At 72.1% G+C, this 55,107-nt stretch carries 56 protein-coding genes, 2 tRNA genes and 2 pseudogenes (2 of these 60 cut by a window edge); 25 read left to right on the top strand and 35 right to left on the bottom strand.

Features of this window, described 5'->3' with window-relative positions:
- The 3 genes and pseudogenes from ABD299_RS05135 to ABD299_RS05125 all read left to right on the top strand — a co-directional run.
- Positions 1-634, top strand: partial view of a nitrosuccinate lyase gene (locus tag ABD299_RS05135; protein WP_344259199.1) — the 3' portion only. 857 nt of this gene lie to the left of the window's left edge; 634 of the gene's 1,491 nt are visible here — the last part of the coding sequence; its start codon lies beyond the left edge, outside the window; the stop codon is at positions 632-634.
- Positions 635-798: 164 nt separating this feature from the next.
- A pseudogene (locus ABD299_RS05130) lies at positions 799-1,938 on the top strand (3-deoxy-7-phosphoheptulonate synthase class II); the annotation flags it as partial.
- Positions 1,939-2,111: 173 nt separating this feature from the next.
- Complete coding sequence (locus ABD299_RS05125) at positions 2,112-2,822, top strand: isocitrate lyase/PEP mutase family protein (protein WP_344259197.1); 711 nt, start codon at positions 2,112-2,114, stop codon at positions 2,820-2,822.
- Between the two features lie 33 nt (positions 2,823-2,855).
- Here the strand turns inward: ABD299_RS05125 and ABD299_RS05120 are convergent, their stop codons facing one another.
- The 5 genes from ABD299_RS05120 to ABD299_RS05100 are packed head-to-tail and all read right to left on the bottom strand — an operon-like array spanning position 2,856 to position 9,132.
- A complete protein-coding gene (locus tag ABD299_RS05120; RefSeq protein WP_344259195.1) occupies positions 2,856-4,139 on the bottom strand; it encodes an ATP-grasp domain-containing protein in 1,284 nt (427 codons plus the stop codon).
- Entirely contained in the window at positions 4,136-5,518 is a 1,383-nt protein-coding gene (locus ABD299_RS05115; RefSeq protein WP_344259193.1) for an ATP-grasp domain-containing protein, read from the bottom strand. Before ABD299_RS05115 ends, ABD299_RS05120 begins: the two co-directional genes overlap by 4 nt.
- Complete coding sequence (locus ABD299_RS05110) at positions 5,515-6,780, bottom strand: ATP-grasp domain-containing protein (protein ID WP_344259191.1); 1,266 nt, start codon at positions 6,778-6,780, stop codon at positions 5,515-5,517. The genes ABD299_RS05115 and ABD299_RS05110 overlap by 4 nt, the downstream gene beginning before the upstream one ends.
- A 43-nt stretch (positions 6,781-6,823) precedes the next feature.
- The gene (locus tag ABD299_RS05105; RefSeq protein WP_344259189.1) at positions 6,824-8,146 is read right to left on the bottom strand and encodes an MFS transporter; all 1,323 of its coding nucleotides are present in this window, start codon (positions 8,144-8,146) and stop codon (positions 6,824-6,826) included.
- Positions 8,143-9,132, bottom strand: a complete 990-nt coding sequence (locus ABD299_RS05100) for a PLP-dependent cysteine synthase family protein (protein ID WP_344259187.1) — start codon at positions 9,130-9,132, stop codon at positions 8,143-8,145. Before ABD299_RS05100 ends, ABD299_RS05105 begins: the two co-directional genes overlap by 4 nt.
- A 373-nt stretch (positions 9,133-9,505) precedes the next feature.
- Between ABD299_RS05100 and ABD299_RS05095 the strand changes: the two genes are divergently transcribed.
- The 5 genes from ABD299_RS05095 to ABD299_RS05075 all read left to right on the top strand — a co-directional run bounded on the left by ABD299_RS05095 (position 9,506) and on the right by ABD299_RS05075 (position 13,169).
- On the top strand, positions 9,506-10,750 hold the full coding sequence (locus ABD299_RS05095) for a helix-turn-helix domain-containing protein (RefSeq protein ID WP_344259186.1): 1,245 nt from the start codon (positions 9,506-9,508) through the stop codon (positions 10,748-10,750).
- Between the two features lie 491 nt (positions 10,751-11,241).
- On the top strand, positions 11,242-11,409 hold the full coding sequence (locus ABD299_RS05090; RefSeq protein WP_344259184.1) for a hypothetical protein: 168 nt from the start codon (positions 11,242-11,244) through the stop codon (positions 11,407-11,409).
- Entirely contained in the window at positions 11,406-12,017 is a 612-nt protein-coding gene (locus ABD299_RS05085) for a hypothetical protein (protein WP_344259183.1), read from the top strand. The genes ABD299_RS05090 and ABD299_RS05085 overlap by 4 nt, the downstream gene beginning before the upstream one ends.
- 1 nt (position 12,018) lies before the next feature.
- Positions 12,019-12,240, top strand: coding sequence for a hypothetical protein (locus ABD299_RS05080; RefSeq protein WP_344259181.1), 222 nt, complete (start codon positions 12,019-12,021; stop codon positions 12,238-12,240).
- A 599-nt stretch (positions 12,241-12,839) separates the two neighbouring features.
- Positions 12,840-13,169 (top strand): hypothetical protein, encoded by a 330-nt coding sequence (locus ABD299_RS05075; RefSeq protein ID WP_344259179.1) that lies wholly within the window; start codon positions 12,840-12,842, stop codon positions 13,167-13,169.
- 4 nt (positions 13,170-13,173) lie between these two features.
- Here ABD299_RS05075 and ABD299_RS05070 read toward each other — a convergent pair whose 3' ends face one another.
- Both ABD299_RS05070 and ABD299_RS05065 read right to left on the bottom strand, forming a co-directional pair.
- Positions 13,174-13,647, bottom strand: coding sequence for a glycine-rich domain-containing protein (locus tag ABD299_RS05070; RefSeq protein ID WP_344259178.1), 474 nt, complete (start codon positions 13,645-13,647; stop codon positions 13,174-13,176).
- A gap of 59 nt (positions 13,648-13,706) precedes the next feature.
- Positions 13,707-13,859: a hypothetical protein gene (locus tag ABD299_RS05065; RefSeq protein ID WP_344259177.1), complete on the bottom strand. Its 153-nt coding sequence runs from the start codon at positions 13,857-13,859 to the stop codon at positions 13,707-13,709.
- Positions 13,860-13,898: 39 nt separating this feature from the next.
- Between ABD299_RS05065 and ABD299_RS05060 the strand changes: the two genes are divergently transcribed.
- Positions 13,899-14,102, top strand: a complete 204-nt coding sequence (locus ABD299_RS05060; RefSeq protein WP_344259176.1) for a hypothetical protein — start codon at positions 13,899-13,901, stop codon at positions 14,100-14,102.
- Positions 14,103-14,210: 108 nt separating this feature from the next.
- Here the strand turns inward: ABD299_RS05060 and ABD299_RS05055 are convergent.
- Together ABD299_RS05055 and ABD299_RS05050 are read right to left on the bottom strand one after the other, a co-directional pair.
- Positions 14,211-14,287: transfer RNA gene (locus tag ABD299_RS05055), tRNA-Ile, on the bottom strand.
- A gap of 189 nt (positions 14,288-14,476) precedes the next feature.
- Positions 14,477-14,549 (bottom strand) — tRNA-Asn (locus ABD299_RS05050).
- A 148-nt stretch (positions 14,550-14,697) separates the two neighbouring features.
- Between ABD299_RS05050 and ABD299_RS05045 the strand changes: the two genes are divergently transcribed.
- The 3 genes from ABD299_RS05045 to ABD299_RS05035 all read left to right on the top strand — a co-directional run bounded on the left by ABD299_RS05045 (position 14,698) and on the right by ABD299_RS05035 (position 16,799).
- Positions 14,698-14,991, top strand: a complete 294-nt coding sequence (locus tag ABD299_RS05045) for a hypothetical protein (RefSeq protein ID WP_344259175.1) — start codon at positions 14,698-14,700, stop codon at positions 14,989-14,991.
- 111 nt (positions 14,992-15,102) lie between these two features.
- Entirely contained in the window at positions 15,103-15,876 is a 774-nt protein-coding gene (locus ABD299_RS05040) for an IclR family transcriptional regulator (RefSeq protein ID WP_344259174.1), read from the top strand.
- A gap of 50 nt (positions 15,877-15,926) precedes the next feature.
- The gene (locus ABD299_RS05035; RefSeq protein WP_344259173.1) at positions 15,927-16,799 is read left to right on the top strand and encodes an SMP-30/gluconolactonase/LRE family protein; all 873 of its coding nucleotides are present in this window, start codon (positions 15,927-15,929) and stop codon (positions 16,797-16,799) included.
- Between the two features lie 62 nt (positions 16,800-16,861).
- On the opposite strand, the gene ABD299_RS05030 is transcribed toward ABD299_RS05035, so the two are convergent.
- From ABD299_RS05030 to ABD299_RS04995, 8 genes are all read right to left on the bottom strand, one after another.
- Positions 16,862-17,305, bottom strand: a complete 444-nt coding sequence (locus ABD299_RS05030) for a MarR family winged helix-turn-helix transcriptional regulator (protein ID WP_344259172.1) — start codon at positions 17,303-17,305, stop codon at positions 16,862-16,864.
- Between the two features lie 47 nt (positions 17,306-17,352).
- Positions 17,353-17,685, bottom strand: a complete 333-nt coding sequence (gene mnhG / locus ABD299_RS05025) for a monovalent cation/H(+) antiporter subunit G (RefSeq protein ID WP_344259302.1) — start codon at positions 17,683-17,685, stop codon at positions 17,353-17,355.
- A gap of 2 nt (positions 17,686-17,687) precedes the next feature.
- Positions 17,688-17,945 carry an MrpF/PhaF family protein gene (locus ABD299_RS05020; protein ID WP_344259171.1) on the bottom strand — a complete coding sequence of 86 codons (258 nt, stop codon included), beginning with the start codon at positions 17,943-17,945 and terminating at the stop codon, positions 17,688-17,690.
- A 67-nt stretch (positions 17,946-18,012) separates the two neighbouring features.
- The gene (locus tag ABD299_RS05015) at positions 18,013-18,375 is read right to left on the bottom strand and encodes a Na+/H+ antiporter subunit E (RefSeq protein WP_344259170.1); all 363 of its coding nucleotides are present in this window, start codon (positions 18,373-18,375) and stop codon (positions 18,013-18,015) included.
- Positions 18,372-19,928 carry a monovalent cation/H+ antiporter subunit D family protein gene (locus ABD299_RS05010; protein WP_344259169.1) on the bottom strand — a complete coding sequence of 519 codons (1,557 nt, stop codon included), beginning with the start codon at positions 19,926-19,928 and terminating at the stop codon, positions 18,372-18,374. The genes ABD299_RS05015 and ABD299_RS05010 overlap by 4 nt, the downstream gene beginning before the upstream one ends.
- Positions 19,925-20,446, bottom strand: a complete 522-nt coding sequence (locus tag ABD299_RS05005) for a sodium:proton antiporter (protein WP_344259168.1) — start codon at positions 20,444-20,446, stop codon at positions 19,925-19,927. Before ABD299_RS05005 ends, ABD299_RS05010 begins: the two co-directional genes overlap by 4 nt.
- A complete protein-coding gene (gene mbhE / locus ABD299_RS05000) occupies positions 20,443-23,265 on the bottom strand; it encodes a hydrogen gas-evolving membrane-bound hydrogenase subunit E (protein ID WP_344259167.1) in 2,823 nt (940 codons plus the stop codon). Before mbhE ends, ABD299_RS05005 begins: the two co-directional genes overlap by 4 nt.
- A gap of 11 nt (positions 23,266-23,276) precedes the next feature.
- Entirely contained in the window at positions 23,277-23,909 is a 633-nt protein-coding gene (locus ABD299_RS04995) for a universal stress protein (RefSeq protein WP_344259165.1), read from the bottom strand.
- A gap of 196 nt (positions 23,910-24,105) precedes the next feature.
- On the opposite strand from ABD299_RS04995, the gene ABD299_RS04990 reads away from it, so the two are divergent.
- The 3 genes from ABD299_RS04990 (at position 24,106) to arfA (ending at position 27,379) form a co-directional block, all read left to right on the top strand.
- A complete protein-coding gene (locus ABD299_RS04990) occupies positions 24,106-25,122 on the top strand; it encodes an NADP-dependent oxidoreductase (RefSeq protein WP_344259164.1) in 1,017 nt (338 codons plus the stop codon).
- Between the two features lie 132 nt (positions 25,123-25,254).
- Positions 25,255-25,683 (top strand): organic hydroperoxide resistance protein, encoded by a 429-nt coding sequence (locus tag ABD299_RS04985; protein ID WP_425581255.1) that lies wholly within the window; start codon positions 25,255-25,257, stop codon positions 25,681-25,683.
- Positions 25,684-25,864: 181 nt separating this feature from the next.
- Entirely contained in the window at positions 25,865-27,379 is a 1,515-nt protein-coding gene (arfA, locus tag ABD299_RS04980; RefSeq protein WP_344259162.1) for an arabinosylfuranosidase ArfA, read from the top strand.
- Positions 27,380-27,466: 87 nt separating this feature from the next.
- Here arfA and ABD299_RS04975 read toward each other — a convergent pair whose 3' ends face one another.
- Complete coding sequence (locus ABD299_RS04975; RefSeq protein WP_344259161.1) at positions 27,467-28,570, bottom strand: pyroglutamyl peptidase; 1,104 nt, start codon at positions 28,568-28,570, stop codon at positions 27,467-27,469.
- 294 nt (positions 28,571-28,864) lie between these two features.
- On the opposite strand from ABD299_RS04975, the gene ABD299_RS04970 reads away from it, so the two are divergent.
- The 3 genes from ABD299_RS04970 to ABD299_RS04960 all read left to right on the top strand — a co-directional run bounded on the left by ABD299_RS04970 (position 28,865) and on the right by ABD299_RS04960 (position 31,623).
- Complete coding sequence (locus tag ABD299_RS04970) at positions 28,865-29,134, top strand: GlsB/YeaQ/YmgE family stress response membrane protein (RefSeq protein WP_344259160.1); 270 nt, start codon at positions 28,865-28,867, stop codon at positions 29,132-29,134.
- A gap of 129 nt (positions 29,135-29,263) precedes the next feature.
- Entirely contained in the window at positions 29,264-30,976 is a 1,713-nt protein-coding gene (locus tag ABD299_RS04965) for a PHP domain-containing protein (protein WP_344259158.1), read from the top strand.
- Positions 30,973-31,623 (top strand): hypothetical protein, encoded by a 651-nt coding sequence (locus ABD299_RS04960; RefSeq protein ID WP_344259156.1) that lies wholly within the window; start codon positions 30,973-30,975, stop codon positions 31,621-31,623. Before ABD299_RS04965 ends, ABD299_RS04960 begins: the two co-directional genes overlap by 4 nt.
- Positions 31,624-31,751: 128 nt before the next feature.
- Here the strand turns inward: ABD299_RS04960 and ABD299_RS04955 are convergent.
- A pseudogene (locus ABD299_RS04955) lies at positions 31,752-32,500 on the bottom strand (SAM-dependent methyltransferase).
- Positions 32,501-32,669: 169 nt separating this feature from the next.
- On the opposite strand from ABD299_RS04955, the gene ABD299_RS04950 reads away from it, so the two are divergent.
- Complete coding sequence (locus ABD299_RS04950; RefSeq protein ID WP_344259154.1) at positions 32,670-32,807, top strand: hypothetical protein; 138 nt, start codon at positions 32,670-32,672, stop codon at positions 32,805-32,807.
- A gap of 89 nt (positions 32,808-32,896) precedes the next feature.
- Here the strand turns inward: ABD299_RS04950 and ABD299_RS04945 are convergent, their stop codons facing one another.
- Entirely contained in the window at positions 32,897-33,271 is a 375-nt protein-coding gene (locus ABD299_RS04945; protein ID WP_344259152.1) for an ATP-binding protein, read from the bottom strand.
- Between the two features lie 57 nt (positions 33,272-33,328).
- Positions 33,329-33,736: an NUDIX hydrolase gene (locus tag ABD299_RS04940; protein ID WP_344259300.1), complete on the bottom strand. Its 408-nt coding sequence runs from the start codon at positions 33,734-33,736 to the stop codon at positions 33,329-33,331.
- A 112-nt stretch (positions 33,737-33,848) separates the two neighbouring features.
- Here ABD299_RS04940 and ABD299_RS04935 point away from each other — a divergent pair, with 112 nt between their 5' ends.
- Complete coding sequence (locus ABD299_RS04935) at positions 33,849-34,637, top strand: GntR family transcriptional regulator (RefSeq protein ID WP_344259299.1); 789 nt, start codon at positions 33,849-33,851, stop codon at positions 34,635-34,637.
- Positions 34,638-34,826: 189 nt separating this feature from the next.
- Here the strand turns inward: ABD299_RS04935 and mmsB are convergent, their stop codons facing one another.
- From mmsB to ABD299_RS04900, 7 genes are all read right to left on the bottom strand, one after another.
- On the bottom strand, positions 34,827-36,098 hold the full coding sequence (gene mmsB / locus ABD299_RS04930) for a multiple monosaccharide ABC transporter permease (RefSeq protein ID WP_344259150.1): 1,272 nt from the start codon (positions 36,096-36,098) through the stop codon (positions 34,827-34,829).
- Position 36,099: 1 nt separating this feature from the next.
- Positions 36,100-37,635: a multiple monosaccharide ABC transporter ATP-binding protein gene (gene mmsA, locus ABD299_RS04925; protein WP_344259148.1), complete on the bottom strand. Its 1,536-nt coding sequence runs from the start codon at positions 37,633-37,635 to the stop codon at positions 36,100-36,102.
- A gap of 84 nt (positions 37,636-37,719) precedes the next feature.
- The gene (gene chvE, locus ABD299_RS04920) at positions 37,720-38,844 is read right to left on the bottom strand and encodes a multiple monosaccharide ABC transporter substrate-binding protein (RefSeq protein WP_344259146.1); all 1,125 of its coding nucleotides are present in this window, start codon (positions 38,842-38,844) and stop codon (positions 37,720-37,722) included.
- Between the two features lie 20 nt (positions 38,845-38,864).
- The gene (locus tag ABD299_RS04915; RefSeq protein ID WP_425581254.1) at positions 38,865-39,869 is read right to left on the bottom strand and encodes a hypothetical protein; all 1,005 of its coding nucleotides are present in this window, start codon (positions 39,867-39,869) and stop codon (positions 38,865-38,867) included.
- A gap of 129 nt (positions 39,870-39,998) precedes the next feature.
- On the bottom strand, positions 39,999-41,021 hold the full coding sequence (locus tag ABD299_RS04910) for a zinc-dependent alcohol dehydrogenase (RefSeq protein ID WP_344259144.1): 1,023 nt from the start codon (positions 41,019-41,021) through the stop codon (positions 39,999-40,001).
- The gene (locus ABD299_RS04905) at positions 41,018-42,193 is read right to left on the bottom strand and encodes a mandelate racemase/muconate lactonizing enzyme family protein (protein ID WP_344259142.1); all 1,176 of its coding nucleotides are present in this window, start codon (positions 42,191-42,193) and stop codon (positions 41,018-41,020) included. The genes ABD299_RS04910 and ABD299_RS04905 overlap by 4 nt, the downstream gene beginning before the upstream one ends.
- A 182-nt stretch (positions 42,194-42,375) precedes the next feature.
- Positions 42,376-43,281: an SGNH/GDSL hydrolase family protein gene (locus tag ABD299_RS04900; protein WP_344259140.1), complete on the bottom strand. Its 906-nt coding sequence runs from the start codon at positions 43,279-43,281 to the stop codon at positions 42,376-42,378.
- 255 nt (positions 43,282-43,536) lie between these two features.
- On the opposite strand from ABD299_RS04900, the gene ABD299_RS04895 reads away from it, so the two are divergent.
- The gene (locus tag ABD299_RS04895; RefSeq protein ID WP_344259138.1) at positions 43,537-44,031 is read left to right on the top strand and encodes a DUF3145 domain-containing protein; all 495 of its coding nucleotides are present in this window, start codon (positions 43,537-43,539) and stop codon (positions 44,029-44,031) included.
- Positions 44,032-44,215: 184 nt separating this feature from the next.
- On the opposite strand, the gene fabF is transcribed toward ABD299_RS04895, so the two are convergent.
- From fabF to ABD299_RS04870, 5 genes are all read right to left on the bottom strand, one after another.
- Positions 44,216-45,478 carry a beta-ketoacyl-ACP synthase II gene (gene fabF, locus ABD299_RS04890; protein WP_344259136.1) on the bottom strand — a complete coding sequence of 421 codons (1,263 nt, stop codon included), beginning with the start codon at positions 45,476-45,478 and terminating at the stop codon, positions 44,216-44,218.
- 86 nt (positions 45,479-45,564) lie between these two features.
- Positions 45,565-45,813, bottom strand: coding sequence for an acyl carrier protein (locus ABD299_RS04885; RefSeq protein ID WP_344259134.1), 249 nt, complete (start codon positions 45,811-45,813; stop codon positions 45,565-45,567).
- 87 nt (positions 45,814-45,900) lie between these two features.
- The gene (locus ABD299_RS04880) at positions 45,901-46,905 is read right to left on the bottom strand and encodes a ketoacyl-ACP synthase III (protein ID WP_344259132.1); all 1,005 of its coding nucleotides are present in this window, start codon (positions 46,903-46,905) and stop codon (positions 45,901-45,903) included.
- Between the two features lie 13 nt (positions 46,906-46,918).
- Entirely contained in the window at positions 46,919-47,872 is a 954-nt protein-coding gene (locus ABD299_RS04875) for an ACP S-malonyltransferase (protein ID WP_344259296.1), read from the bottom strand.
- Positions 47,873-47,972: 100 nt separating this feature from the next.
- A complete protein-coding gene (locus tag ABD299_RS04870; RefSeq protein WP_344259130.1) occupies positions 47,973-49,172 on the bottom strand; it encodes a PucR family transcriptional regulator in 1,200 nt (399 codons plus the stop codon).
- Positions 49,173-49,245: 73 nt separating this feature from the next.
- Here ABD299_RS04870 and ABD299_RS04865 point away from each other — a divergent pair, with 73 nt between their 5' ends.
- Positions 49,246-49,965 carry a pirin family protein gene (locus ABD299_RS04865; RefSeq protein WP_344259128.1) on the top strand — a complete coding sequence of 240 codons (720 nt, stop codon included), beginning with the start codon at positions 49,246-49,248 and terminating at the stop codon, positions 49,963-49,965.
- A 340-nt stretch (positions 49,966-50,305) separates the two neighbouring features.
- Here the strand turns inward: ABD299_RS04865 and ABD299_RS04860 are convergent, their stop codons facing one another.
- The gene (locus ABD299_RS04860; protein ID WP_344259126.1) at positions 50,306-51,130 is read right to left on the bottom strand and encodes a serine hydrolase domain-containing protein; all 825 of its coding nucleotides are present in this window, start codon (positions 51,128-51,130) and stop codon (positions 50,306-50,308) included.
- 862 nt (positions 51,131-51,992) lie between these two features.
- Here ABD299_RS04860 and ABD299_RS04855 point away from each other — a divergent pair.
- The 3 genes from ABD299_RS04855 to ABD299_RS04845 all read left to right on the top strand — a co-directional run bounded on the left by ABD299_RS04855 (position 51,993) and on the right by ABD299_RS04845 (position 54,406).
- Complete coding sequence (locus tag ABD299_RS04855; RefSeq protein WP_344259124.1) at positions 51,993-53,471, top strand: hypothetical protein; 1,479 nt, start codon at positions 51,993-51,995, stop codon at positions 53,469-53,471.
- A gap of 384 nt (positions 53,472-53,855) precedes the next feature.
- Positions 53,856-54,095 carry a DUF7848 domain-containing protein gene (locus ABD299_RS04850; RefSeq protein ID WP_344259122.1) on the top strand — a complete coding sequence of 80 codons (240 nt, stop codon included), beginning with the start codon at positions 53,856-53,858 and terminating at the stop codon, positions 54,093-54,095.
- Positions 54,096-54,136: 41 nt separating this feature from the next.
- Positions 54,137-54,406, top strand: a complete 270-nt coding sequence (locus ABD299_RS04845) for a hypothetical protein (protein ID WP_344259120.1) — start codon at positions 54,137-54,139, stop codon at positions 54,404-54,406.
- Between the two features lie 72 nt (positions 54,407-54,478).
- Here ABD299_RS04845 and ABD299_RS04840 read toward each other — a convergent pair whose 3' ends face one another.
- Positions 54,479-55,107: the 3' portion of an acyltransferase family protein gene (locus ABD299_RS04840; RefSeq protein WP_344259118.1), read on the bottom strand. It continues 610 nt past the right edge of the window; the window shows 629 of its 1,239 coding nt (coding positions 611-1,239); its start codon lies off the right edge, out of view; its stop codon occupies positions 54,479-54,481.

The raw sequence follows: 55,107 nt of genomic DNA, 5'->3' as shown, positions 1-55,107 counted from the left end.
GGCGGCCGAGCCGGCGGTGACCGGCCGGGGCGCGTCCTCCGCCATGCCGCAGAAGCGCAACCCGGTACTGAGCACCCTCATCCGCTCCGCATCCCTCCAGGTGCCCGCGCTGGCCTCCGTGCTGACGAGCTGCCTGCTCACCGAGGACGAACGGTCGGGCGGTGCCTGGCACGCCGAATGGCAGCCGCTGCGCGAGTGTCTGCGGCTGGCGGGCGGCGCGGCACACACCGCCGTCGAGCTCACCGAAGGGCTCACCGTCGATCCCGGCCGGATGCGGTCCAACCTCGGCCTGACCGGCGGTCAGGTGGTCTCCGAACGGCTCGCCGCCCACCTGGCCCCGGTCCTCGGCCGGGCGGAGGCCGGTCGCCTGCTGACCGGCGCGGCAGTGCGGGCGGACCGCGAGGGCGTCCCGTTCGCCGAGGTACTGGCAGGCCTGCCGCAGCTGCGAGCGCTCTTCGGGGAGCAGCAGATCACGGAGCTGCTCGACCCGGAACGCTACACGGGAGCGGCCCGGCAGCTGGTCGACCGGGCCCTTGCCACGGCCGGGGAGCCCGACGGCCCAGGCGGTATCCGCGACACCCGTACCACCGACCACGCCGACGACTCCGATCAGGAAGGCGGCTTGCTGCCGTGACCATTGCCACCGCCCTTGTCCCCACCGCTCCCACGGACCCGGACGCCACCGCTGTGCTCACCGAGCCGACCCCCGGCTCCCTTCCCGCCTCCGCTTCCGGGCAGGCCCCGGCCTCGGTACCGCCGGCGGCCCCGCATCAGCCGGTCTGGCCGGATCCGGCCGAGCTGCGGGACGTGCGGGCGCGGCTCTCCGCCCTTCCCTCACTGGTGCCCGCCACCGAGTGCGAACTGCTGCGCGACCGCCTGGCCGCGGTGGCGAACGGCGAGGCCGTGGTGGTGCAGGGCGGGGACTGCGCCGAGGCTTTCGACCAGCCGGTCGGGGAACGCGTCCGCAGCAAGGCGGACGTACTGGACCGGATGTCCGAAACAGTGTCCGCTGCCGGGTTCCCGGTGGTGCGGATCGGACGGCTGGCCGGACAGTACGCCAAGCCACGCTCCAGCCCCGTCGAGATCCGTGACGGCGTCGAGCTGCCCGCCTACCGGGGCGACGCCGTCAACGGCTCACTCTTCGACCCGCGCAGCCGCACGCCCGATCCGCGGCGGATGCTGCGGGCCTACCGGGAGTCGGCCGGAACACTGGCCGGACTGAGGGAGCGTGCGGCGGCCGGTGAGCCCGGTGCACGCCGCCCGGCACCGACCCGCCCGGCCACCGGACTGTTCGTCAGCCATGAGGCGCTGCTGCTGGACTACGAGACGACACTGGTCCGCACCGACAGCGTGACCGGCGCCCGCTACGCCGGCTCCGGCCATCTGCTGTGGATCGGCGAACGCACCCGGCAGCCGGACGGCGCACACGTGGAGTTCGCGGCCCGGGTGCGCAACCCGGTCGGCGTGAAGCTCGGTCCCGGTGCCGAGCCCGACGAGGTGCTGGCGCTCATCGACCGGCTGGACCCGGAGCGTGAGCCCGGCCGTCTGGTGCTCATCGTCCGGATGGGCGCCGGGAAGGTCCGGCGGCGTCTCCCGCGCCTGGTGGAGAAGGTACGAGCCTCCGGCGCTCCGGTGGTGTGGCTGTGCGACCCGATGCACGGCAACACGGTCAGCACCTCCGGCGGCGTCAAGACCCGGCGGATGGCGGACGTGCTGGACGAGCTGACGGGGTTCTTCGAGGTCCACCGCGAAATGGGCACCCATCCCGGCGGAGTGCACGCCGAACTCACCGGTGACCCCGTCACGGAGTGCGTCGGCGGTGGCGGACGGCTGACCGATGAGGACCTGCGCCACCGCTACGAGAGCCTGTGCGATCCGCGCCTGAACGGCACACAGTCGCTCGAACTAGCCGCTAGGCTCGCCGAGCTGTACCGCTGACGGGCCGCGGCTCCGGAAGCAGCCGCAGTCGCGGTGCTGCCCGTGGTCGCGGGGCGGTTCCGCTCCCTCGGGAGCGCATGCCGTCCCCGCGTCCTTCGGCAGACGGCACACCGGTGATCAGGACACAGAGAGGAACCGCCGTGCACGTCGGACATGTCCAGGAGTTCCGGAGGATGCATCACGGACGGGAACCGGGCGATCCCCTGGTCCTGGGCGCGCCCTGGGACGCGGCGAGCGCACGCGCCTTCGCCGACGCCGGTTTCCCCGCACTGGCCACGTCCAGCGCCGCGACAGCCGCCGCACTGGGATACGAGGACGGTGAACACACCCCGCCCGCAGAGATGTTCGCCGCCGTGGCACGCATCGTCAGGGCGGTGGACGTGCCGGTCTCCGCGGATGTCGAGAACGGCTACGGGCTTCCGCCGCGGGAACTGGCGGAACGGCTGCTGGAAGCCGGCGCGGCCGGCTGCAACCTGGAGGACTCCGCCCCGGGCGGGCGGCTGCTGGAGCCCGAACGGCACGCCGACCGGCTGGCCGCCCTGAGCGAGGCGGCCGGCGGGCAGCTGTTCCTCAACGCCCGGGTCGACACCTTTCTGTTCGGCGACGGCTCGGTGTCCGACGCGCTGTCCAGGGGCCGCCGGTATCTGCGGGCGGGCGCGGAGTGCGTCTTCCCGATCCTGGCACCGCCGGAGCACCTGCCGGAGCTCGCCGCGGGCCTTGACGCTCCGCTCAACGCCCTGGCCGGGCCGGACTCCGGGCCGCGCCCCCGTGAGCTGGGCGAACTGGGCGCCACCCGGGTCACGTTCGGCGGCGGTGTGCAGCAGGCGGTCACCGGGCTGCTGCGTGATCTGATCCGTGGACTCCGCGGGCCGGGAAGGCCGTAGCGTCTGCCCGGCCCGCCGTACCGCATGGGGTGCTCAGCGGATGCCGAGGCGCTCGGTGCACCAGGCTTCCAGTTCGCCGAGTCGCAGGTCCAGGGTGTGGCCGTCCGGCGCGGCGAGGACGTAGGAGGCCAGGAAGTCGCCCGAGTGCCCGGCAGCGCCGAGCCTGTCACCGACGCCGGCGAACAGCCGGCCGCGCAGCACCCAGGGGAACTGTCCGGGGACCTCGCCGGGGAGCTCGCGGACCGTGCCGGGCCTCTTCATGAACAGCAGCTGTCCGGCCACCTGCCGGGGCAGCAGCCGGCCGTCGCCCGTCCCGTGTCCGCTGTCGCCGCGGGCCCGGGGAGCGGGCAGGCCGAGCTGGGCGCGGACCATCGTCTCGGCCGGATCCAGCCCGAACATCGCCCGGTGCATGTCGCGGATGCCCGCCCCGCCGGGCCGGCAGGCCGCCTCGCAGAGGATCAGTTCGTCGCGCGGGGTGCGGAAGACCTCGATGTGGAAGGAGAAGCCGGACGGCCCGCCGAGCGCTGCCAGCACCCGTTCCCCGAAGGCGGTGAGCCGGCCGGTGAGCCGGTCGTGGGGGTCGAGTGCCACGTCCTTGCGGCCGGAGTGGTCCTCGGCGTAGGAGGAGAGCGCATAGCGGTAGTGGGAGGGCCACAGGGTGATGACGCGGCCGTCCGCCACGATGCCGTCGATGTGGTACATCGAACCGGCGACGAAGTGTTCGGCGAGCCAGGCGGCTTCGCCCGCCGTGGTCCGGAAGTCGCCGGCAGACGCGCGTGCTGTCAGGAAGCGCAGCATGTCCTCGTGGTCGCGCAGGACCGCGAGTCCGATCGAGCCCGCGCCGAGACGGGGTTTGACGACGAAGGGATACCCGGCGTGTCCGGCGTAGTCGGTCACGTCGCGCGGTCCGGCCACCAGGGCGTGCCGGGCGACCGGGACGCCGACGGCTTCGGCGGCCTTCTTCATCAGCCATTTGTCCCGGTACACGGCGGCGCCGGCACTGTGCTGCCCGGGCATGCCGTAGCGTTCACGCAGGGCTGCCGCCCGCCCGATGTCCACTTCGCCGATGGCGACGACGCGCCGGAGTCCGTGCTGTTCGATGAGCCGGGCGGCACGTTCGGCCACGAGGGGGCCGTGGTCGTAGTCCGGGATTCCCTCGGCGTGCCGGAACCGCCCGGTGGCCGGCGGCAGGCGCTCGCCGAGCACGCTGAGCTGTTCCTGTGACGCGAGTACTGCCGCGTCACCGTCGTAGTCCTCCATCCACCGCCGGTACGGGCTGTCGCGGAAGGAGCCCCGGTGCAGGATGAGCACACTCACGCGCGCACCGTCCCCTCGACGGCTTTCCGGGGAGGACTGTCCTCGGTCCGGATGGTCCCGGGAGTTCCCCTCCCGCCGGCGTCGGCAGCGGTGTTCCCCCGGGGAACGACGGCGTCGGCCGGCCGTATGCCCACACGGATCTCCTCTTCCGCCAGCTGCCGGGCCAGTTCCACCGCTTGCGTGGTGTCCGGGGCGCGGACGACCACCGAGCCGAGGCGGTCCCAGTTGTCACGCAGAGGGCGGACGGTGTCGCCCGGCCGGACCGTGACGTCCGCCGAGAGCACGTCCGGGCGGGCGGCGGTCTCCTCCACCCCTGAGACGGTGGTGACCACTCCCGGATTCCGGACAACGAAGCGGGCACCGGCGGCACCGCGTGCCGGAGGAGGGCCCGGGAGGGCCGGACGCCGTCCAGTGGCCCAGCCGATGGCCTCGGTCAGCAGGTCCGTTCCGTAGACCTCACGGACGAGGTCGCCGATGTGTCCGCCTCCGACCCGGTGGTGGGATTCGATGACGACCGGGCCGGCGGGGGAGAGCCGGAGCTCGGTGTGGGTGGCGCCGTCGGTGATGTCCATGGCGTCGAGGAAGGTGCCGACCGCCTCGGTCAGCGCCTTCTCCCCGGCGGGCCGCAACCGGGCGGGGAGGGCGTGGCCGAGTTCTGCGAAGTGCTCGTCGGCCACGAGTTTCTCGGTGATGGCCACGACCACGTGGCGCCCGGCGAAGCTGAGCGCTTCCACGCTGTACTCGGGGCCGGGCACGTAGCCTTCCATCAGGAAGTCCCGCACGGTGAAAAGGGTGGAGCCCCGGTCGGTCCGTTTGCCGAGCATTCGGCGTACCTGTGTCCAGGCGTCGTCGAGACCGGCCGGCCCGGTGACGCGTATGAGTCCGTAGCCCGCGGTGGTGCCGGTGGGTTTGATCACGTACGGATAACCTGCACGCTGCCCGAAGGCGGCCAGTGAGGCCCGGTCGGTCACCAGGGCGAACGGCGGTACGGGCAAGTTGAGTTCGGCCATCCGGGAGCGGGTCAGCCACTTGTCGCGCAGCCGGCGGCTGACCGTGTGGCTCGCGCCGCCGAGGCGGAAGGCGTCGTTCAGCCTGGCCGCGGTTTCCATGCCGCCTTCGGTGAGGGAGAGCACGGTGCCGAAGGGGGTGGCGGCGTGGACGGCACGTGCCAGTGGTTCGGCGGTGCTCCAGTCGGTGTAGTCGGCCACCAGTGTCAGGGCGGCGCGGCGTGCCTGGCGAAGAGTGAGCTTGTCCGGGTGCTGCATCAGGATGACACGCAGTCCCAGGTCCACGGCGCGGTCGATGACGGCGTCCACTCCGCCGATCAGCAGCAGGGTGCCGGGTGGGGAGATGGTCTCCTGCGGTGCGGGGATGGTCATCGGGCGGCTCCTTCCTGGCGGGGACCGCCGGTCTCCGCCACCGAGGCGGCGAGCATGGATTCGACCTCGTCCAGCCGGCGTACGGCCTGTTGCGGGGTGTCGGCGTGCACCACGGCGTAGCCGTGGCGGGTGGCGGAGTTGGTGACCGGTGGGAGCAGGCCGCCGGGAGCGTGCGGGAAGTGCAGTGCGTGCACGTGGGACAGGGCGCGTATGGCGCCGGTGTCGCCGGTTCCGGTGAGGCGGCCCGGAGGCAGGCGGAAGAAGCGGATCGCGGCGTGGCGGTGCGGCTCGGGAGGCCGGGGCAGCCGCCCGTCGGACAGGATGCCGAAGACTGCCTGTTCGATGTCGAAACCACTGGCCGTGGCGATCAGCAGCGGGATGCGGTCGCCGCCGAGCCGGGCCTGTGACTCCACGACGCGAGGGCCGCGGGAGGTGAGGACGACCTCGGTGTGGGCGGGGCCGAAGCGGTAGCCGCAGCGGTCCAGGAGGTCGGTCGTGGCCCGGAGGACGGCGGCCCTGTCGGGTTCGGACAGCGGCGCCGGGAAGAAGTGGCCGGTCTCCACGAAGCCGGGCGGGCCGGAGGTCTGTTTCGCGGTGATGCCGATGAGGCGGTGGCGCCCGCCGGAGGAGAGAGTCTCCACGCTGAACTCCGGGCCGGTCAGGTAGTCCTCGACCAGGTACGGGCCAGGAACGCCCTCCCGGCGGACGGCGGCTTCCCAGCGGTCCAGATCGGCGGCCGAGCGCAGCAGCGCCACCCCCCGGCTGCCGGCGGATCCGGTCGGTTTGACCACGGCCGGCAGGGACCGGCCGGCCACGGCCCGGCGCACGTCGGCGGGCGTGGTGGCGCACCGGGCCGCCACGGTGGTCTCCGGGGTGGTGTTCAGCGTCTCGCGGAGGGCCGCCTTGTCGTTCAGCAGCCGCAGAGCGGAGGCCGGGTTGAGGGCCAGGCCCAGCCGTTCGGCCTCCGCGGCCACCGGCACCATCGTGGCTTCGCTGCCCATGTGGAGTACCGCGTGGACGCGGTGGGCCCGGGCTGTCTTCGCGACCAGTGCGCGGAGTCCGGCGACGTCACCGAAGTCGGCCCGCAGCAGTTCCTCGGAGTGCTCGGCAACCTGGGACAGGTAGGCGGGCCCGCGCAAAGCGGGGTCCCAGAGGGACCACACGCGGAAGCCCGCGGCGACGGCCTTGCGGACCAGCTGCTCATAGGGCATGACCATCAGCAGCCGGTTGTTCGCCGGGCGGCCGGCCGGAAGGTCCGGCATGTGGCGGTCTCCTTTCCGGAAGTGGCGGTGATGCGGAGGGCGGTCAACGGGCAGCGGCGGCGGCCGGCCCCGGGCCGGCCGGTTTCTCGGCCCCGTCAATCCGGCGTTCGTGCCGGATGCGGAACAACGAGCGGTAGAGGACGATGGCGCCCAGTCCGCACGCCGCGTAACCGGCGGCCATGCCGGCGGGCGGGACGTAGGTGCCGATGGTGACGCAGGCCGCGCCGATCAGCAGACCGATCCGGGCATTGAGGCTGTAGGCGGCCAGGTACTTGGTGCGGGCGCCGGGGTCGACCAGGTCCGCCAGCAGGGTCTGCTTCACCGGGACGTTGGCGATCTCCCCGATGGTGAGCAGCACGGCCGCGGCGATGAGCACCCAGCCGGTGTTGCTGACCGCCCACACCATGTAACCACCGGTGAACGCGGCGAGTCCCGCGTACAGGCGCAGACGGGCCGGACAGCGTCGCAGCAGGGAACCGGCGACCAGGGCCAGCGCGACCACCAGAGCGGTGTTGACCGCGCGCAGGATGCCCAGCATCTCCACCCCGTTGACGAGGGGCGCCCAGTCGCCGAACGAGACCAGTACCTGCTCGGGGAACTCCTCGGCCAGCCGTACCGCGATGTAGTAGCCGATCTGCACCTCGATCGACCTCGTCAGCACAGCCGCGAGCAGCAGCCGGAAGAAGGCCCGGTCCCGGGCCACCGCGAGATAGCCGCGGAACATCCCCAACACGCCCGTTCCACCGGCTGCCGCCTTCGGCCCGGGCCCCGGGGAAGAGCGTCCGGTGCGGTTCGGTGCGGTTTCCGAGAGGCGGGCGCGGATCACCAGTGTCGTCCCGACGGAGAGCACGGCCCCGCCGAGCAGCAGTTCGGTGAAGTGGCCGTGATAGAGGAACCCCCCGACCAGCGCGCCGAGCGTGAAAGCGATGTTGATCGTCCAGTAGTTGACCGTGTACACCAGCGGCCGGTTCTCCGGCGAGGAGACATCGATGACCATGGCGTCCGCTGCCGGCTGGGCCATGTTGGACAGACAGACGTTCAGCAGGAACAGTGCGAATGTCAGCGGACCCGACTCCCACCAGGGGGAGTTGGCCACCGCCAGCCCCGCGAAGGTCACTGCGGAACCCGCCTCGCCCCACAGCATCAACGGCCGGCGGCCGTGGATGTCGGCCAGATGCCCGCCCAGGAAGGCGCTCCCGATCCCGGCCGCTGCGACGACCAGTATCAGTACACCCGCCACCGCGGCCCCGTACGACGCGGCCAAATGGATCACCATCAGCGGCATCAGCATCACACCGAGAAACCGCTGTACGAAACCTACGGCCAGCCGCAGCTTGATGTTCGGGTGCAGGTCCCGGAATCTCATACGGCCCCGGCCTCCGCCGGGACTGCCGGAACGGGCGCGGCGTCCTCCTCGGCCGGTGTGTCCCACATCGACAGATACCGCTCACCGGAGTCCGGGAAGAGAGTGACGATGGTCCGGCCGGCGTACTCGGGCTGCGCCGCCAGCCGGGTGCAGGCGTGTGCTGCCGCGCCCGCCGAGATGCCGGCCAGTATTCCGTGCCGCCGGGCGACGGCACGCGCGGCGTTCAGCGCGTGCCCGTTGCTGACGGTGATCACTTGGTCGATCAGCGAGACGTCGGTGGTCCCGGCGACGAAGCCACCGTTCAGGCCGGGGATGCGGTGCTGTCCGCCGATGCCCTGGGACAGCACGGGGGAGTCGGCCGGTTCCACCGCCACGATCCGGATGCCGGGCGCCTGCTTCCGCAGGTACTGCGCGATGCCGGTCAGCGTGCCGCCGGTACCGACCCCGCACACCAGCGTGTCGATCCGGCCGCCTGTCGCCCGCCAGATCTCCGGGCCGGTGCTCTCCCGGTGGGCGCGCACGTTGTCGTCGTTCTCGTGCTGACGGGCGAACCATGAACCGGGGGTCCGCAGATGGACGCGCTCCGCCTCCTCGATGGCACCCCGGGTGCCCTCCGCTCCCGGAGTGAACACGATCTCCGCACCCAGCGCGCGCAGCAGCGCGATCCGCTCGGGCGTGGCGTTGTCCGCGAGCACGATGATGCAGCGGTGCCCCAGAGAGGCCGAGAGAGCGGCCAGCGCGATGCCGGTGTTACCGGAGGTCGCCTCCACGACGGTGCCACCGGCCGGCGGCAGCGCACCGCACCGCATGGCGGCCCGCAGCATCCACAGCGCTGTCCGGTCCTTGACGCTGGACAGCGGGTTCGCCGCTTCGAGTTTGGCCAGCACCGTGGTGCCGGGGCGGGCACCCGGCAGGCGGAGCCGTAGCAGGGGAGTCTCACCGATGAGGTCCTGCAGGCTGTCGGCGACCGGCGGGCGTGTGGCCATGAGGATCCCTTCCTCCGGGTGGACCGGGGTGAGCGGACGGCGCCGGCAGGAGGCAGGCCCTGCACGGGCCGTGCCGCCGTCCGTCCGGTTCTGTCGGCAGCAGCCTCACCCGGACGGTTCCCGTTCCGTTCCCGCTCCGCTCCCCCGTTATGTAGATCACCCCGGAGCCCAGCGCCCCGAAAGAGCTTGCCCCTGCAGGGGGATGAACGGCAGGTCTTCCCGGCGCACCCGCGCCACGCAAGGACGTGCCGGTCATGCCAGGGCCACACAGCGAACGGCCCCCGTCCGAGAGAGGCGGGGGCCGTTCGCTGTTCTCCCGAGGTCTGCCGGGAGTACCTTCCCTAGTGTCACCTGGAGACGACTAGGAGTGATTATGCCGCAGTGGTCTGACTACAGTAACGGCGAGCGCATCAAGATCCTTCGGGGGGCAGACCTCCGTCAGACCGACCTCGCCGAGATGACCGGGCTGTCCGTCGTGACGATTCAGAAGGCCGAGCAGGACCGGGCGTTGTCCCTGCCGACCCTGCTCAAGATCGCCTCGGCGCTGTCCGTGGACACCAGCGTGATCCTGGGTCAGCAGGCACCGCGCCGGGCCATGGTCCGTGACGACCGCACCGCCCTCCGCCTGCTGTCCACCACCGTGCACGACACCGCCAGCGGGTACCTGCCCGAGGGCGCCGAGCCGGTGCCCATCGCCGACCTCGGCGAGGCAACGCGGGTCGCGTGGGACCTGTACTGGTCCGGGGACTACCAGCGGCTGGTCGGCGTCCTTGGGCCGCTGCTGGTGGACGCCGCGGTGACCGTCAGCGCGATGACCGGCGACAGCCGGCTGGCCGCCGCCGGCTACCTGTCGGACGCCTACCAGATCGCCGCGTGCACCGCGAACCTCCTCGGGGCCCGCGATCTGGCCTACGCGGCGGTCGGGCACTCCCGAAGCGCCGCACAGCGGGCAGACGAGCCCCTGCGCCTGGCCCGGGTGACCTCCGCACGGTCATGGGTGTACCTGCGCGACGGACGACTCCGGGAAGCTCTGGAGCTGTGTGAGCAGGCCGCCGCAACGGTGGAGCCGCGCTACTCCGATGCCTCCGCGGAACGTCTCACCGTGTACGGAAACCTGCTGACGCACTGCGCGGTCAATGCCGCCCGGATGGAGGACGAGGACCGGGCAGGGGACTACCTGTCCCAGGTCCACGCGGTCGGCGCCCGGCTCGGCGTCGAGCACGATTTCCACGGCGCCCGGTTCGGGCCGGTGACCGCTGTCGCGCAGGCGGTCGGCGTGAACGTGACCATCGGCCGCGTGGGCAAGGCGTTGAAGCTGGCCGGGTCGGTGGGGCGAGGGCAACTGGGCACGCTGTCCGATGCCGCGCGCAACCGGTACGGGCTCGACGTCGCCATGGCTCAGGCCGACGCCAAGATGTACGACGCCGCGCTGGACACGCTGGAAGAGACGCTGACGGCAGCGCCGCAGTGGGCCCGGCACCAGGCGCTGCCCGGGGTCATCGTGCAGAAGGTCGGCCGGGCCTCCACCGGGCGGCTGCGGCGGGTCGCCGACCTGATCGGAGTCCGCCCCGGCGTGGAAGGCGGATTCCTCCCGGCAACCCCCAAGACCGCACTGTGAGTAATCGCACGGTCGCCTGACTGGTACGGAACGGACGACTCCCGGAATCCCTACTGTTGGGAGCCGTCCACCTCGGCGCTTCAACACCACGGGCAGTACCGGGACAGTTACCCGCATGATCCGAACGCGGGGACAGATCCAGCGTCGGCGCGCACTTGCCGATGCCTCCAGCGGCCACCAACGAGCCGCCGTCGTGCTCTACGCCTGCCCACACCCCGACCGTCCTGCGCTGCTCGCCTTCGCAGAGCTGCGCGAGCACGCCACCGCACGGGACTGGGCCATCACAGCCGAGATCGCCGACGACGCCGCCCTCCATACGCCCCTCTCCGCACGGGCCGGATGGCCCCGCATCCGCGAGCTCATCACCACCGGCCAGGCCCACGGCGTCCTCACCGACCACCGGCCCTGGTGCACACCCGAAGAGCACCATGCCGCCAGGTCTGGCTGCGCCGGCACAGCGCCTTTCTCACCACCATCACCACGGACCGCCCATGACGACCCCCGTCAGCCAACCCGACAGCCAGAAGCCGCCCGCCCCGAAGCCGCTGCGCCCGGGCCCGGTGAAGGCCCTGCTCCGCTGCGGCCAGTGCGGAGACCTGACCCAGCGCGGCGAGGGCCATACCTGCCGCAAGACCGGCAAGCAGGGGGCCGGCCGATGAGTCAGCTGCTGTTCCCCGCCGTCAACCTGCGGGAAATCCATCGCCTCACCACGCAGGCCCTCGGCCCACAGGCCTCCCGCACCGTCCTCGCCAACCAGGCCGCCATCACCAAAACCACCACGGAACTGCGGGCCCACACGCGGGCCCTGGTCCGGGAAACCGCCGCCCTGTCCGTCCTCGGACCGGCCAGAGCCCTCGAACGCAAAAGGGCCTCAGACCTTCTGCAACTAGCCGAGGTACAGCTGGCCCACCCGCCCGCTCAGGCAGTCCTGGCCCTCCAGGCAGTCCGCACACGCCGCCTGGCCATGCTGTGCCGGGACATGGCAGGCGTCTACCGCACCATGCGGCAGCTCGACGCCCGCCGCTGGTGGGTCGAGATCACAGCCCCCTCCGTCGGCTACTGGTGGAACGGCGCCGTACGCGGATGGACCGCCGAGCACGCCGCGACGCTCGGCAGAGGCCGGCAACTGGAGCACCCGGACCGACGCCGACCCATAGAGCGCCTGCCCGCACGGCAAGGCCTCGCCAAGGTGTGGCGGCTGCCCCACGGCCACCCGGTACGACGCCCGGACGGAGACCCCCCGTACACCACCCGGACGGCGCCCTGACATGACGGCCACCGCCTCACCAGCTGACTACCGAGGCGCCCTGGGCTGGACCACGGGCGCCTGCTGGATGGGCTGCCAGCGCACCGCCGTGGAGGTGCGCTGGATCGGCCCGGCCCGCTTCAACGGTCCCTATGGGCTGATCGACACCAAGCTGTTCGCCTGCGCGGACTGCATCGACCGCCTGCACCACCAAGCCGTCGCCGAACTCCACAGCACACGCTGATGCTCCCGCCCCGCCGCACTCTCGGAATCCCCGGACCACCAAGAAGGGGCTGCCACATCCCCGGTCTCGGGGGCAGCGGCGGAAGCGGGCCGTCCGGGCCCTGTTCCTCGACACGCGGGGCCCGGACACCCCCAGGCGACCGCAGGGTAAGGGTCGCGCCACACCCCCGCTCCGAGCCGCGGCGGCACACACCCGCTGCTCGGAGCGGGCGCCAATCACCCGGATGGCACAGCCGTGCACACCGGGTAGCACCACGGCCCCTCCGGAAACGCCGTAGGAGCCGAACAGCCAGGAAGGAAGGGCACGATGGCACCAGCACCAGGAACGCTCTCCGAACGGCCCGACGAGGACGACACCGACACCGACGCCCCGACACCCCCCGGCCGGACCCCCGGCGACGCTGACGACGGCCGCCCCTACTGACAGCCGCACTGTAGACGTCCAGACCTCTGGCCCCCGCCCCGTTGGGCGGGGGCAGCCTTTCGCACTGCACCCCGGGGCCCGTTCATGGCTAGGCTGCTGACGTCTGGACGGCTGGCCCCCTTCCACCGCCAGGGCCAGCCCCTCATACCGCCACCGCCACACCCGGAGACCCGTTGATGGACACGCCCCACTGGCACGGCTACTCCTACCTCCGCCACGAGCACCCGCCGGCCTACACCTACCGCACGCTCCTGGCCCAGTCAGCCCGCGAGATCAAGACGACGGTCACCACACCGGAGGACGGCCTCACCTGGCTCGCGCAGCGCCTGGAGGAACACCCGATGCGAGAAGGGGACATGCCTGCCGACACGAAACTGGAGTGGGCCGAGGTGTCGTTGCGGACTCCGTCAGATGTGGTGTGGGGGTACCCGACAGGAGGCCGCTACGCCGAGCAGCTCCTGCTGCTGTGCCAGGGGACCGGGTGCCCCGCGCCCCCGGCCCGCTGACCGCTCAGCCGAACAGTTCCACGACCACCACGCCGTCGCCCCCCGCGGCGCCGTTCTGCGGCGACCCGTTGATGGACAGCGCCCCACCGGCGCCGCCCCCACGGCCACGAGGCCGCGTGCCCTCCCCGTTTGTGGTGCGGGGGTAGCCGCCGTGCCCGAACCGGGACTCACCTCCGGCCCCGGACATGCCCTGCGTACCAGACAGCCGCAGCGCGGACCCGCCCCAGCCGCCGCCCTGCGCGTGCTGGCCGGTGCCCGCCAGCGGCGCCGCGTTCCCGCTCCCGGTCACCAGCGACGTGCCGCTGGCCATCGTCGCCGTGCCGCCGCTGCCCCCGTTGGCCATCAGCATCCCCCCGAAGGAGGAGTTGCCTCCGCTGGTGCCCGGGTTGTTGCCGGTGCCCCCGGTGCCCCCGGCCCCCACCACCACGGTCTCCACCGTCACGAGCACCGGCCGGCCCCCGGCAGGAGTAGCGGACACCGCCGGCACTCTCGGCAGCGGCCCGGGCCAAGACCACACCGCCCGCCCGTCCCGGCCGGTCACCACACGGCCCCCACCGGCCCGTCGCCCACACCGGGCCCGGCCGTGGGCCGGTGGCTCTCCACGGCCCGAGTACGCCGCTCCAGGTCCCGCAGCACGCCCGCCAGCGGGCCCGCCGCGGACCGGCGGGCCGGTGAAGCTCGCATCACCACGACGTCACCCCTCCTCATCCGTGGGCATCTCGCTGGGCGGTGCCGCTTCCCGGCCTGCCCGACACCCCCTCCCCGGACCCCACCACCCCCAACCCGCCCTCACCGCCCGGACTCCCAGATCTCCCCGGCCTGCCCGACATCCCCGACCCCAGCCCGCCCGATGTCCCGCAACCAGGCGGCCCCGGCGGGCTGCTGTGCCTGCGCCTCCCCCCGCTGCTGGACCTCTGCCTCCTCGACCTCTGAAACACTTCGAGCGANGAGCAGACGCCCCCCGAAACGGAAGACGGCCCCCGCCGCAGCGGGGGCCGATTCCATATGGCCAGGTCAGAAGGGGTAGCCGAGCCGTTCAACTGGTGGGGCGGGTGGGACTCGAACCCACGGCCGACGGATTATGAGTCCGTTGCTCTAACCGGCTGAGCTACCGCCCCGTGACGGCGCGCCGTGCACTTCTGCGCGCGCCGTATGCCGCAGCATAGCTGCTCATACGATCTCCCGCCCGGTCCGGGGGATCCCGTACGGTGCCGTGCACTGCCGGCACGGGGGGAACGGTTCCCGGAAGACGGGCAGTGATGCGCCCGGAACGCCGAAGGGCCCCTTCCGGGGCCCTTCGAGTGATGCTCCCCCGACTGGATTCGAACCAGTAACCTGCCGGTTAACAGCCGGCTGCTCTGCCGATTGAGCTACAGGGGACTGCTCCGCTCGGGTCCGCCTCCGGTCCACCGGCGGCGTTCCCTTGCTGCGACCCATACATTAGCGCATGTGAGGGGGTGCTCCGAAATCGGTTCGGGGTACCCGCACCGAGAGACCCCCAGCAACACCCAGGGAAGGGGAGCGTCCCATGCGGAAGCTCATGTTCATCGCCGGAGCGGCAGTGGGCTACGTGCTCGGTGCGCGGGCCGGCCGGGAGCGGTACGAGCAGCTTCGGGAGGCGGCTCGTCGGTTCCGGAAGAACCCGGCGGTCCGTAACTCCATGGACTCGGCGACACTGGCCGGACGGCAGGCCGCCGGACGGGCGGCGGGCGCGTTCGCCGACCGGGCGGGCGAGCGGCTCCCGGAGCCGGTCGTCGAACGGCTCCGGTCCGTACAGGGGCGGCAGACCCCGATGAACGACGAGTGGGGCAGCAGCCGCTGACCCCTCGCCGCCGTGCCCGGCCGTTGCCGGGCCGCGGGCCCGCTCGATAGCGTATGTTCGGTATTCCGGCGACCGGCCGGAATGCCGGACATCGCTTGCGGAGGCACGGGCATGGGGCGTCGCGTACCGGCGGTGAGCCGGGCGTTGGACATACTGGAGCTCTTCCTCGAAGGGGACGGGACGCTCTCCGCGCCCGAGATCACCCGGCGGCTCCAGCTGCCGCGCACCACCGTCCACGAACTCGTCACCACCCTGGCCGCCCGCTCCTACCTGGTGCCGGTCCCCGAACAGCCCGGCCGCTACCGGCTGGGGGTGCGCACCTACCAGCTCGGCAGCCGCTACGCCGAGAACCTGGATCTGGCCGCCGAGGGCCAGCAGGTGGCCCGCGAGGTCGCCGAGACCTGCGACGAGACGGTGCACGTCGCGGTCCTGGAGGACACCGACGTCATCTACATCGCCAAGGTGGACAGCACCCACGCGGTTCGCATGGTCTCCGCCGCGGGACGACGGCTGCCCGCCCACTGCACGGCGGTCGGCAAGATGCTGCTGGCCTCGCTGCCCGAGGACGAACTCGACGCCCGGCTGCCGCACGACGGCACGCTCGTGGCCATGACCGGGAACTCGATCACCTCCGCCGCCGGGCTGCGCCGAGCCCTGGCGGAGATCCGGGAGCGCGGGTTCGCGGTCGAGGAGCGCGAGTCGAACCCGGACGTGAGCTGCGTGGCCGCCCCGGTCAGGGACCGGGCGGGCCGGGTGGTCGCGGCACTGAGCATCTCGGTGCCGATGATCCGCTGGAGCGACGAGCGGCGGGACGAGCTGGCCCGGCTGGCCCGGGAGGGCGCCGGGAGGCTGTCGGAGCTGCTGGGACACCGGCGCCGGGGCTGACCGGGCCGGCCGCGGGCACCAGGCACCTGACAACGGGAGGACACAGCCACATGGCGGAGCACACCGGTAAGGAGAAGGGCCTGGAGCCGGCGGTCCGGGCAGGCGCCGAACTGGGGGAGGGGCCGGTCTGGGACGCGGCGCGGCAGCGGCTGGTCTGGGTCGACATCCTGTCCTCCCGGATCCACGGGCTGGACCCCGCCACGGGGCGCCGCTCGGTGATGTCCGCCGGGCAGCACGTGGGGGCGGCCCTGCCGCGCAGCGGCGGCGGCCTGGTGGTGAACCTGCGGGACGGCGTCGGGCTGTACGACGAGGACGGCGCATTCCGCTGGCTGGCGCGCGAGCCGGTGCCCGGGCGGCGCGGGAACGACGCGGCCGTCGCACCCGACGGGGCGCTGTGGGTCGGCACGATGCGGTACGACGAGCGCACCGGCGGCGGCACCCTCAGCCGCGTCACCGGCGACGGCTCGGTGAGCGTGGTGCTGCCGGAGGTGACGGTCAGCAACGGCACCGGCTGGAGCCCGGACGGGTCCCTGATGTACTACATCGACACCCCCACCCGCCGGATCGACGTCTTCACCGTCACCGGGGACGGCACCGTGACCGGCCGCCGCCCGCTGGTGGAGACCGGCGAGCGGGACGGCTGGCCCGACGGCCTGATCGTGGACGCCGACGGCTGCGTGTGGGTGGCCTTCTGGGACGGCGGCGCGGTCCGACGCTACACGCCGGCCGGCGAGCTGGACCGGACCGTACGGGTCCCGGTCTCCCGCCCCACCGCCTGCGCCTTCGGCGGCCCGGACCTCACCGACCTGTACATCACCAGCGCCTCGGTGGGCACCGATCCGGCGCGCGAGCCGCTGGCCGGCTCGGTGCTGGTGCTGCCCGGTGCGGGCCGGGGCCTGGCCCAGCCGCCCTTCGCGGGCTGATCCCTTCCCGGGGACCGGGACCGGGACCGGGACCGGGACCGGGACCGGGACCGGCGCCCGCCTCAGCGCTCGGACGACGGCGACTCCAGCATCCGCCGCAGCAGATCGCGCAGCGCCGAGCGCTGGGCGACGCTCAGCCCGGCCAGCGGCTCGCGGGCGAAGTCCAGCGAACCGCGCAGCCGCGCGGCGGTCCGCAGGCCCAGCTCGGTGGCCGAGGCGACCTTCACCCTGCGGTCGGACGGGTCCGGGCGCCGCTCGGCCAGCCCCCGGGCCTCCAGCCGGTCCAGGATGCCGGTCACATTGGACGGCTCGCAGCGCAGTTGATGGGCGAGGCCCCGCATCGGGGTCGGGTCGCGGGCCAGCACGGCCAGCACCCGTGCCTGTGCTCCGGTCAGCCCGAAACGGGCCGCCGCCTCGTCGTACTCCGCGTGGTAGCGCGCCACGACGGCACCGATCAGGTCCACGACCTCCCGGGTCAGCGGGTCGGGTGGCGGGTGTGCGGCCATCTCGTTCAGCCCTTCCCTTCCTGTGTCGGAAGCGTGAGCCCAGTGGATCAGGACGCGTCCTTCGGGCCGGGGGTTCCCTCCTGGCGGGTTCCGGCCACCAGCGGGGCACCGGAGCGGCGGGCCGCCCGTCCCGCGGCGTATCCGGCGATGGGGGCCGTGGCGAGCTGGAGAACGGCCGCCAGGATCAGGGTGACGACGGCACCGGTGGTCGGTGCCCGCAGCGCCACGCCGAGCAGGATCAGTACCACGCCGAGGCTGGCGGCCTTGGCGACCGCGTTGATCCTGTTGAAGGCGTCGGGCAGGCGGATCAGCCCCAGCGCGGCCACCGCGATCAGTGCCACCCCGAGGACCACCAGGACGTCGGAAGCCGGCTGCGTCATGCTCACGACGCGCCCCTTTCCACCCGGCGGGCCAGCGCCACCGTGCTGAGGAATCCCAGCAGGGTGGCGATCAGTACCAGGTCCACCAGCGCCATGGTCTCCAGCCGGGCGGACAGCAGGGCGACGGCAGCGACGAACACCACGAACCCGTAGTCCACCGCCACCACCTTGTCGGCCTCCGTCGGGCCGTGCAGCAGGCGGAAGATCGCCACCAGCAGCGAGGCGGCGAGCACCAGCAGCGCGGCGTCGAGAATCACCATCCTGACCTCCTCCAGCGGTCCCGCGCGCCGGCGCGCGCGGGCTCGGACCTGTCGCCTCCCCGCCCGGTCACCGGGCGTCCACCGGCCGCATCGCGTCCAGCAGCCGGGTCTCCAGATGCCGCAACTGGGCGCGGAACCGGGACACATCGCGGGCATGCGTACCGTGCACCCACAAGGTGGGCGGTGAGGTGTCCAGCTCCAGTGTCAGTGTGCCCGGTGTCAGGCTGAGCAGGTTGGCCATTGCCGCCATCTCCGCCCGGGTCCGGCAGCGCAGCGGCAACTCGACGATGGCCGGGGACAGTTGGCTGCCAGGGGTGATGATCTCCCAGGCGACGACGAAGTTGGACTCGACGAAGCGGAAGGTGAAGAACACCAGGAAGTAGACGATCCGCCAGGTCCGTACCGCCGTGCGGCGCAGCAGGTCCGTCATGGCGTCATCACCGCCTCCACCCAGGCCGAGGTGTCGAGCAGGCCCTCGGCGGCTGTTTCGGCGAGTTCCAGCAGCGGCTGCGCGCCGACCCCGAGCCACAGTGAGAAGGCGGCCAGCACCACTGCCGGCAGCACGAGCGCCACGCGGGTCCGGGGGTCCTCGGGCGGGCCGAAGGACCCCGCGGTCCCGAACGCCCCCGCGGCCCCGGCGGACCCGGGCGCACCCTCCGCCGCCGCCGGGGTCCACGCCTCCCGGGCGGGAACGGACAGCCGGCCGGCGAACACCCCCGACCAGATCTTGATCATGGACAGCAGGGTCAGCAGGCTCACGGAGACCGCGATCGTCACCGACACGATGTCGGCCTCCAGCACCGCCGCCCGGATCAGGGACAGCTTGGCCACGAAGCCGGACAGCGGCGGCAGCCCGGCCAGCGACAGCGCCGCCACGATGAACGCCACGGTCAGCAGCGGCTCCCGGCCCGCCAGGCCGCCCAGCCGGTCGAGCCGGTCGGTCCCGTAGGCGGTCTCCACGGCCCCCGAGCACAGCAGCAGTGCCGCCTTCACCAGCACGTACTGCACCAGGTAGAAGATCGCGGCGGTCAGCCCGGCGGCGCTGAACAGCGCCAGCCCGAGGAGGATGTAGCCGACCTGGCTGACCATGTGGAACGTCAGGATCTCCCGCATGGCCTGCTGGCCGACGGCCCCGAGCACGCCGACCACCATGGTGAGCCAGGCGGCGGCCAGCAGCAGCCACAGATACGCGCCCTCGCCCTCGTACACCACCGCGTACACCCGGATGATCACGTACAGGCCGACCTTGGTCAGCAGCCCGGAGAACAGTGCGGTGACGGCCGGGGTGGCGAAGGGGTAGGTGCGCGGCAGCCAGCCGTGCAGCGGGACCACCGAGGCCTTGGCGGCCATGGCCAGCAGGATCACGGCCCCGGCCAGCGCCACCCGGGGGGAGTCCTGTGCGGCTCCGGCCAGTTCGCCGAGATTGACCGTGCCCGTCACCCCGTACAGCATCGCCAGCCCGCCCAGGAACACCGTCGAGGCGAGCAGGTTGTACGTCAGGTAGATGCGGCCCGCTGCCACCCGCTGCCGGCCGCCGGTGAGGGTCAGCAGTACGTAGGAGGGCACCAGCATGACTTCGATGAGGACGAACAGGTTGAACAGGTCCGCCGTCAGCAGGGCGCCGTAGACGCCGGCCGAGAGGATCAGCGCGAGCGAGCCGAACAGCGGGTGCCGGTCGTCCCCGGCGGCCGCGGCGAAGGCGAGGCAGACCACCACCAGCAGTGCGGTGGCCGTCAGCATCAGCGCGCCGAGCGTATCGGCGGCGAACACGATGGCCACCCCCGGCAGCCAGCCGCCCAGCTGATGGCTGAGCACCGAGCCGTCCGAGGTGTGGACCAGCAGCGCGACGCCCAGCGCCAGCACGGCGGCGCTCACGCCCAGCGTGAGCGCCCGGCGCAGCAGCGGGTGGCGGGTGGCGGCCATGGCCAGCCCGGACGCCAGCAGCGGGAGCGCCACCGGCAGTGCGAGCACTGTTCCGGTCATCGTGCCTCCCCCTGCCCGTCGGTCGAGGGCCGTCCGGTCCGCGGCGCCTCGTCGTCCTCCGCCTCGCGGTCCCGCGGCCCGGGCCGCTCCCGCACCTGTCCGGCGGCTTCCGCGGGCTCGCCGCCGTCGGCGGCCGTGTCCTCGCTGCCGGAGGGCCCCGGGGCGCCCGGTGACCGGTCGGCCGGGGGGTGCTTCCCGGCGCCGGACGTGCCCGTGTCGGGTTTCCCGGCGTCCCCGCCCTCGGCGCGCAGCAGCCCGAACAGGTACACCGTGATGCCGAAGGTGATGACGATGGCGGTCAGGACGAACGCCTGGGGCAGCGGGTCGGCCGCCTCCTGCGGATCGGACTGCCCGATGAGCGGCACCCCGCGGCGCTCCATGCCGCCGGCGGCGACGAAGAGCACGTTCACCGCGTGACCGAGCAGCACGAAACCGACGGTGACCCGCAGCAGTTCGGCCTGCAGGATCAGGTAGACCCCGCCGGCGACGAGTATCCCTACGGCGATGGCAGCGGTCATGGCGTTCCTCCCTTCGCGGGCTGCCCGGGCGGGGCCGGGGCCGGTGCGGTGGGCGGGGAGGGAGGCGGCGCCGGCGGGGGAGTGGACGGCGGCGGGACGGCGTCGGCGGGCAGGCCGTCGCCCAGCCGGTCGATCGCGGCCAGTACCAGGCCGGTGACGAACAGGTAGACGCCCAGGTCGAAGATGAGGGAGGTGGTGAGCGACAGCGACACGTCACCGGGCAGCTGGAGAGTGGTCTTCTGCGGGGCGAAGAACGCGTCCCCCACGAACGTCGAGGACAGTGCCACGCCGACGCTGAGCACGGTGCCCGCGATCACCAGCGGGGTCGGCCGCAGCCACCGCGAACGGCTCCCGGGCACCCGGCCGTAGGCGAGATAGCCGTAGGCGATGACGGCGCCGGCCACCAGCGCGGAGATGAAGCCGCCACCGGGCTGGTAGTGGCCGCGGGCGAAGAGGTAGGCGGACAGCAGCAGCATCGCCGGGACCAGCATCCGGTTGGTCATCTGCAGGATCAGCCCGTCGACCGGGGCCAGCGGACGTCCGGTGCCCGGCGCGTTGCGCGCCCCGAGCAGGGTGAGCAGACCGAGCGCCACGGTTCCCAGGACCACGGCCTCACCGAGGGTGTCCAGGCCGCGGAAGTCCACCAGGATGGTGTTGACGACGTTGCGGCCGCCGGTGTCCTCCTCGGCCTCCCGCAGGAAGTACGCGCCCACCGGGGAGATGTCGCGGTCGCCGGTGAACAGCAGCGTCGCCCCGGCCGCCCCGGCCCCGGCGGCCAGCGCCAGGAATCCGGCACCCGCCGCACGGAACGGGCGGGGCCGCCGGAACCGCGCGGGCAGCCGGGTCAGGACGAGCACGGCGGCGACCGCGGTCAGCACCTCCACCAGCAGCAGCGTCATCGCCACGTCCGGGGCGCCGGCCAGCATGAACCACACGGTCAGCACCAGGCCGGTCAGGCCGAGCAGGGCGAGCGCGGCCAGCGCCGACCCGGTCAGCATGGCGCCGGCGACGACGACGGCCAGCACCAGCAGCACCGGCCAGTCCAGCGGCGTGACCGTCTCCGGTCCGGAGGCGGGGTGACCGTACAGGGCGACGGCGCCGACGCCGGCCAGCAGGACCAGTGCGGCCACCGGGCGCACCAGATAGGACCCGGTGATGTCGCTGCGGTCGGGCCTGCCGACGGCGGCGCCCAGCCGCAGCAGCCCGTCGTAGCCCTTGTCGAACACCGGCCGGGAGCGCGGCAGGAGCCGGAACACCTCCTCGACCCGGGCCTGGGACAGGAACAGGGCCATGCCGATGGCGATGGTCGCCACGGACATCCACAGCTCGGGGGCGAAGCCGTGCCACAGCTCGAAGTGCGGCATGTACGCGGTCGGCTGCACGGCCAGCACCGCCGGGCCCACCACCCCGTTCAGCGCCGGGACGCCCGGGCCCAGCGCCAGCCCTGCGACCGCGGAGACGGCGGCCGGGGCGAGGAAGAGGAAGGCCGGCTCGTACAGGCCGCGCTGGACGGTGGGCCCGCCGAACGCGCCGTAGAAGATCCGCATGCCGTAGGCGAAGGTCAGCGCCGACGCGCCGACGGCGACCGTGGTGGCCAGCGGGCCGGCCCAGGGGGTGACGTCCATGCCCAGGAAGCCCTGGAAGAGGTACTCCTTGCTCACGAAGCCCAGCAGTGGCGGGACACCGGCCATGGACAGGCCGGCCAGCCCGGTCATCATGGCGGTGGCCGGCATGACGCGCCGCAGTCCCGACAGCTCGCGGATGTCCCGGCTTCCCGCCTCCCGGTCGATGACGCCGACCAGCATGAACAAGGTCGCCTTGAACAGGGCGTGGGCGAAGGTGTGGAGGATCGCCGCGGACAGCGCGGTGGCCGTCCCCACGCCGATGGCCGCGACCAGCAGTCCGAGCTGGCTCACCGTGGAGTAGGCGAGCAGCAGCTTCAGGTCGTGCTGGCGCAGCGCCCACACCGCGCCGAACACGGCGCTGAACAGGCCGACGGTGACCAGCGTCGCCTGCCACGCGGTCTGCGCGGAGAACATCGGCGAGAACCGCATGAGCAGGTAGATGCCGGCCTTCACCATCGTCGCGGCGTGCAGGTAGGCGCTGACCGGGGTGATGGCGGCCATGGCGCCCGGCAGCCACGAGTGGAAGGGGAACTGGGCCGACTTGGTGAAAGCGGCGAAGACGATCAGCGCGCCGATCGGCCAGGCCAGCGGCGAGGCGAGCACCACCTCGGGGGCGGCCAGTATCGCGGTCAGGTCGGTGGTGCCGGCCGTCACGGCCAGCATCACGACCGCGGCCAGCAGCGCCAGGCCGCCCGCGGCCGTGACCAGGAACGCCTTCACGGCCGGCTTGACCGCCTTGGGCCCGGCCGAGGCGATGAGGAAGAACGAGCAGATGGTGGTCAGTTCCCAGAACACCAGCAGCAGCACCACGTCGGCGGCCATGACCAGGCCCAGCATCGCCGCGGCGAAGAGGGTGAGCAGGCTGTAGACGGTGGCGTGGTTGCCCTTCTCCTTCAGGTACCGGGGGCAGTACGCCATGATCAGCGCACCGACCCCCAGCACCAGGAGGGCGAACAGCGCCCCCAGCCCGTCCAGGCGGAGGGTGGCGGAGATCCCGAGGGACGGCAGCCAGGACCAGGAGACGGAGACGATCTCCGCGTCCTCGCCCCACGGCGCGGGCCACGTCAGCAGCAGTCCGATGCCGACGAACCCCGCGGCCAGCGGGTACCCGGTGTTGCGGCCCAGCCCGCGGTCGAACAGGGGAACGCAGGCGGCCAGGGCGAGCAGCGCGGCCAGCGCGACGACCAGTACCACGGGCGGCCCCGTCAGCGCTGGTCGGCGACGGGCGGGGAGGCCAGCAGCACCGGCCGGGGGGAGCGCTTGACCAGCTCGTCGGCGACGCTGCCGAGCAGCCGGCGGGACAGCCCCTTGCCGCGGCGGCCCGCCACGATGAAGTCCGCGTTCTCGGACTCGGCGAAGTCGAGCAGGACCGTCGAGGGCTTGCCGGAGCCGATCTCGATGATCGGCGTGGGGCCGCCGTCGGCCACCCACTCGGCGCGCTCGGCCAGCAGGGCGCGGGCGGCCTCCTTGTCCTCCTCGGCCTTGCCCGCCTCCGCGTCGACCACGCTGGCCAGGATGAGACGGCCCGGACGGCCCGCGGTCAGCCGGATGGCGTCCCGGACGGCCTGGTCGGCCTCGGGGGAGCCGTCGGAGGCCACCAGGACGGTGAGCCCGTTGCCGCTGGTCTCGCCCTTCCCGGTCACCGTGCGCTCCAGCGTCCGGGAGTCCTTACGGGCCCGCTCGGCAGCGATCGGGACGAAGATCGGGCCGAGAATGGCGCCGACGAGGTACCAGTGCCAGTCCCGGTAGCCGCTTCGGCCCAGGAAGACCACCACGGCCGTGACTCCGGCGGCGACCCACACCGCGATCACCAGAGTCACGAACAGCGCAGTCGACATGAAGCCTCCTTGACGTAGCCATCGGCCGAGTGCGCCTGCCCCACGCCGGGACCAGCAAACACCATCGGCCTGTGGGGTTTCGGGATATTTGTCTGTCGTGTCGTGCGGCGCGGCATTTCCGGCGTCCTCGGAATAGTTGACAACCTGAAACAACTGACCGCAGAGTTATTTTATCAGTTGAAGTTTTGGAGGTTCCATGTCCCTGCCCGAGGCCGGACGCGCCTGGCATCTGACGGCCCGTCCCCAGGGGTGGCCGTCCCCGGACGACTTCGCTCTGCGTGAGGAGCCGGTCCGCCCGCCCGGCGACGGACAACTGGTGGTGCGCAACCTGCACCTGTCCGTGGACCCGTACATGCGCGGCCGGATGAACGACGTGAAGTCCTACGTCCCGCCTTTCGAGCTGGACAAGCCGATGGACGGCGGCGCGGTCGGAGTGGTGCTGGAGTCCCGCGCCGAGGGTTTCGAACCCGGCGACCACGTGCTGCACTCCCTGGGCTGGCGCGAGTTCGCGACCCTGCACGCCCGCCACGCCACCCCCGTCTCCGCGGAGCAGGCACCGCTCAGTACCTACCTGGGCGTGCTCGGCATGCCCGGCCTGACCGCCTATGCCGGGCTGCTGGAGTCCGCCGCCTTCCGGGAGGGCGACGCCGTCTTCGTCTCCGGGGCCGCCGGTGCGGTCGGCAGCATGGCCGGACAGATCGCCCGCCTCAAGGGCGCCTCCCGGGTCATCGGCAGCGCCGGCTCCGCGCAGAAGGTGCGGACGCTGGTCGAGGAGCAGGGCTTCGACGCCGCCTTCAACTACAAGGACGCACCGGTCGGCGAGCAGCTGCGCGAGGCCGCCCCCGACGGCATCGACGTCTACTTCGACAATGTGGGCGGCGACCACCTGGAGGCCGCCATCTCCTCCCTGCGGGTGCACGGGCGCATCGCGGTCTGCGGCATGATCGCCCAGTACAACGCCACCGAACCGCCCGCCGCGCCGCGCAACCTGGCCATGGTGATCGGCAAGCGGCTGCGCATCCAGGGCCTGCTGGTCAGCGACCACTCCGCGCTGCGCCCGCGGTTCGTCGAGGAGGTGTCGGGCTGGATCCGCTCCGGCGACCTCCGCTACCGCGAGACGGTGGTGCCCGGCATCGAGAACGCGGTGGACGCCTTCCTCGGAATGCTGCGCGGCGAGAACACCGGAAAGATGATCGTCTCGCTCGGCGACTGACCGGCCGCGCGGGACCCGGACCGGCCCCGCTCGCCCACGCCCCCGGCGTGCCGTCCCGGGTGAACCGCGCCACGATGGAAGCGGACGGCGGGCCGGGCCGCGCCCCCAGCCCATCCATGAGAGGACTCTGCCGTGTTCATGAAGCCCGACCAGGTGCTGTACACCGCGTCCGCCACCGCCGAGAACGGCCGGGACGGCCGCGTGATGAGCGACGACGGCCACCTGGACCTGATCGCCAACGCCCCGCCGGAGCTCGGCGGCAGCGGCGCCGGCACCAACCCCGAGCAGCTGTTCGCCGCCGGCTTCAGCTCCTGCTTCCAGAGCGCCATGGGCGTGGTGGCCCGGATGGAGAAGAAGGACATCTCCGGCTCCACCGTCACCGCGAGCGTGGGACTGGGCCGCACCGACGACGGGATGTACGAGCTGCGGGTGGAGATCGTCGCCCGGGTCCCCAGCCTGGACAAGGACGAGGCCCGCGAGCTGGTCGAGAAGGCGAACCAGGTCTGCCCGTACTCCCGGGCCACCCGGGGCAACATCGAGGTGGTCCTCTCGGTGGCCTGACCGCGCCTTCCGCCCGGCGGCGGCACGGCGACGGGCCGGCCGGCGCACCGTTGACCACGGTGTGCCGACCGGCCTACATTCTGTCCGGCCTTCCGATCGCCGTACGACATACCGAACGCCTGCCCCTGGGTGCACCACGGCACCGGACGCCCGCACGCCGGAACGGACCCCGGAGGACCCCATGAGCCCCCAGCCCACCGCCCGCTTCACGCTCGACCCCGCCTTCGCGGTCTCCGAGGTCGATCCGCGCCTGTTCGGGTCCTTCGTCGAACACCTCGGCCGCTGCGTCTACACCGGCATCTATGAGCCCGGCCACCCCTCCGCGGACGCCGACGGGCTGCGCACCGATGTCCTCGAACTCGTCCGCGAACTCGGCGTCACCGCCATCCGCTACCCGGGCGGCAACTTCGTCTCCGGCTACAAGTGGGAGGACGGCGTCGGCCCCCAGGAGCGGCGCCCCCGCCGCCTCGACCCGGCCTGGCGCTCCACCGAGACCAACCAGTTCGGCCTCGCCGAGTTCGCCGGCTTCGTCCGCAAGGCCGGCGGCGAACCGATGATGGCCCTCAACCTCGGCACCCGCGGCGTCGCCGAGGCCCTCGAACTCCTGGAGTACGCCAACCACCCCGGCGGCACCGAACTGTCCGACCGCCGCATCGCGCACGGCGTCCAGGACCCCTACAACATCCGCCTGTGGTGCCTGGGCAACGAGATGGACGGCCCCTGGCAGACCGGCCACAAGACCGCCGCCGAATACGGCAGGCTGGCCGCCGAGACCGCCCGCGCCATGCGCCAGATCGACCCGGACCTCGAACTCGTCGCCTGCGGCAGCTCCGGCCAGTCGATGGAGACCTTCGCCGCCTGGGAGGCCACCGTCCTGCAGGAGTGCTACGACCTGGTCGACCACATCTCCCTGCACGCCTACTACGAGGAACTCGACGGCGACCGCGACTCCTTCCTCGCCTCGGCGGTGGACACCGAATCCTTCATCGAGAACGTCGCGGCCACCTGCGACCACGTCGGCGCTCGCCTGAAGTCGAAGAAGCGGATCAACCTCTCCTTCGACGAGTGGAACGTCTGGTACATGCGCTCCGGCCGCTCTCCCGTCACGCCCCCCGAGGACTGGGCCGAGGCCCCCCGCCTCCTGGAGGACCACTACACCGTCACCGACGCCGTCGTCCTCGGCTCGCTGCTCATCGCCCTGCTGCGGCACGCCGACCGCGTCAAGGTGGCCTGCCTCGCCCAGCTGGTCAACGTCATCGCCCCCATCCTCACCGAGCCCGGCGGACCCGCCTGGCGGCAGACGACCTTCCATCCCTTCGCCCAGGCGTCCCGCCACGGCCGCGGCACCGTCCTCGACGTGCGCCCCGACAGCCCCCGCCACACCACCCGCCAGTACGGCGAGGTGGACCTCCTGCACGCCACCGCCGTCCGCGACGAGACCTCCGGCGCCGTCACCGTCTTCGCCGTCAACCGCAGCCGGAACGCTCCGCTGCCGCTGGAGGTCACCCTGCACGGCCTCGGCCTGACCGGCGTCGCCGAGCACAGCGTGCTGGCCGACTCCGACCCCGACGCACGCAACACCTTCCAGGAGCCCGAGCGCGTCACCCCGCACCCCGCCACCGGAACCGCCCTCGACGGCGGCACCCTGCGCGCCACCCTGGAACCGATGTCCTGGAACATGATCCGCCTGACCTGACCTGACCTGACCTGACCCGGCTCCGGACACACCTCGGCCGGCCCGCCGTCCCCGGCGGGCCGGCCGTCACGGCACGGTCGGGCGGGATCAGGACAGCGTCTCGGCCGCCGCCCCCAGCAGGGCCCGTATCTGCCCGGTGATCGCCTGCCGGTTCGCCACCAGCACCGGATCGCTGATCAGATCGGTGTTCTCCGGCCCGAACTCCAGCGCCGGCGTGTGCAGATGGCCACCCGGGACGTCTGCCTCCAGCGCGTCTCGCAGCAGCGTCGCCCGGTAGGCGATCTCGTTGGACAGATAATCCCCGCCGCCGCCCCTCCGGGCGGCCGAACCCGCACTCGGCCCCTCCGCGCGCTCCACCGGCTCCCCGCCCCCCGCGGGTATCTCGGTGACCTCCGTGCGGTCGTGCACCGGGAACCGGCCGGTCTCCGCGGCGGTCAGCTCGGCGTAAGGAAGAGTGGTCGAGGTCCACTGCGGCTGCTCCTCCTGGGAAACGGGGATCAGGCCCGTCGCTTCCTCACCCGTGTTGTCCGGGCCGCCGCCGCGCCAGGCGCCGTTGAAGCGCTCCAGGTCGAAGCGGCCGGGACGGCCCTGGCTGATGGTCATGAAGAGATCCGCGCCGCGCGGGCCCGGCTCCAGATACGGGCGCAGCGCGTCCTCCACCAGGCCGGCGGAGAAATCCGCCCAGCGCACCGGGAGGACCATCGCCTCGATGTGGGCGGTCCGGCCCGAGGACGTGCGCAGCGTCGTCCCGTGCAGGGCCAGGGCCGCGGACCCCGAAGGGTTGCCGCGGCGGATGTCCTTCTCCAGCCGGAACGGATCGAAGCCGGTGACGACGATCCGCAGCCGGTCCTCGCCGGCGGGCAGGCCGTTGCCCCCCAGCCCCCGGGAGCTGCGCTCCAGCTCCCCGGCCAGCTCCGGCGCCACCTCGGCGACGGTCCGGCGCAGCGCCAGCCGCGACCAGTACAGGGGACGGTCGTCGCCGTCCGTCTCGCGCAGTCTCCGCACGGCGTTGCGCCACAGCGCCCGGCCGTGCCCGCGCACGATGTCCGCCGCCTCCTCCGGGGACCCGGCGGCCCGCAGCTCCTTCCCGAGGCTCTCCGCGGCCCCCAGCAGACCGCCGTGCCGGATGATCCGTTGCGGGACCTCCTCACTCAGCCGTTCTTCCTCAATGTCGATGGGTCTGTCGGACACGACTCTCCCTCACGGGGGGACAGGAATGAACATGGGTCGCACATATGTATCAGGTGCCGGTACGTATGCCGCCGGTCGTGCAAGCGCCTTCTGGCGGCAACCACCCTGACCACCCGTGGTGATCACGAGCACGCGCAACGGCACGGAACAAGCCGTTACCGGCCCTCGGGCACTCCTCCTGACTGAACACGGACAGTGAGGACAAGTCCGGAAAGGCGTGACTAACGTTTCACTCCCCGTTGAACGGCTACGTGCTAGTGCGACACGTTGCCGACGAGAGAAGGAGTGCCGACCATGGGCATCATCGCGTGGATTCTGCTCGGTCTGATCGCCGGAGCCATCGCCAAGGCACTGATGCCGGGACGGGATCCCGGCGGCATCATCATCACCATTCTCATCGGTATCGGTGGTGCCCTGCTGGGCGGCTGGCTCGGCCAGGTGATCTTCAACGTCGACTCGCTCGACGGTTTCTTCAGCCTCTCGACCTGGATCACCGCCATCATCGGAGCGCTGATCCTGCTCTTCCTCTACCGGGTCCTCACCGGCCGGCGAAGCACGGTGTGACAACCGCTGTCCGGGTGACGTAATGACGCCCGGACGGTGGTTCGCTGCCCGCCGTACCTCACTCCGTGTTCATCTGCCCCCTCCAGAGTTCCTGCGGCACCACAGCCGGGAACGACGCAGGGAGCACACATGGGGCACGGCCCGCACCATCACCACGGCGAGCACACGCACAGTCACGACCACCACGAGTCCGGACCGCTCCCCGCGGCACTGGACACCGCGATCCCCGACAGCGAACTCCGCCCCGACCAGCTCTCCCGCCGCGGCGTGCTCCGCCGGGCCGGGCTGCTCGGGGCGGGGATCGCGGGAGCCGGCCTCATCGGCCAGACGGCCGCCGCCACAGCCGCCTCCCCGGCCGCCGCCCCCGCCGCGAAGCCCTCGCGGGGCAACGGCAAGGGCCTCCTCTGGCTCGCCGGCGACCACCACATCCACACCCAGTACAGCAGCGACGGCCAGTACCGGGTCATCGACCAGGTCCGCAACGGCGCCAGATTCGGCATGGACTGGCTGGTCATCACCGACCACGGCAGCATCAACCACTCCCGTATCGGCGTCGAGAAGGTCAACCCCGACATCAGGGCGGCCCGCGACCTCCACCGCGACACCCTGGTCTTCCAGGGCCTGGAGTGGAACATTCCCGCCGCCGAGCACGCCACGGTCTTCGTCCACCCGGGCAGGAACGAGGTCGAGGTCCTGCGCCAGTTCGAGACCGGCTACGACGGCGCCGTCACCAACACCCGGGCCGGCACCCCCGAGAACGAGGCCCTGGCCATCTCCGGCCTCCAGTTCCTCGCCGAGCAGGTCCAGCGCAAGAAGGTCAAGGACGCGCTGATGCTCGCCAACCACCCCGCCCGCCAGGGCATCGACTCCCCGCACGAGATCCGCGCCTGGCGCGACGCCGCCCCCGGAATCGCCATCGGCATGGAGGGCGCCCCCGGCCACCAGGCCGCCGGACTCCCCGCCCCGCACGGCCCCGGCAGCGCCCGCGGCTACTACGCCTCCAGCCCCGGCAGTAACTCCTTCCCCGGCTACCCCGCCGAGAGCTACCGTACCTGGGGCGGCTTCGACTGGATGACCGCCACCGTCGGCGGCCTGTGGGACAGCCTGCTCGCCGAGGGCAAGCCCTGGTGGATCACCGCCAACTCCGACTCCCACCGCAACTGGGCCGACACCTCCGTCCGCCCGCCCGGCAGCGACTTCAACCGCGACGCGCAGCACGGCGACCCCGTCTACTCCGGCAAGCCCGAACTCGGCTGGGGCGACTACTGGCCCGGCCAGTACAGCCGCACCCACGTCGGCGCCCGCGACTTCTCCTACGCCGCCGTCATGGAGGGCATCCGCGAGGGCCGCATCTGGGTCGACCACGGCGGGCTCATCTCCGGCCTCGACGCCCGGCTGCGGGCCGGCAACAAGGCCGCCACCCTCGGCGGCACCCTGCACGTCAAGCGCGGCACCACCGTCGAACTCACCATCGACATCGCCCTGGCCAACGGCCCCAACTGGGCCCAGTTCGTCCCCACCCTGGCCCGCGTCGACGTCATCCGCGGCGACGTCACCGGCGAGAGCGCCGACCGCGACACCTTCCACGCCCCCGGCACCCGCGTCGACGCCTCCTACGACGTCAACCGCTCCACCGGCACCGTCCGCCTCACCCACAAACTCGGCCGCGTCGACCGACCCCTCTACGTCCGCCTCCGCGGCACCGACGGCAACCGCAGCCGGCCCGGCCTCAACGGCCCGGACACCGACCCGGCAGGCCCCGCCCTGGACGTCATCGGCGACGCCGACCCCTGGCGCGACCTGTGGTTCTACTCCAACCCGATCTGGGTGCTCCCGTCATGACCACCACCCCGCCCGCCACCCGCCCGCCCTCGGCCGCCACGGCCCCCCACCCCCCGGCCGACGGGCCCACCGTGATCGGCCTGGACTGCGGCACCCCGAACCCGGGCACCGCCGACCACCTCCTGCACCGCCTCGCCGACCTCCTCCCGCTGCCCCAGGGCAGCTACGCCTGCACCCACCGGGCCCCGGCCCCCCGCCCGCACATCGCCCTCTCCCTCCGGCTCCCCGACACCACCACCGCCGAGGCCGTCCTCGACCGGCTCGCCGCCGGCGCCGCGGCCGTCCCCGGACTGTCCGCCGTCCTCGGCGACCGGCGGCTCGGCCCGCCGGCCCGCCGCGGGACAGCGGCAGCCGCGGCCGATGCCCACGCCACCCGCACCGGCGGCCGGGCCGTCCTCTTCCCCGGCTCCGACACCCTCACCGGCACACTCACCCTGCGGGAACTCCTCGCACGCACGGCCATCACCAGGACCGAGGTGCTCGGCGGAGTCACCCCGGACCCCGACGCCGTCCTCGACACCCGCGGCCACGTCCGCCCCGAGTGGGCCGACGGCGAACTCCTTTTGCGCCTGATGCCTGCCTCCGGCGGCACCTACCTCCCCTTCGAGATCCCCGACCCCCACCCCTGCTGCACCGACCACCCCTGACCCCGGAGCCACCCCGCCACTACCCCGGAGCCCCTCCCGCCCCCCGCGCGAGGGGCTCCACCACACTCCGCCCCGCCGACCGGGCCCGCACACCGCGACCCGGCCGCGGAAACAGGGCCCGGTCCCCCTCACCCCTCCGGCGTCCGCCGCAGCACCGGCGTCACGAACCCGAGGGTGCCGCGGTACCCCCGCAGCCAGGCGCCCCGGTGCGCCGCCGCGGCCCGCAGGGCCTCCCCACTGCCGGGATCCGAGGGATGGTCCAGGGCCCAGCGGGAGAGCGAGCCGCTCCACGACCACTCGTACTCGTCCCATTCCGCGAGCAGCTGACATGCCCGTACAGCGGCGTCCAGCCGTCGTCGGTGGCCCGGGCGACCGTGGTGGCCAGATCGGCGTACTCGTCCGCGGCGAAGCCGGCCTCCAGCGTCCGCTCTCCCGGCTCGCGCTCCCAGAACCCGTCCCCGACCAGGACGCTGCCGCCCGGAGCGAGATGCCCGCGGATCGCGGCGAGGGTCGGCATCAGCCCGCCGAAGGCATGCGTCGCCCCGACACAGAGCACCAGGTCGAAGCGCTCCTCGGAGGCGAACTCCCGAGCTTCCACGGCATGCAGCGCGACCCTCGCCCCGAGCCCGGCCGCCCCCAGGCGCTCTCGGCCACGTGCGACGGCAGCCGCATCGACGTCCACCCCGGTGGCCCTCAGCCCGGGTCGTCCGGTCAGCGCCCGCTCCAGCCAGACGCCCTCCGCATACCCCAGATCCAGAAGCCGCCCGGCCCCGGAAGGGACCGCGCGGCCGAGAAGCCGGCCGACCGAGTCGTCCCCCAGGGGCGCGGCGACGGGATGGTCCTGGTGGGCGAGGGCGCTGATCCGCTGACGGTCCATGCCCGCCATCGTGCCCCGCCGCCCCTGCCCGGCCCAGCCGGTTTTCCGGTGCGCCCCTGTCCGCCCGTCCGCACTGCCCGGCCCGCAGAGCACCGCTCCGCTCCCGCAGCAAGCCCTTGCTGCGGTACGCAGTGGTGCGAGTACGGTTCACGAGGGTGGGAGGGACTGCATGGCCTCGGGGGAGGACCTGTCCGGAACGCGGCTGAACGGCATCGACGACGGCAACGGGGGCAACATCGACGCCTCGTCTCTCAAGCCCGACCTGTCGGTCGACAGCGCCGAGTTGATTCCGATCGGCAATGAGTAGCTCATCTGAAAGAGGGCCAGCCGGCCGAGGGGTGAGGTCAGCATGGCTGTGAGTCCGCGCTGTCGGTCGCGCGTGAATCGGGACGCAGCTCAGCGGTGACGGTGTGGCCGTCGCGGCTGTGGTGGACATCGAGGCGGGCGCAACAAGCGGCGATGATGCCCAATCCCCGGCCGTGTGTGGCGGTGCTGTCGGGGTTGCTTGATTTCGGGAATGGCGCCCGTGCCGCCGGTGTCGGTGACGGCGAGGGTGACAGTTCCTTCCGGTGCGCGGGTGATGGTGAGACGGAAGCCGTGCTTCGCGCTGGCTGTGTGGGTGATGGCGTTGGCGCCCAACTCAGACACGATCAGCCCTGCGTCGTCTGCGTAGGGAGTGTCGACAAGGACGTCTCGGGTGATACGGCGTGCGCGGGCGACCTCCTCCGGGAGTCCAGGGCAGGAGTACTCCCACACGCGCTCGCTGCTCATATACTCGTGCATACGAGTTACTTTCTGCTGGTGGATGGTAGCCATAGGTCGTCTGTGCTAGATGAGTTTCACGCCGTCGTGGGCGCGCACAGCCGGCGGTGTGCCGCCGTCGAGGGCGTCCAGAACCCGGACGGCGTACGCCTCGTCGGCGAGTTCGGAGACCTCTTCGCGTGTCACCCAGCGCAGGTCTCTGGTCTCGTCTCCGGTGGCAAGTTGACCGCCAGCGGCCCGGCAGCGGAACACCATTGAGACGATCAGGCCGGTCATGTTCTTGTAGATGCCGGTCAAGGTGGCGTCTTCGGCGATCTCGATGCCGGTCTCTTCCCGGACCTCTCGTGCCAGAGCCTCCGGGATGGCTTCGCCGGCTTCGAGGACGCCGCCGGGCGGCTCCCAATGGCCGTTGTCCCGCCGCTTGATCAGCAGCGCCCGGCCGTCGTCGTCGACGATGACACCGGCGACACTCACGGAGTGCGGACGCTGTACTTCACGCATTGTGTCTGTGGCCCTTCTTTCAGTGACTAGGCTCACCGTAGCAACCCGACTCCGCTACTCGTCTAGACGCCCAAAGGAGTGAATGATGACCGCTCTTCCTTCCGGCCTTCTCGGAGTGCTGGATGCCACCAGCGACCGCGCGGTGTTCAGACAGATCGCCGACCAACTGCGAGAGGCCATCGGTAAGGGACACTTCGCTGAAGGGGCCAAGCTCCCCTCGGAGTCGGAACTCGTGGGCCACTACGGTGTGTCGCGCATGACCGTGCGCAATGCCTTGTCTGTCCTGCAGGGGGAAGGACTTGTGCACTCCGAGCACGGCAAGGGAGTCTTCGTCCGGCCTCGCCCACCCGTGCGCAGACTTGCCTCCGACCGGTTCGCCCGGCACCACCGGGACCAGGGAAAGTCAGCCTTCACCGTGGAAGCCGAGGCCGCGGGAAGTCACTCGCAGGTCGACAACCTTCAAGTCCGTGAGGAGCGGCCATCGGCCGACGTTTCCGCCCGACTGGGGTCGCCGCTCCGCGTGCTGGTACGCCACCGCCGCTACCTGCTTGACGGACGGCCTGTGGAGTTCGCTACCTCCTACCTGCCTCTCGACATCGCCAAAGGGACCCCGATTGCCGCCCCGAACCCCGGACCTGGTGGGATCTACGCTCGCCTGGAGGAACTGGGGCACCGCCTGGAACGCTTCGAGGAGGAGGTGCGGGCCCGGATGCCGACTCCGCCCGAGGCCAAGACGCTCCGCCTCGCGCCGGGCGTGCCGGTCATCCGCCTGGTCCGCACGGCCTACGACACGAAAGGCCGGGCGGTGGAAGTCTGCGACACGGTGATGGCAGCTGACGCGTACGTCCTGGCGTACGAGCTTCCTGCCCAATGAGGCCAAGGCCGCCCGCGTCGTACCCCCTGGACGGTGACACGACTCCCCGCGTGGTGACGCTCGGGCTGCTACTCCTCTCAGACCCGTGGCGCGGAGCCCTCGGTCCAGCAGGTCGTCAAGTTGCTGCCCCTCTCAGGGGAGATGAGGGCCCCAGAGTAAAGGCGCAGGTGTTGGGTGCCGGCGGATGGGTCAGGTGGTGGCGCGGCGTTTGTTCCAGACGTCGAAGCCGACGGCGGCGAGCAGGACCAGGCCCTTGATGACCTGCTGCCAGTCGTCGCCGATGCCGACCAGGGACATGCCGTTGTTGAGGACGCCGAGGACCAGGCCGCCGATGACGGCGCCGAGGACGGTGCCGACGCCGCCGCTCATCGAGGCGCCGCCGATGAACGCCGCCGCGATGGCCTCCAGTTCGAACATGACGCCGGCGCCGGGGGTGCCGGCGTTGAGGCGGGCGGCGAAGACGCAGCCGGCCAGGGCGGCCAGGACGCCCATGTTGACGAAGACCAGGAAGGTGACCCGGCGGTCCTTGACGCCGGACAGCTTGGCCGCCGCCCGGTTGCCGCCGAGCGCGTAGACGTGGCGGCCGATGACGGCGTTGCGCATGACGTAGCCCAGGCCGATGAGCAGCCCGCACAGGATGAGCAGTACCACCGGGACGCCTCGGTAGCTGGCCAGGGTCAGGGTGAAGGCGGCGACGGCGGCGACGATGGCCAGGAGCTTGAGGACGAACACGTTGCGCGGCAGGACCTGGAGGTCGTACTGCTTCTGCTGCTGCCTGCTGCGCCACTCCTGGAACAGCACAACGGCCAGCACCAGCAGGCCCAGCAGCAGGGTGAGGTTGTGGTAGTTGGTGTACGGGCCGACCTCCGGCAGGAAGCCCTGGCTGATGTTCTGGAAGCCGCTGGGGAACGGGGAGACGGACTGGCCCTCCAGGAGGAGTTCGGTCGCTCCCCGGAAGAGCAGCATGCCCGCCAGGGTGACGATGAACGAGGGGATGCCGATGTAGGCGATCCAGAAGCCCTGCCAGGCGCCGGCCAGCACGCCGATGAGCAGCGACAGGGTGAGGGCCAGTGGCCAGGGCATGTTGTGGTGGACCATCATCACGGCGGCGGCGGCGCCGGAGAAGGCGGCCAGGGAGCCGACGGACAGGTCGATGTGCCCGTTGATGATGACGATCATCATCCCGATGGCGAGGATCAGGATGTAGCCGTTCTGCTGGATGATGTTGGAGACGTTGCGGGGCTCCAGGAGGGTGCCGTCGGTCCAGATCTGGAACAGCACCACGATGAGGCCGAGCGCGATGAGCATGCCGTACTGGCGCATGTTGCCGCGCATGGTGCGCAGCAGGGCGTCGGCGGTCGCGGTGAGTCCGCCGTCGGCGCGGCCGGGCCGGCCGGGGCCGCCCTTGCCGGGTTGGTGCGGGGAGGGGGAGCTGCCCGGCGTCGCGGTGGCCTGTCCCATGTCAGCGGTCTCCTGTCATCAGTCGCATGAGGGCCTCCTGGGTGGCCTCGGCCCGGTTCAGTACGCCGGTGAGCCGGCCCGCCGACAGCGCGGCGATGCGGTCGCACAGCCCGAGCAGTTCCTGCAGTTCGGAGGAGATGAACACCACGGCCTTGCCCTGGGCGGCCAGTCGGTCGATGACGGTGTAGATCTCCGCTTTGGCGCCCACGTCGATGCCGCGGGTCGGCTCGTCGAGGATGAGCACCTCGGGTTCGGTGTGGATCCAGCGGCTGAGGACGACTTTCTGCTGGTTGCCGCCGCTGAGCCGGCCGGTCTCCTCGAAGACGGTGGGGGCCTTGATGTTCATGGTGGTGCGGTAACGCTCGGCGACGCGGGTCTCGGCGTGGGTGTCGACGATGCCGCGCCGGGCCACCCGGGGGAGGGCGGCGAGCGAGATGTTGCGGCTGATGGTGTCGATGAGGTTGAGCCCGAGGGTCTTGCGGTCCTCGGTGACGTAGGCGATGCCGTGGGCCACTGCCTCGGGGACGGTGCGGGTGGAGATCTCCCGGCCGTGCAGGCGGACGGTGCCCGCTTCCCAGCGCCCCCAGGAGCGGCCGAACAGGCTCATGGCGAGTTCGGTGCGGCCTGCTCCCATGAGTCCGGCCAGGCCCAGGATCTCACCGTGCCGGACCTCGAAGGAGACGTTGTCCACGGCCTTGCGGCGGGTGTCGGCCGGGTGCCGGACGGTCCAGCCGGAGACCTCCAGGGCGACCTGGCCGGCGCGTTCGCCGGTGTAGGGGGTGCGGTCGGGGAAGCGCTGGTCCAGGGCGCGGCCGACCATGCCGCTGATGATGCGGTCCTCGGACACGGCGGCCGGGGCGCCTGGGTGTTCGCGCACGGGCAGGGTCTCCACGGTCCGGCCGTCGCGCAGGATGGTGACGGTGTCGGCGACCTGCCGGATCTCGTCGAGCTTGTGGGAGATGATGATGCAGGCGATGTCCTGGTCGCGCAGTTCGCGGATGAGGCCGAGGAGTTTGCGGCTGTCCTCGTCGTTGAGGGCGGCGGTGGGCTCGTCCAGGATGAGCAGCCGGACGCGCTTGGCGAGTGCCTTGGCGATCTCCACCAGCTGCTGTTTGCCGACGCCGAGTTCGGAGATCCGCGTCTGCGGGTGCTCGTCGAGGCCGACGCGGCGCAGCAGCCGTTCGGTCTCCCGGAGGGTGCGGCTCCAGCTGACGATGCCGCCGCGGTGGGTGCGTTCGTTGCCGAGGAAGATGTTCTCGGCGATGGACAGCTGGGGTATCAGGGCGAGTTCCTGGTGGATGATGACGATGCCGCGCCGCTCGCTGGCCCGGATGTCCTTGAAGGCGCAGGGCTCGCCGTCGAAGTGGATCTGCCCGTCGTAGCTGCCGTGCGGGTGCACCCCGCTGAGGATCTTCATCAGGGTGGACTTGCCGGCGCCGTTCTCTCCGCACACGGCGTGGATCTCGCCGGGCCGCACGGCGATGTCCACGCCGTCCAGCGCGCGGACGCCGGGGAAGGACTTGGTGATGTCCTTCATGAGCAGCACGTGAGGCGGCCGTGGTTGTTCTCCGTGTTCCACCGGGTCGTCCCTTCTGCCGGCAGTGAGTGCGGTGGCGGCGGCTCAGTTCAGCTGTCCGGCCTCGTAGTAGCCGTCCTCGACGAGCAGTTCGTAGTTGCCGGCGTCGATGCTGACCGGGTCGAGGAGGTAGGCGGGGACGGTCTTGACGCCGTTGTCGTAGGTCTCGGTGTCGTTGACCTCGGGCTCCTCGCCGGTGAGCAGCGCGTCGGCCATGGCCATGGCCTGCCGGGCGAGTTCGCGGGTGTCCTTGTAGACGGTCTGGGTCTGCTCGCCGGCGATGATCGACTTGATGGAGGCGAGTTCGGCGTCCTGGCCGGTGACGACGGGGAAGGGGGTGTCGCCGGTGCCGTAGCCGACGCTCTTGAGGGCGGAGAGGATGCCGATGGAGATGCCGTCGTAGGGGGAGAGCACGGCGTCGAGCCGCTCGGTGGAGTAGTGGGCGGTGAGCAGGTCGTCCATGCGCTTCTGGGCGGTGGCGCCGTCCCAGCGGCGGGTGGTGACCTGGTTGAGGCCGGTCTGTCCGCTGCGCACCTCGAGGCGGCCGTCGTCGAGGTGGGGCTGGAGGACGGACATGGCTCCTTCGAAGAAGAAGCGGGTGTTGTTGTCGTCGGGGGAGCCGGCGAACAGTTCGATGGTGCGGGTCTCGTCGCTGTCCTCCAGGCCGAGGGCGTCGACGATGTACTGGGCCTGGAGCTCGCCGACCCGGGTGTTGTCGAAGGTGGCGTAGTAGTCGACGTTCTCGGTGCCCATGATGAGCCGGTCGTAGGCGACGACGGGGACGCCGGCGTCGGCCGCGCGCCGGAGGGCGTCGGTGAGGGAGGCGCCGTCGATGGCCGCGATGATGAGCAGGTCGTGGCCCCGGGAGATCATGTTCTCGATCTGGGAGACCTGGTTCTCCACGCGGTCCTGGCCGTACTGCAGGTCGGTGTCGTAGCCGGCCTCCTCCAGGAGGCGGACCATGTTCTCGCCGTCGGCTATCCAGCGTTCGGAGGAGCGGGTGGGCATCGCGATGCCGATGGTGCCGCCCTCGGCGTCGGCGGCGCGTTCGCCGCCGCCGCGCCCGGAGTCCTGGCCGCAGGCGGTCAGGGCCAGGGCGGCGGTGACGGCGGTGGCCAGGGCGGCGGCGGTGCGGCGGCCGGTGCGAGTGGTGGAGGGGCTGTCGGGCATGAGGCGGTCCTTTCGGGCTGTCAGTGGGTGCCGGGGGAGGGGGCGTCGGGGGTGTCCTCGGGGACGGGGAAGCGGTGCAGGGGGCCGGGCAGCCGGGAGCCGGGCGGGGACATGCCGGTGTCCGCGCCGAGGCGGGCCAGCAGATCCAGGGCGAGCCGGCCGCGGCGGACGCGTTCGCGGGCGCTGCCGAGGGCGGCCTCGCGCAGGTGGGCGCCGTAGGGGTAGAGGCCGGGGGCCTTGCTGAGGCCGAACTTGAGGTAGAGGGGCGCGGCGCGGCGGATGAGTTCGGCCGCCTCGTACATGCGCACGTAGCCGCCGAGGTCGTCGGGTGCCTCCAGGTAGAGGTCCAGCGGTACCCGGCTGGTGCGGCGGATCTCGGTGAGGTGCTGGAGCGTCAGGTCGGAGGGCACGTTGACGGAGTCGGCGCCGAGGCGTTCGTGGACGCAGACGGCCGCCGGGTTGACCGGGCCGATCAGCGCGGACACCTTGAAGGTGGTGTCGGCGGGCAGGGTGCCGTGGGCGCGCAGCCGGTGCAGCAGCCACAGCACGCCCTCGTCGGCGACGAGCAGGCAGCGCACGCCGAGCGAGGTGGCGCGCACGGCGTCCTCGACGCAGCCGGCCACCGCGTCGTGACCGCGGGCGCGCGGCCCGCCGCCGCCGGAGGGGGTGCGGGTGCCGGCGCCGGTGTCCCAGGTGCCGCGCGGGCCGGTGAACAGGCACAGTTCGACGCCGGCCTCGTCGCAGGCGGCGGCCATCTCGGTGATCTCGGAGTCGGTGAGCATCCACACGCCGCTGCCCTGGCTGACGCGGTGGACGGGGACGTCGAGCCCCGCGGCCTCCTTCAGGACGGTGTGCAGTGCCTCGGGGCCCTCGACGGACGGGATCTCGGTGCGCCACCGGCCACCGTCGGGGAAGGTGTGCGGGGAGGTGTGGGCGGGGTCGTCCGCCGGGGCCGCACAGCCGAGCGCGGCCAGTGCGGGCTCGCCCGGTCGGCGGGGTGCGGCGGCGGAGGCGGAATCGGACACGATGCTCCAGGGCTCGGTGGGTCGCGGCGGAACGGAACCGTCCGGTATGCCGAACGCCGTTCGGTTGCAAGGGTGTGAGGGGACTGTGAGGGGACGTGGACGCGGGGCGGCGGGCGGCCCGGGCGCGGGTCAGGGTTCGAGCAGCACTTTGCCCACGTCCGGATCGCCGCTGCCCACCAGCTCGATGGCTTCCCCGAAGGACGTCAGCGGAATCCGGTGGGTGACGAGCGGGGCGGGCCTCAGCAGGCCGGTGGCGAAGGCCCGCACGGCGTATGCCCAGGCGGCGGGCGGTGCGCCGAAGACGCTGGTGACGGTGAGCTGGCTGACGGACAGGTGCACGGGGTCGATGCCGCGGGCGCCGGGGGCGGGCATCCCGGTGAGCACCACCCGGCCGCCGCGGCGCGCCAGCAGGCAGGCGTCGTGGGCGCTGTCCGGTGCGCCGGCGGTCTCCACCACCAGGTCGAAACGGCCGCGCAGCCCGGTGGCGGCGGCCGGGTCGCAGGCGCGGGACGCGCCCATGGCGCGGGCCTGCCGCAGCGGGCGTTCGCGGGGGTCGACGGCCACCAGCTCGGCGGGGGAGTGGGCGGCCAGCAGTTGCACGGCGAGCAGGCCGAGGGTTCCGGCGCCCACCACGGCTACCCGCTCCCCGGCGAGCGGTGCGGCGGCCAGGACGGCGGCGGCGGTGACGGCCGCCGGTTCCAGCAGGGCGGCGGCGGTCAGGTCGGCGTCGTCGGGCAGGAGGTGCAGCAGGTGGGCGGGCAGCAGCAGGTGGTCGGCGAAGGCCCCGGGCCGGGTGAAGCCGGTCTCCTCGTAGCCCGCGGTGCACAGGCTCGTCTGTCCGGCGCGGCAGCGGTCGCAGCAGCGGCAGGCACGGAACCCCTCGCCGGTGCAGCGGCGGCCGGTCAGTGCCGGATCGACGCCCGGACCGGTGGCCTCCACCGTTCCGGACCATTCGTGGCCGGGCACGACGGGGTAGCGGACGTAGCCCTCGGCGCGGGTGCCGGCGAACACCTCCCGGTCGCTGGCGCACAGCCCGGCGGCGTGCACGGCGATCCGCACCTCGCCGGGGCCGGGCTCGGCGGGGGCGGACTCGGTCAGCCGGAAGACGCCCGGTCTCTCCACCAGGACACAGCGGCTGCGGGGCGCGGTCATGGGCGGGTCCCCCGGGCCGTGCCGTCGCGCTTGTGCCAGTCCTCGGCCCACAGGTCGAAGTGGGCCTGCTGCTGCGGGAACTCCGCCGCGGCCTCGGCGTCGAACTCGACGCCCAGGCCCGGCGCGTCGGAGAGGGTGAAGTATCCGTCGGTGACCTCCGGGGCGCCGCGCACCACCTTCTTGATCTCGGCGTCGGCGAAGTCGTTGAAGTGCTCCAGGATCATGAAGTTGGGGGTGCAGGCGGCCAGCTGGAGGCTGGCGGCGGTGAGCACCGAGCCGCCGACGTTGTGCGGGGCGAGGAGCACGTAGTGGGTCTCGGCGGTCGCGGCGAGCTTGCGCGTCTCGCCGATGCCGCCCAGGTGGCCGAGGTCGGGCTGGATGATGTCGGCGGCCTGCGACTCGAAGAGCTCGCGGAACTCGATGCGGTCGTGGATGCGCTCGCCGGTGGCGATCGGCAGTGTGGTGCGGGCGGCGACCTTGGCCAGGGCCTTGAGGTTCTCCGGCGGCACCGGCTCCTCCAGCCAGGCGGGCCGGTAGGGCTCCAGTTCGCGGGCCAGCCGGATCGCGGTGGCGGGGGAGAACCGGCCGTGCATCTCCACCAGCAGGTCGCGCTCCGGGCCGATGGCGTCGCGCACCGCCTCCACCAGGGCGAGCGAGCGGACGGTCTCGTCGTGGTCCAGTTCGAAGCTGCCGGTGCCGAACGGGTCGAGCTTGAGGGCCCGGTAGCCGCGCTCGACCACTCGCCGGGCCGCCGCGTGGAACGCCTCGGGGGTGCGCTCGACGGTGTACCAGCCGTTGGCGTAGGCCTTGACGCGGTTGTCGGAGACGTCGCTGAGGCCGCCGAGCAGCTGCCAGACCGGGACGCCCAGTGCCTTGCCCTTGATGTCCCAGCAGGCGGTCTCCACGCAGGCGATGCCGGACATGACGATCTCGCCGGCCCGGCCGTAGTCGCCGTATTTCATGCGGCGCACCAGGTCCTCCACGGCGAACGGGTCGGACCCGGCGATGTGGTTCGCCTCCGCCTCGCGGAGATACCCCAGCAGGGCGTCGGTGCGGCCCAGCATGCGGGTCTCCCCGACACCCGTCAGTCCTTCGTCGGTGTGCACCAGGACGTAGGTGAGGTTGCGCCAGGGGGTTCCCACGACGTGGGTGCTGATTCCGGTGATGCGCACGGGGGCCGCCTCCGTTGTTCGATATTTCGTCACCCGTTCGACATGCTGAGCAGAACGTAGTGACGGAGAACGAGGCATGTCAATGGCCGTGCACGGACGGGGCGCGCGAGGCGTGCCGGTGGGGCTGGCGGTGCGCGGTCCGCGCCGGGGCGGGCCGCGCACCGGGCCGTCACGGCCTCACGTCACGGTGTGGCGGTGATGCGCTCGTGGGCGAGTTCGGCCAGTACGGCCTGGCCCTGCCGGCTGGGGTGGAACCAGTCCCAGTCGCTCAGCTCGTCGGCGGTGAAGGGGTAGTCGAAGACGGCGCCCTCGTCGTAGCGGCACAGGTCGTCCGTGGCGCACACCTCCGCCAGGACCGCGTTGAACTCCTCCACGCGCTCGCGCACCGCGAGCCGCCGCTCGGTCGCCTCCTCGCTGTCCCCCAGCGGGTCGCTGAGCATCGACGGGCAGATCCCGAACCGCCATGCCTGCTGGGCCTGCGGCTCGTCACGGACCTCCGACCACAGCCGCAGCAGGTCGGGGACGCTGGCCACGTAGACCTGCGCCTCGGGCGCCTCCTCGCGGATGATCCGCAGCGACTCGGTGAAGTCCTTGCGGAACTCCGGGACGTCCGTCATCGTCTCCAGGTCCCGGGTGCAGGCGTCGTTGGCGCCGATCAGCACGGTCACCAGCTCGGGGTCCCACGCCGCGGCGCGCCGGGCCTGCTCGGGCAGATCGGCCATCACCGCCCCGGACTCCGCCTCGTTCCACACCCGCCCGGCCGTCTGCCGCTCCCCGCCCGTCCCGCCGGCCTCGCCGGTGCCGGCGGTGGCGGAGGCCGGCAGCAGCATCTGGGCCAGGCTCGGCACGTCCTCGTCGGAGCCGGTCGCCCAGGACACCTCGGGGCAGTCGGCGAGGAAGGAACACGCGTCGAAGGCCCGGGTGATGGAGTCGCCGATCGCGGCGATCGACTCCGGTCTGGTGTTCCACTCCGGCGCCGCGCTGGAAGGTTGTTCGGAGGAGTCTGCCGGGTCCCTGTCCCCGGTACACGCGCTCAGGCCGAGCAGGGCGGCACACAGCAGTGCGATCGTGCGACGGGTGACCGGCATTCAGGTCCTTTGCTGTTGAGTGGTGCGGACGGACGGGGGCTGACCACGCCCGGCGCGCGGTAGTTTTGACTCCGGCACCGGACGGCGTCGACGGAAAGGCCGCCCCATCAAGCGTAAAAGACGATCTCACGTCACACGCTGTCCATTTTGCCAAGAAAAGGCCCCAATAGTGTTTACTGTTCGTAGCGGCAGGGGTACGGGGCGGAATTCCCGGTGGCTGCGCCGGGCGCTGGTAGGAAGGCTGGAGGTCCGTCGATGACGACACGTGGTGTCCTGTACATCCACTCCGCGCCGCGGGCGCTGTGTCCGCACATCGAGTGGGCCGTGGCGAGTGTCCTGGGCAGCCGGGTCAGCCTGGATTGGATCAAACAGCCGGCGTCCCCCGGCACCTGGCGCGCGGAGCTGTCCTGGCAGGGCCAGGCGGGCACGGCATCCAAGCTCGCCTCCTCGCTGCGGGGCTGGCGGCTGCTGCGCTTCGAGGTGACCTCGGAGCCCTGCCCCACCGCCGAGGGCGAGCGCTACAGCTGCACTCCCGATCTGGGCATCTACCACGCCGTCACCGGCATGCACGGGGACATCATGATCCCCGAGGACCGGCTGCGGGCCGCCGCCGCCCGCGCGGCGCGCGGGGAGAGCGACCTCCACGCCGAGATCACCAAGCTGCTCGGCAAGCCCTGGGACGACGAGCTCGAACCTTTCCGGTACGCCGGAGAGGGCGCTCCGGTCCGCTGGCTGCACCAGGTCGTCTGACCTCCCAGGACTGTCTGCCCGCGCGCACACCCCCGCGCGCCGTGCGCCGCGCCCGGCTTCCGTGCTCCCTCCGATGCCCCTAGGAGCGCGCCCCCGGCGCACACACAACGGCGCCCGCCCCGAAGCCGGGGAGGGCGCCGTTGAAGGTTGCCGCACGCGCGAGCCGGGCCGGGCCGGCCGCCGCTCAGACCGTGCGGAAGGCCAGCACCACGTTGTGACCGCCGAAGCCGAACGAGTTGTTGATCGCCGCGATCGTGCCCTGCGGCAGATCCCTCGCCTCGCCCCGGACCACGTCCGCGTCCACCTCCGGGTCCAGCTCGTCCACGTTGAGCGTGGGCGGAGCCTTGCGGTGGTGCAGCGCCAGAACGGTGGCCACGGTCTCCACGCCGCCCGCGCCGCCGAGGAGGTGACCGGTCATCGACTTCGTGCCGGAGACCGCCACATGGTCCAGGTCGTCGCCCAGCACCCGGCGCAGCGCCTTGATCTCCGCCACATCTCCCTGCGGCGTCGAGGTGGCGTGCGCGTTGACGTGGGTGAGTTCCAGCGGCTTCAGGTCGGTGGAGTCCAGCAGGTTCCGCAGAGCCGCCGCCACACCCCGGCCGGACGGCTCCGGCTGCGCGATGTGGTGGCTGTCCGCGGACAGCCCCTGGCCCAGCAGTTCGCAGTAGACGCGGGCGCCGCGCCGAGCGGCGTGCTCGGCGGACTCCAGCACCACCACGCCCGCGCCCTCGCCCAGCACGAAGCCGTCCCGGCCCACGTCATAGGGGCGCGAGGCGCGCTCGGGCTCGTCGTTGTTCTTCGACATCGCCATCATGTTGGCGAACGCCGCGATCGGCAGCGGGTGGATGGCCGCCTCGGTACCGCCGGCCACCACCACGTCCGCCCGGCCGCTGCGGATCATCTCCGCGGCGTAGCCGACGGCCTCCGCGCCCGAGGCGCAGGCGCTGACCGGGGTGTGCACGCCCGCCTGGGCGCCCACCTCCAGGCCGACGTTGGCCGCCGGGCCGTTGGGCATCAGCATCGGGACGGTGTGCGGTGACACCCGGCGGGGGCCACGCTCGCGCAGCACGTCGTACTGGTCGAGCAGAGTGGTCACGCCGCCGATGCCGGAGGCGATGACCGCGCCGAGCCGCACGGGGTCCACCGGCCCGTCCTCACCGGCCGGTGCCTCGTAGCCGGCGTCCGCCCACGCCTCCCGCGCGGCGATCAGGGCGAACTGGGCCGACCGGTCCAGCTTGCGGACCTGCGGGCGCGGCAGGACCTCGGAAGGCTCCACCGCCACCGAGGCGGCGATCCGCACCGGCAGACCGGCCGCCCACTCCTGCTCCAGGGGCCGGACGCCGGAGCGGCCGGCCAGCATGGCGTCCCAGGTCGTCGCGCTGTCGCCACCCAGCGGTGTGGTGGCGCCGATACCGGTGACGACCACCGTTCGATTGGTCGCGTTCACGGAAATTCTTACTCCGCCAGTCGAGGGTCGAGGGTCTGGGCCACCCCGCGGGGCGGCGACATGCGCGTACTGCGGGGCGCCGGGGCTCAGCCCTGGTGGCTGGCGATGTAGTTCACGGCATCGCCGACGGTCTTGAGACCCTTGACGTCGTCGTCCGGGATCTTCACGCCGAAGCGCTCCTCGGCGGCCACGACCACCTCGACCATGGACAGCGAGTCCACGTCCAGGTCGTCGGTGAACGACTTCTCCTCGGTGACCTCGTCGTTCGGGATACCGGCGATCTCGTTCACGATGTCGGCGAGACCCTCGATGATCTCTTCCTTGGTGGCAGCCATGTGCGGCGCTCCTTCAGTGTGCTGCGCGGTGGATACCGCTCGGGTGGTATGCGCCGGGCAGGGGTCCCGGTCGCACGATATGTGCCTTCAGGGGAGGGTAACGACCGTCGCCGCGTACACCAGACCCGCCCCGAAGCCGATGACGAGAGCGGTGTCGCCGCTCTTGGCCTGGCCGGTTGCCAGCATCCGCTCCATGGCCAGGGGAATGGAGGCCGCCGAGGTGTTGCCCGTCGTCTCCACGTCGCGGGCCACCGCGACATGCCCGGGGAGCTTCAGTGCCTTCACCATCGAGTCGATGATCCGCAGATTCGCCTGGTGCGGGATGAAGACGTCCAGGTCGGAGGCGGTGATCCCGGCCGCGTCCAGCGCCTGCTGGGCGACCTTCGCCATCTCGTACACCGCCCACCGGAAGACGGTCTGGCCCTCCTGACGGATCGCCGGGAAACGCTCGACCGTGCCCTCACGGTACAGGTCCCACGGCACCGTCTGGGTGATGGTGTCGGCCTTGTCACCCTCCGAGCCCCACACCGTGGGGCCCATCGCGGGGACGTCGGAGGGGCCGACCACGACGGCGCCCGCGCCGTCGCCGAAGAGGAACGCCGTGGAGCGGTCCTCGAGGTCCGTCAGGTCGGACAGCCGCTCGACGCCGACCACGACCACATACTCGGCGCTGCCCTCCACCACCATGCCCTTGGCGAGCGTCAGGCCGTAGCCGAAGCCGGCGCAGGCGGCGGAGATGTCGAACGCGGCCGGCTTGCCCGCGCCCAGCCGGTGCGCGATCTCGGTCGCGATCGAGGGAGTCTGCTTGAAGTGCGAGACGGTGGAGATGATCACCGCGCCCACCTGCCCGGCATCGATGCCCGCGCCCGCCAGGGCCTTGCCGGCGGCCTCCAGCGACATCTCGGCGACCGTCTCCTGCTCGTTCGCCCAGTGCCGGGTGCGGATGCCGGAACGCGAACGGATCCACTCGTCCGAGGAGTCGATGTGCTTGAGGATCTCCTCGTTCGGCACCACCCGGGTGGGACGGTAGCCGCCCACACCGAGGATCCGCGCGTACGGGGCGCCCTTGCCGGCCTTCAGGGTGACGCTCATGCTCTCGTGGCTCCTATTCCGCCGCGGCGGCACCGGCCGCGTGCTCGGTGATCAGCTCACGGGCCGCGGTCAGCTGGTCCGGTGACTTCACGGCCAGGGTGGCAACCCCCGGCATCCCCCGCCTGGCCAGCCCGGTGAGCGTGCCACCGGGACACAGCTCCACCATGGCGGTGGCCCCCAGCTCCCCGAAGGTCTCCATGCACATGTCCCACCGCACCGGGTTCGACACCTGCGCCACCAGGCGGCGCACGATCTCCTGCCCGTCGCCGACGACCCCGCCGTCCGCGTTGGAGACGAACCGGATCTTCGGAGCGGAGACGGAGACCTCCGCGGCGGCGGCCTCCATCGCGGCCACCGCGGGAGCCATGTGCCGGGTGTGGAAGGCGCCGGCCACCTTCAGCGGCATGACCCGGGCCTTCTCCGGCCGCTCCGCGGCCAGCGCCGCCAGCTGCTCGGTGGTGCCGGCGGCGACGATCTGGCCGGCGCCGTTGATGTTGGCGGCCGTCAGGCCCAGCCGCTCCAGATGGCCGGTGACGGCCTCCGGGTCGCCGCCGAGCACGGCCGACATGCCGGTCTCGGTGACCGAGGCGGCCTCGGCCATCGCCAGCCCGCGCCTGCGGACCAGCACCATGGCCTCCTCAGGGGACAGCACGCCCGCCACAGCGGCGGCGGCCAGCTCGCCCACGCTGTGGCCGGCCGTGACACCCACCGCCTCGTGCGGCGCGGGCATCCCCTCGGCGCCGAACAGGGCCTCGGCCGAGAGCAGGGCACCGGCGACCAGCAGCGGCTGGGCGACCGCGGTGTCACGGATCTCCTCGGCGTCAGCCTTGGTGCCGTAGTGGACAAGGTCGAGGTCCGTGGCCTCGGACCAGGCGCGCAGCCGGTCGGCGGCGCCGGGCAGGTCGAGCCACGGAGTCAGGAAGCCGGGGGACTGAGCACCCTGGCCGGGAGCGACGAGTACGAGCACTCTCACACTCTCTCTTGACGGCGGGGTCTGCCGCCGGTGGGGACCGGGACGAAGAACGGGGAAGGGATTTGTCAGCCTTCCACAAAAGAGCCCCGCGGCGTCAAGACCGCTGGCCTCCGTCGGCGAGGCGTCCCAGCATGAGGGCGATCCGCAGCGTGAACGCGGAACGTACCTCCGACGGGGACCAGCCGGTGACATCCGTCACACGTCGGAGCCGGTAGCGGACGGTGTTGGGATGCACGAACAGCATCCGAGCGGCTCCCTCCAGGCTGCTTGCCTGCTCCAGATAAACACTCAGAGTCTCCAGCAGCGCCGAGCCCGCCTCCTGGAGCGGTCTGTAGATCTCCTCCACCAGGAGCCTGCGGGCGGTGGGGTCCCCGGCCATCGCCCGCTCGGGCAGCAGGTCGTCCGCCAGCACCGGACGGGGGGCGTCCGGCCAGGCCGCGCACGCCCGCACCCCCGCCGCGGCGGCCTGCGCGGAACGGGTCGCCGCCAGCAGGTCGCCGACCACCGGCCCGGCCACCACCGGGCCCGGCGCGAACGGGCCGATCAGCGACTTCGCCGCGCGCAACGGATCGTCGCTGCCGCCGGCGATCACCACCAGGCGCTTGCCGAGCACGCCGGTGAGGACCTGGAGCCGGGCGTAGCGGGCCGCCCTCCGGATCGCTTCCACGGTCAGTTCGCTGTCCCCGTCCGGGGCGTGGCCCAGCACGACCATGACGTGCTCCGGGGCGCTCCAGCCCAGCGCGGCGGCCCGGGAGACGTCCCCCTCGTCCGCCTCCCCGGAGACCACCGCGTTGACCACCAGGGACTCCAGCCGAGCGTCCCAGGCGCCGCGCGCCTCGGCCGCCTGCGCGTACACCTGGGCGGTGGCGAAGGCGATCTCCCGGGCGTAGATCAGCAGGGCCTTGCGCAGCGCCTCCTCCCCGCCGGGAGCGGCCACCTCCTCGATGGCGGACTCCACGACCTCGATGGTGGTGCGCACCATCTCCACCGTCTGCCGCAGGGTGATGGCGCGGGTCAGCTCCCGCGGGGCGGTGCCGAAGACATCGGTGCTGATCGCCTGCGGGGTCTCGGGGTGACGGAACCACTCGGTGAACGCCGCGATGCCGGCCTGGGCGACCAGGCCGATCCACGACCTGTTCTCCGGCGGCATGGCGCGGTACCAGGACAGCTGCTCGTCCATCCGCGCGATGGCGGCTGCGGCCAGCTTCCCGGAGAGCTGCTCCAGCCGCCGGACCGTGGCGGCGTGCGCGGGGTCCGCGGCGGGCGGGGAAAGATTCTCATCGGCATCGGACACGTGACCAGACTGCCTCATGCCCGGGCCGGGGATGCCCCGTGGGGTAATGAGGCCACTTGGCTACCGTGGGGGGATGCTTCAGGTGCAGCGCGCGGAACAGCGCTACCGGGGAGGAGACCCGGCCGCGGGGATCGACACCCGCCACGCTTTCTCCTTCGCCGGGTTCTACGACCCGGACAACATCCGGCTCGGCCCGCTGGTGGCGTGCAACGAGGAACGCCTGGAGCCCGGTTCGGGCTTCGGTGAGCACCCGCACCGGGACCTGGAGATCGTCACCTGGGTGGTGGAGGGCGAACTGATCCACGAGGACTCCGCCGGCCGCCGGGAGATACTGCGTGCCGGCGATGTCCAGCGGCTGACCGCCGGCTCGGGGGTCCGGCACGCCGAGCGCAACGCCTCGGAGCGCGAGCCGCTGCGTTTCGTGCAGATGTGGCTGGAACCGGCCCGGCACGGGGGCGCACCGGAGTACGAGGTGGTGCGCGGAATCAGCGATGCCACTCCCTACGCGCTACCACGCACCCCGGCGGTGCTGCACGTGCGACGGCTGACCGCGGGGCAGCGGGCCGGGCTTCCGCGGGCCGACTGGTGCTACACGCACGTGGTGCGGGGGACGGTGCGGCTCTCGGTGGAGCAGTCCGGAGCGGGTTCCTCCGCCGAGTTGCTGACGCCCGGGGGCGCGGCCCGGATCACGGCCCCGGCCGGGAGGGCGCCGACGGGGGCGGCCGATGTCCTGGCCACCGCCGTGGACGGTCCGGCCGAACTGCTGGTGTGGGAGATGCACACGCGGCCGTAGGCGCTTTGCTGCCACTCGCGCTGGGGGTCGCGCGCCCCTGGTTGGGGCTTCGGCGGCGGCCGGAGCCTCCCCTCGCATACATGTCGCCGGCTGCGGTCCTCCCGGCCCCACGTCCGGCACGCTTGACGCTGCGTAACCCCATTGATACGTTTCACCACCGGTGCGTTGGGAGCGCTTCCACCCTCGTGGCGGCCGACCCCGCCGGGTCGGCCGCCTCTTCTCCGCTCCGGCCCCGTGCCTGCCCGCGGCGAGGGAGCGGAGGGGGCGGCCCCTCCTGGGGAAGGCGTCCGGCAGGCCATGTCGCCGGGACCAGTACGTTTCCGGGCCGGTGTCAGGAACCTCAGGCCGAGGTGGTGCGCAGGTCGGCCAGAACCGCGTCGGTGAAGGTGGGCCAGGTCTTCGCGGCCCACTCGCCGAACGCCCGGTCGGTCAGCGCCACACAGGCCGCGCCGGCCTCCGGGTCCACCCACAGGAACGTCCCGGACTGCCCGAAGTGGCCGAAGGTGCGCGGTGAGGAGGTCTCGCCGGTCCAGTGTGGGGACTTGCGGCCTCGGATCTCGAACCCCAGGCCCCAGTCGTTCGGCTTCTGGTGCCCGAAGCCGGGCAGCACGCCGTTCACCCCGGGAAAGGCCACCGTGGCCGCCGCGTCCAGCGTCTGGCGGGCCAGCAGCCGGGGGGCCTGCAGCTCGGCGGCGAACCGCAGCAGGTCGTCCACGGTGGACACCGAGTCCTTGGCCGGCGATCCGGTCAGCTCGGTGTCCGCCATGCCCAGCGGTTCGAAGACGGCCTGGCGCACATACTCGGCGAACGGGATGCCGCTGGCCTTGGCGATGTGGTCGCCCAGCACCTCGAATCCGGCGTTGGAGTACAGCCGCCGGGTGCCCGGTGCGGCCATCGTCCGGTGCTCGTCGAAGGCGAGCCCCGAGGTGTGCGCCAGCAGGTGCCGGACGGTCGAGCCCTCCGGGCCCGCCGGCTCGTCCAGCTCGACGGCGCCCTCCTCCACCGCGACCAGCGCGCCGTACGCCGCCAGCGGCTTGGTGACCGAGGCGAGCGGGAACCGCTGCCCGGTCGGTCCGTGGCGCCCGGCCACCGTGCCGTCCGCAAGTACCACCCCTGCCGCCGCGGTCGGGACCGGCCAGTTCTCGATCATCCTGAGGCTGTCCATGCTCCCGAGCGTAGCCTGGCCGGAAAACACCTCCCGGCCGGGCTTGCCCGGAGCCCACACCAACTTACCGGCGTGCTGGGCATGACGCCGACAGAGCAGGAGCAGGCCGGGCGGCCCTCCGCCCGGAGCGAGTGCGCCCCTCCGGACAGCCCGCCTCCCCGTCCCGACGGCCAGGACAGGTACACCACCAGTGAAGTGACCGCCCACACCGGACTGAGCGCGCACCGTCGGTAGTGCTCGCGTGGCGGCACAACACGTGTGGCGCACGTGTCAAGGGCTCGGGTGATGTCGGCGGCCGGCTACGTGGCGAACCGGCCCAGGGCCTGGCGTCCAACACCGCCATGGAGCAGCCACGAGAGCCGCACATGCTGTCGGCGCACACCGTGGATCGGGCGAGGTCCGGCGCGTGATGCGCCGCTCACGGCCACGGGCTCGCAGACGGCTGGGTGACCCTCGGGGCGGGGCGCGGACCCGCCAGCCGGTCAGCGCTGCGGCAGCTCCAGCTCCAGGCGGCCCGGTGGGTGGGGGGGATGCCAGGGTCGGAGTCCTGATAGGGCGGGTGCACACAAAAAAGAGAAGGGGCAGTGGCCGCTTGCGCGACGAGTGCCCCTTCAAGTCTCTCGCTTACTCTAACATGCCCTGGCCTGCCCGTTGACCTGTGGCTTCGTTCCGTGAGGGCTCGGCTACAGTTCCGGGATGTCATCCGTCTCAACTCCGGACGCATACGCACACCATGCCCTCGCTCGCATGGTCGACTACTTCACGGAAGAGGGTATGCCTTGGCCGCGGCGGCTGTGGGACATCGGTTCGGTCCTTGCGCTGGAGGAGTTGTGGGAGGCCGGGGCACTGGCAGGCCCACAATGTGCTGTCGGCCTCGGCCTGCGACTGGCAGCGGCATGAACTGCGTGCTCTCATCGGCCCCGACCGTGGACTGGGGGAGAGTGAGCTGCGCAGAGAGATCACCGAGCTGCTTGGGCAGCCGCTCCCGGATCCCAGCCCTGAGCGACGCAGACTCAAAGAGATCATCGATCATGTGCGCCCCGGCTACCTGGGGCGTTGGGTGGCGACGGTCAAGGGGCCGGAGCAGCGACGCGCCAAACCGGAGCGGTTCTCGCGCTCAGTTGCCGCCCATCTGCTGGATCTCGGATACAGCGCCAGCTACCTGCGGAGCTGGGCGAGCACTCTCATCCGGCGTGCGGCGGGCACGGTTGAGGTGGCCGAATGCGCTGCAGAACTGGCGCGGACTCCGGCGCGGCAGTACGACGTCCTGGTCGCGCTGGAGAAAGTGCCACGTCGCCAGCTTGCCGAGCAACAGGAGCACTGGCTTTCCAAAGGCAAGGTTGTGGCTTGGTTGAAGGAACACGGGCATGACACCGCCGGATTTCGCACCGGCGGTGGCTTCGTCTACCAGCTCAAGGCGCTCGATCCTTACGGCGCTGCCGAACAGGCCAGGCGGCTCCTGGACCGTATGGTGGCGCGGTCGCAGTTCCTGCGTGCCAGCCGCGGAGGCGTCGTCCCACTCCCGCATATCTGGGTGGCCGGCCATCCGCGCCCAGTGCCTCTCGAACCGCCTGCGCGCAGCGCGGACGTACTGACGCTCGGCCACGAAGGCCACCTGTACAAGGTTGCTGGCTCCCGCAGCAGAATTGATGACGCTCTTGAACTCGCCGCAGCAATCAACCGGGGCCCTCTCACGCCAGCGGTCGCCGGCGGCTGGGCCGCCGTGGAGTCCCTTCTCATCCACCCCGATGACCCGAAGGGCGACGGCGAGCGATCCGGGAAGGCAGTGGCCGCCGACCGGATAGCCGCCATCATCACCTGTTCTTGGCCACGCGCCGAACTCACAGCCCTGGCCCACCGGCACCAGCCATGCGAGCCGGATGAGCTTTTCCGTTCTATCGCCGCCTGCAGCACCAACCAGCAGCGTGCCCGCCACGTGGCCGATGCACTGCAGGCTCACGGAGCGGAATGCCTGGAGCTCACCAAGTCCACTCGGTACAGCGACCAAACCGCAGCACAACGGATGACCGCCTTGACCCGCGACCCTCGAAGGCAGCTGAGGGACGTCAACAAGGCCTGCCGCATCGTCATGCGACGGCTCTACCGGACTCGCAACATCGTCCTTCACGGCGGGGCGACTCAAGGTGTGGCACTGGACGCCTCGTTGCGTATCGCAGCACCGCTGATCGGTGCCGGCCTCGATCGCATCGTTCATGCCTACTACACCGAGGAGCTGCAGCCCCTTGATCTCGCTGCCCGTGCAGAAGTCGCGCTGCAGCTCGTCAACGGCGAGACCGGCCTGACCATCGTTGACCTCCTGGAGCCCAACACCGTTCGGTGACGTCGCACCTGGCCGCCGAGCTGACCGTCACCGCAGAACGCTCTTCCGGTGCCGTGGGACCTCATGCCCAGCCCCGCTGGTAGAGGTGGGGGAGTCGGCCAGTCGCCGCTCGGAGCCGGCAACTCCCACCCCCGGACCCCGAGGCTCCGCCCGCGGCGAGGAGCACACCGCGCAGCGTCACCGGTACCAGGTACGCGAGCACGCACTGGACCGCCGAGGACTGCGAGTAACGGCCTTCGCGCCGGTCGACTGGGCCTTGTTCCGCCGATCCCGATGGCGGAACAAGGCCCAGTGGCATGTCCGGTGGAGCCCGCGGCGGGCGGCGGAGGATTGGGGCACCCCGCTGAGCGGGCAGGACTCGGTGCGGAAGGCGGGAGGTCAGGGATGAGAGAAACGGTCCACCGGCCGGTGCGCTGGGTGAGCGAGCCGGACCGGTCACCGGACGCCGTGGCGATGACGCACCGGATGCGGTGCGACGCGTGCGGAGCGGTCTCGCCGCGGTCGGTCGACTTCGGCCGGGCCCAGGACTGGCAGTTGCGTCACGCGGGCCGCCACCCCTCCCACCTGACGTACACCGAGACACTGACCCGGCCGTGGCGGGCCAGGCCGCAGGACAACCGCTGAACGGCGGCGCGTCCCGCGGCCGCAGGACCAAGGGGGAGCTCATGAGAGGTGCGATGCAGCGGACCATTTCCGTCATCGGGAAGTACGTGCAGGTCGACGACCTGGTCGCGGTCGGTGGCAACGAGAGCCGGGTGGTGGCCTTACGGGAGCTCCCCGGCCTGCGCAAGCGGCTGGTGTTCGACGACGGCAGCGTGCTCGTCATCCGGGAGCGGACCACGCTGGAGGTGACCCGCGGTTTCTCGCTGCTCGCCAGGGTCCGGCGCTGGCGCCGGGCGGGCGGCCCCGGGACGGTGGTGGGGGCGCACGGCTGACCGCGCGGCCCGTGCTTATCCCGCCCCGGCGGACGGCCGGGGCGGGAGGCCGGGCCGGGGCGGTGCCCGGCCTCAGAGCACGGCGAACGCGTAGACGGCGAAGGACGCCGCCAGCGCCCCCGCCAGGGCGCGCAGAGGACGTGACGCGCCGGTCCAGGGAGCCTCGAAGCGACGGGTGACGCTGCCGAGGGCCAGGAGTACCACCGCGAAGAGGGGAAGCCAGGAGATCCGGGCGGCCAGCCAGGCGGCCGAGTCGGGTGCCGTGGTCAGTCCGGCCACCGGGCCGAAGAGGGTGCTGGGCACGGCGGTGGCGAGCATCGCCGTCTGGTGCCAGCACAGGATGGTCATCGCCGCCAGGTTGATCACCACCACCGGGGCCCACAGCGCCGGGCGGGCCAGCACCCGGCCCAGCCGCTTCCGCAGCAGGATCGCCGCGCCCGACTGAGCCGCGGCCAGGGCGAGCACCAGCAGCGACGGCGGGTGGGAGTTCGTCCGGTCGGCGCCGGGGACCCCGACCATGGAGGCCGGGTAGTCGAAGAACAGCAGCAGCACCGCGAACAGTGCCGCGCCGCCGGCCAGCAGCAGCCGGGCCGCCGGGCGGCCGAGCCGGCCGGCCGCCCAGGCGGTGCCCAGCTGGTAGGCGAAGAGCCAGCCCGGCAGCAGGTTCAGCAGCGCGAGCCAGGACGGCACGGCCTGGGCGT

It is taken from the genome of Streptomyces sodiiphilus, from assembly GCF_039529215.1.
Lineage (GTDB): Bacteria > Actinomycetota > Actinomycetes > Streptomycetales > Streptomycetaceae > Streptomyces > Streptomyces sodiiphilus.
The sequence above is the reverse complement of the archived record's forward strand: the minus strand, read 5'-3'. Positions and strand labels throughout refer to the sequence as shown.

Bases quoted from the DNA above. Each gene is read 5' to 3' on its own strand.
- ABD299_RS04990 (WP_344259164.1), top strand. From the start codon at position 24,106: ATGTCCCTGCCCGAGGCCGGACGCGCCTGGCATCTGACGGCCCGTCCC.
- mmsA (WP_344259148.1), bottom strand. From the start codon at position 37,635: ATGAAGGACATCACCAAGTCCTTCCCCGGCGTCCGCGCGCTGGACGGC.
- ABD299_RS05095 (WP_344259186.1), top strand. From the start codon at position 9,506: ATGCCGCAGTGGTCTGACTACAGTAACGGCGAGCGCATCAAGATCCTT.
- ABD299_RS04995 (WP_344259165.1), bottom strand. From the start codon at position 23,909: ATGTCGACTGCGCTGTTCGTGACTCTGGTGATCGCGGTGTGGGTCGCC.
- ABD299_RS04860 (WP_344259126.1), bottom strand. From the start codon at position 51,130: ATGGACAGCCTCAGGATGATCGAGAACTGGCCGGTCCCGACCGCGGCG.
- ABD299_RS05045 (WP_344259175.1), top strand. From the start codon at position 14,698: ATGCGGAAGCTCATGTTCATCGCCGGAGCGGCAGTGGGCTACGTGCTC.
- ABD299_RS04845 (WP_344259120.1), top strand. From the start codon at position 54,137: ATGAGAGGTGCGATGCAGCGGACCATTTCCGTCATCGGGAAGTACGTG.
- ABD299_RS05030 (WP_344259172.1), bottom strand. From the start codon at position 17,305: ATGGCCGCACACCCGCCACCCGACCCGCTGACCCGGGAGGTCGTGGAC.
- ABD299_RS04880 (WP_344259132.1), bottom strand. From the start codon at position 46,905: ATGAGCGTCACCCTGAAGGCCGGCAAGGGCGCCCCGTACGCGCGGATC.
- ABD299_RS04910 (WP_344259144.1), bottom strand. From the start codon at position 41,021: ATGACCGCGCCCCGCAGCCGCTGTGTCCTGGTGGAGAGACCGGGCGTC.
- arfA (WP_344259162.1), top strand. From the start codon at position 25,865: ATGAGCCCCCAGCCCACCGCCCGCTTCACGCTCGACCCCGCCTTCGCG.
- ABD299_RS04970 (WP_344259160.1), top strand. From the start codon at position 28,865: ATGGGCATCATCGCGTGGATTCTGCTCGGTCTGATCGCCGGAGCCATC.
- chvE (WP_344259146.1), bottom strand. From the start codon at position 38,844: ATGCCCGACAGCCCCTCCACCACTCGCACCGGCCGCCGCACCGCCGCC.
- ABD299_RS05110 (WP_344259191.1), bottom strand. From the start codon at position 6,780: ATGCCGGACCTTCCGGCCGGCCGCCCGGCGAACAACCGGCTGCTGATG.
- ABD299_RS05010 (WP_344259169.1), bottom strand. From the start codon at position 19,928: ATGACCGGAACAGTGCTCGCACTGCCGGTGGCGCTCCCGCTGCTGGCG.
- ABD299_RS05105 (WP_344259189.1), bottom strand. From the start codon at position 8,146: ATGAGATTCCGGGACCTGCACCCGAACATCAAGCTGCGGCTGGCCGTA.
- ABD299_RS05100 (WP_344259187.1), bottom strand. From the start codon at position 9,132: ATGGCCACACGCCCGCCGGTCGCCGACAGCCTGCAGGACCTCATCGGT.
- ABD299_RS05015 (WP_344259170.1), bottom strand. From the start codon at position 18,375: ATGACGGACCTGCTGCGCCGCACGGCGGTACGGACCTGGCGGATCGTC.
- ABD299_RS05020 (WP_344259171.1), bottom strand. From the start codon at position 17,945: ATGGTGATTCTCGACGCCGCGCTGCTGGTGCTCGCCGCCTCGCTGCTG.
- ABD299_RS04960 (WP_344259156.1), top strand. From the start codon at position 30,973: ATGACCACCACCCCGCCCGCCACCCGCCCGCCCTCGGCCGCCACGGCC.
- ABD299_RS05040 (WP_344259174.1), top strand. From the start codon at position 15,103: ATGGGGCGTCGCGTACCGGCGGTGAGCCGGGCGTTGGACATACTGGAG.
- ABD299_RS04895 (WP_344259138.1), top strand. From the start codon at position 43,537: ATGACGACACGTGGTGTCCTGTACATCCACTCCGCGCCGCGGGCGCTG.
- ABD299_RS05115 (WP_344259193.1), bottom strand. From the start codon at position 5,518: ATGACCATCCCCGCACCGCAGGAGACCATCTCCCCACCCGGCACCCTG.
- ABD299_RS04850 (WP_344259122.1), top strand. From the start codon at position 53,856: ATGAGAGAAACGGTCCACCGGCCGGTGCGCTGGGTGAGCGAGCCGGAC.
- ABD299_RS04935 (WP_344259299.1), top strand. From the start codon at position 33,849: ATGACCGCTCTTCCTTCCGGCCTTCTCGGAGTGCTGGATGCCACCAGC.
- ABD299_RS04945 (WP_344259152.1), bottom strand. From the start codon at position 33,271: ATGAGCAGCGAGCGCGTGTGGGAGTACTCCTGCCCTGGACTCCCGGAG.
- ABD299_RS04885 (WP_344259134.1), bottom strand. From the start codon at position 45,813: ATGGCTGCCACCAAGGAAGAGATCATCGAGGGTCTCGCCGACATCGTG.
- ABD299_RS05085 (WP_344259183.1), top strand. From the start codon at position 11,406: ATGAGTCAGCTGCTGTTCCCCGCCGTCAACCTGCGGGAAATCCATCGC.
- ABD299_RS05080 (WP_344259181.1), top strand. From the start codon at position 12,019: ATGACGGCCACCGCCTCACCAGCTGACTACCGAGGCGCCCTGGGCTGG.
- mmsB (WP_344259150.1), bottom strand. From the start codon at position 36,098: ATGGGACAGGCCACCGCGACGCCGGGCAGCTCCCCCTCCCCGCACCAA.
- ABD299_RS05005 (WP_344259168.1), bottom strand. From the start codon at position 20,446: ATGACCGCTGCCATCGCCGTAGGGATACTCGTCGCCGGCGGGGTCTAC.
- ABD299_RS05075 (WP_344259179.1), top strand. From the start codon at position 12,840: ATGGACACGCCCCACTGGCACGGCTACTCCTACCTCCGCCACGAGCAC.
- ABD299_RS04900 (WP_344259140.1), bottom strand. From the start codon at position 43,281: ATGCCGGTCACCCGTCGCACGATCGCACTGCTGTGTGCCGCCCTGCTC.
- ABD299_RS04950 (WP_344259154.1), top strand. From the start codon at position 32,670: ATGGCCTCGGGGGAGGACCTGTCCGGAACGCGGCTGAACGGCATCGAC.
- ABD299_RS05035 (WP_344259173.1), top strand. From the start codon at position 15,927: ATGGCGGAGCACACCGGTAAGGAGAAGGGCCTGGAGCCGGCGGTCCGG.
- ABD299_RS04965 (WP_344259158.1), top strand. From the start codon at position 29,264: ATGGGGCACGGCCCGCACCATCACCACGGCGAGCACACGCACAGTCAC.
- ABD299_RS05090 (WP_344259184.1), top strand. From the start codon at position 11,242: ATGACGACCCCCGTCAGCCAACCCGACAGCCAGAAGCCGCCCGCCCCG.
- mnhG (WP_344259302.1), bottom strand. From the start codon at position 17,685: ATGACGCAGCCGGCTTCCGACGTCCTGGTGGTCCTCGGGGTGGCACTG.
- ABD299_RS04865 (WP_344259128.1), top strand. From the start codon at position 49,246: ATGCTTCAGGTGCAGCGCGCGGAACAGCGCTACCGGGGAGGAGACCCG.
- ABD299_RS05125 (WP_344259197.1), top strand. From the start codon at position 2,112: ATGCATCACGGACGGGAACCGGGCGATCCCCTGGTCCTGGGCGCGCCC.